Raw genomic sequence first — 57671 nt, forward strand, 5'->3', positions numbered from 1 at the left:
TTAAATAAATTTTTGTTAAAAATTGGAGTAAGTATTTCAGTTGCATCTTCGCCACTTATAGCTGCTTCATGTAAAAAAAATCAAAATAATGAAATTAATAATGACAGCAAAGAAAATGATAATATCATTAACAATCTTAATGATAATTCTAAAAATGAAAATGATCAAAATCAATTAATTAACAATAAAGAACCAAAAATAAAATTGAAAATTGATATTTCTAAATTGAAAAATGAAATTAATCCAAAAAATAATTGAAAATCAAATGATTTTTTAAATGATTTAAAAAAAATATCTGGATTAGAAGAACTAACAGAAAATGATTTTGAATTTGAAATTTTAAAAAGAGCTAATTTTGATAATGAAGGGAAAGCTACAATTAAAGCAAAATCTAGTTCAGAACTTATTAAAGGAAATCTAGACTTAATAATTAAAAAACTAGATTTATTAACTCCAGTTGATACCAAATATAATGCAAATAAAACAGAAGTCATAGTAATTGGTTATGACAATAAGGGTAAAATTAAAATGTTTGCACCTAGTGTCAAAAAAGTTCCAGAAAAACTACCAGAAGAAATTATTAGTTTAAATTTTGCTTTTGCTAAAAATAATAGTGAGTCAATTGAAAATTTAGATAAATGAGATACTTCTAATATTGAAAGTATGATGGGAATGTTTCAACATGCAAAAAATTTCAATCAAAATCTAACATCTTGAAATACAAGCAATGTCAAAAATATGAATTACATGTTTAATGGTGCAGAAAAATTTAATGGCAATATTTCAAACTGAGATACCAAAAATGTAGAAAAAATGTGGGGAATGTTTGACTCTGCCAAAGCATTTAATATAGACATTTCAAACTGAAATACAGACAATGTTACAACAATGAGAAAAATGTTTCAAAATGCTGAAAAGTTTAATCAAGATCTTTCAAAATGAAACGTCAATAATTTAGAATCCATTGATGGAATGTTTTTTGGTGCAAAAGAATTTGATAATGATTTATTCAAATTGGTTAATAATAATAAGGTTACAGATTTACAGTTATTATTTTATAATGCTGAAAAATTTAATAAATCTTTAAAACATTGAGATGTATCGGGAATTAAACTAATGAATAATATGTTTAGAAATGCAAAAAAATTTAATCAAGATCTTTCAAATTGAAATGTTTCTAATGTAAAATCAATGAGCAATATGTTTACTGATGCCACATTATTTAACCAAGATATTTCTAATTGAGATACAAAAAATGTAACAAATATGCAACAAATGTTTCTAAATGCATCTTCTTTTAATCAGGATCTTTCTAGATGAAATGTAAAAAAAGTAAAAGAATTTGATGGTTTTAGTATCCATATAAAAAATAAACCAAAGTTTGAAAAAAAGTAAATAAATAATAACTTATATATTAAAAATTCAAGACTGATTTTGTCTTGAATTTTTTGATTATTTTAATGCTATTTTTGGAATTTCTTTAGTAAATGTTTCAATTTATTCCAAAATTTTGTTAGATCAACTAATTCATCATATTCTAACTAATCTTTTTTATTAAAATTTTTGCATTTTTAAATATTATTAAACAAGATTATTATGTAGTTTTTTGTAAAAAAAATCATAAGTTAATCAATTAAATTATTTTTTTGATTTTTGTCCCTATTTTTATTTTTTTGTCCCATTATCATTTATAATATTTAATATACCCTAAATTATAATAAGGATTTTTAAAATATGAAAAAAGGTAATGTTATAAACTTGATTAGATATTATGTCGATAATAATGATATAGCTTTTCGGAATGAAGCATATTTAATTGCGAAAGAATTTTATAATATGGGAGACGAGGAATTATCTCTTTATATTTTGTCATTACTTTCTGATGTTAATAGTTTTGTTCCGCAAGAGAATAATGGTGAAAATATAACTTTTGCAAAAAAAATAAATTTAAAGGGTGATCCGCTTCCTTTACCTAGTGTTATTGAAAATGATATTAAAGGAATTATCAATTCTTGTTTTAACCAAAGCGGTATAAATAAATTTTTGTTTATTGGTTCACCAGGAACCGGAAAGACAGAAAGTGCAAAAAATATTGCAAGAATTTTAAAAAGAGAATTATTTTTAGTTGATTTTAATAATTTAATTGATAGCAAATTAGGACAAACACAAAAAAACATTGCCGAATTATTTAAACAAATCAATGAACTACGTTTTCCTGAAAAAGCAGTTATTTTATTTGATGAAATTGATGCGATAGCTCTGAATCGGATTGATTCAAGTGATGTTAGAGAAATGGGAAGAGTAACAACAAGTATTTTAAATGGACTTGATAACTTAAGCGATAAAATTTTATTAATTGCAACAACTAATTTGTATCAACACTTTGATAAAGCGCTCTCAAGAAGATTTGATTCAATCATTGATTTCAATCGTTATCAAAAAGATGAACTAATTCAAATTGCAGAATTAATTTTAAATTTCTTCTTATCTAAATATAAATATAAAAATATTGGAAAAAATATTCGCTTATTTAGAAAAATTATTTCATCAATGCAGAATATTCCTTTTCCTGGAGAATTAAAAAATATGATTAAAACTTGTTTAGCGTTTAGCGATCCAAATGATGAATTTGATTATTTGAAAAGATTATTTAGTTATGTTTCCAAAAATAATGATTTAAAAACAATGAAAGAATATGGGTTTAGCATAAGAGAAACAGAATTACTAACAGGGGTTTCCAAAAGTAAAATTTCGAGAGATTTAAAAGGATTATTAGATGAATCGAAATAAAATCATTGAATTATCAGGTAATTTTTCTTCTGCAAAAAATATTTTTGGAAACAATGAAATTAACATTCCAGCTAATAGTTCTATAAATTCAAATAAGATAGAAAAACTTAAAAATGAACTGGAAAATGTTTTGAAATATTGAAAAACCGTGAGTTTGGAAATCAATCCACTTATTACTTGCACTTTTGACCGGGTAATGGCTAAAAGCAAACGAATCAAAGGACTTTTTTATAGTGATTTTGCTAAAAATAATGCTGCAATAGTTGGCGCTAAGTTTATTAGTGAAAAATTAAATGATGAATCATATAATAAAAAACATGTAATTACATATTGCATTGAATTAAGTACATTACAAGAATCATTGTCAAATCTAAAAAAAGTAATTGATATTATCAAAGAAACATTTAAATCATCACTCTCACATGAAACAATCAATGCAATTAATGAGGATCGTTATAAAGAAGTTTTTAGTTCATCGGATGCTATATCTAAAAAGCGTTTTTTAAATATTGTTGTAGATTGTTTTTATCTTGAAAACATTAGTGTACAAAAAGAAGTAAGCACTGATTTAAAAGATAATATGATTGTAACAATCTATAAAACAAACATCGAAACAAAAAAAATTTTAGAAAAATTAGGAATTGATAGTTTTAATAAAATTACTGATGATGGAACAACATTGCTATTGCATCATAATGATTATGAAAATCTTAAAAGTAAGGCACCATTTTTAATTTCGATGGAGGCAAATGATCTTTTTGAGTTTGAAACTGAAGATTCTATGAGCAAAATCAGCAATCAAAGAACAATTGACGACCCAAAAAATGAACCAATTATTGGTGTTATTGATACAATGTTTGATAAAAATGTTTATTTTTCAAAATGAGTTGAGTTTAAAAATATGCTTAATGAAGAAATAAGTCTAAGTCAAGAAGATTATGCCCATGGAACTGCTGTTTCTTCAATCATTGTTGATGGACATAGATTAAACCCAGAACTAGATGATGGGTGTGGTCATTTCCGAGTTAGACATTTTGGAGTAGCATCGAGTAGGTATTTTAGTGCATTTGCAATAGCAAATTCGATTGAAGAAATAGTTAGAAAAAATTCTGATATAAAAGTTTGAAACTTATCATTAGGTTCAAATTCTGAAATAAATGAAAATTCCATTTCTTATGTTGCTTCAAGATTGGATAAAATTCAATTTGAAAATGATGTTATCTTTGTTGTTGCAGGTACAAATAATAAAAATGAAAACAAAAAAAATCTTAAAAAAATCGGTTCCCCTGCAGATTCAATAAATTCATTAGTTGTCAATTCAGTTGACTTTAAAAACAACCCAGCAAATTACACAAGAATTGGTGAAGTTTTATCATTTTTTATTAAACCTGATGTTAGTTATTATGGTGGAACTGAAGAAAAAGGAATAAAAGTTTTTAAACCGATGGGAGAAACATTTTCTTTTGGAACATCTTTTGCAGCACCTTGAATTGCAAGAAAATTAGCATTCATTATTCATAAAATGCAAATTAATCGTGAATTAGCAAAAGCATTAATCATTGATTCGGCAATTAAATGAAATAGTAAAAAAACTATTTTGAATCAGCAAAAAATTGGTCATGGTGTTGTACCAATTAAAATTAATGATATTCTTACATCTGCTTCGGATGAAATTCGAATTTTATTAACTAGTAAAACAGAAGAATATGAAACATATAATCATAATATTCCAGTTCCTGTCGTAAATGAAAACAAACATCCTTTTATTGCAAGGGCAACACTTTGTTATTTTCCTAATTGTAACCGCAATCAAGGAGTTGATTATACTAATAGTGAACTAGATATTCATTTTGGGCGAATTAAATTAAAAGATAATAAACTTAAAATTGATTCAATAAATAAAAATAAGCAATCTGAGGATCAAACATATTTACTATATGAAAAAGAAGCTCGTGAATTATTTCGTAAATGGGATAATGTTAAACATATTTATGAAAATTTCTTAACTAAAAAAGGTGGAAAACGTCGATTAAAAAAACAGGGTATAGATGGAAAATGAGGCATTAGTATAAAAGTTAAGGAACGTCTAAATAATTATCAAGGAAGAGGACTTAAATTTGGAATTGTAATCACATTAAAAGAAATTAATGGAAATAACATGCTACAGAAATTTATTAATTTATGTGAAGGAACAAGAGCTTGAAATATTAATAAAGTTGATATTGAAAAAAGACTTGATATATATGAAAAAATTCAGGAAGAAATTTTCAATAAATAATTTAATTAGATTTAAAAAAGCACAAGAAATTAAATTTTTCTTTGTGCTTTTTTATTTTTAAAATTATTGGTAATTATTGTTGTGCTTCAGCAGCAGCTTTTCTAGCTGCTCTTCTTAAATCACGAGCTCTTTCTTTTGCTAATTTATGTGCTCGTTTTTCAGCTTTAACTTTATTTGCTAATCTCACATCTTTTCTCATAATATTCCTTTCGCTAATTGCCAATTTTTAATGATGATTATTCTTAGATTAAAAAGATATTTATAAATTATAACTATTTTTTTGTGATTTCTTTTACTTTTCTTTCTAAGAAATCAAGATCAATTTTATCCATTTCAGCAATTTTTTCATCCAGATTTAATTGTGCTTCTTTAGGATCGTATGATTGAGTTTTTTCTTCAAAATTATTATCAAAATCAAATAATTGTAACTGTTCATTTTTATTCGTTTCTAAGAAAGAATTCTTCATATTTTTTTTAAGATAATATTTTTGAAAAAGAATTTCATTCACACTAAATTGCGAATATTCTTTGGCATTGATTTTTTGCAAATAATATTTTTCAATTTCTTTCTTTTTTTGCTCATTAGGTTCAATTAATTCAGTAATTTTAAGTGGTTGAATTAAATAACCAGAATTATTAAACTCTAAATTTTTATTAATTAATTTTTCATTTTTAGAATGATCTTTATCAAGTTCATTTAAATCAAATTGAATAACTTCATTGCTTTTATTTGTGAATAGAAATTCCAATTGCTTTGTTTTTATCTCAAGTGATTTTGGACTACAATTATAATTTTTTAACAAATTAAATAAAAAAGTCCCACGATTAGTACGATTGGTATAAGCAATTTCGCCAATATCTCATTGCTTTAGCAATCCATCTTCAGTAAGCATTGTTACTTGATTGAATTTTGAACATGTACAAAAAGCTGCAACATGGGTTTTATCTAATTTCGGAAGTAACTTGATTCCTTGGGCTTTAAGCGCTAAATCAGATGAAAAAACATCTTCCGAAATTAAAAAATAAAGACCGTTATTTAGCAAAATAAAAAGATCTTTTTCATCATTACTAATTTTTGCATCAACTAGTTCATCATCTTCATTTTTAAAATTCATGCAACTTCTTTTTTTTGCAAAAATTTTTGATTCAAAAGTCGAAATTTTAACTTTTTTTGCATAACCAAATTTTGTAATTAAAATTAAATTAAGATATGTATTAAAAGAAATTATTTCCATGACACGAATGATTTTTTCATTGAAATCAAGATTAACAAGCGAAGAAATATGAACTCCTAATTCTTTTCATGAATTATCTTTAAAAATATGTGCTTCTAAAACAAAAAAGTTTCCTTTATTTGTAATAAATAATAATTTTGATAATGAATTTATTTTGTCATAATATTTGATTGCATCATCTTCTTTTAGTTTATATGAACTTAGTTCATTTGCTAAAAAGATTTTATTACTAATTTTTTTAATGTAACCTTCTTGTGAAACAAAAAAATAAAAATCTTCATTTTTAGTTAGTAATTTATAATCAATTTCTGTGCTAATTACTTCTTGATTAATCTTGGTTTGACGTGGTTTTTTAAATTGATTTTTAATTTCAGTTAATTGTGAAATTAAAAAATTATTAAATGCTTCTTCATTATCTAAAAGATTTTGACATTGTGCAATTAATTTTTCAAGTTCATTTTTTTCTTGTTGAAATTCAATTTGATCCATTCTTGATAATTTGTATAATCTTAGTTCGGCAATTGCTGTGGCTTGAATTTCAGAAAAATTGAATTTTTGCATTAAAGCTAAAATAACACCTTTTTTGGAATTATCACTTTCTTTAATTAATTTAATTACTTGATCAGAAATTTCAGCAACCCTAATAAATCCAAGCACAATTTCATGACGCAATTTATATTTTTGCAAATCAAAATTAATCCCTTTTGTATTAATTAATTTCAGATGTTCTAAAAAAGCAAATAATGCTTTGTCAAGTGAAAGTAAGCATGGCGCATTTTTATAAATTGCTAACATATTGTAATCATAATTTATTTTTAGTTTTGTTTTATTCATTAAATATGTAATGATTGCTTCCGCATTGGAATCTTCTTCAAGTTCAATATAGATTGAAAGACCATTTCGATCAGATTGATCCTTAATTTCTTTAATTCCTGAAATTGCTTTTGAAGAAATAATTGAGTCAATTTCAAAAACAAGTTTTGATTTTATTACTCCAAAAGGAATTTCTAAAATTTCAATGCCAGTGATTTTATTTTTTTTATTTTCAATAAATTTATATTTTGAGCATAAAGCTATTTTCCCCTTACCAGTCTTAAAAGCTTCTTCAATGCCATTTGTTCCATAAATAACCCCACCAGTTGGAAAATCAGGGCCCTTGACATAATGCATTAACCCCTTAATAGTAATATTTGGATTTTTAATCATTGCAATTGTTGCATCAAGTAATTCAGCTAAATTATGCGGTGGAATTTGGGTAGCAAATCCGGATGCAATTCCAACGGCTCCATTAACTAATAAGTTTGGAAAAAGTGTTGGTAAAATTGTTGGTTCATACTCTGAATCATCAAAATTAGGGACCATAGTAACAACTTTTCTTTCCAAATCTTTTAACATGAATTCGGTAATTTTTTCTAATCTTGATTCAGTATAACGCATTGCAGCAGCTGGGTCATCATCAATTGAACCTTTGTTTCCATGCATTTGCACAAGTGGATAATTACTTTTTCACTCCTGTGCCATTCTTACCATTGCTTCATAAACAGAGCTATCGCCATGTGGATGATATTTACCTAAAACATCCCCGACAATCCGGGCTGATTTTTTAAATGGGTCTTTATTTCTTAATTTTAAATTTCACATTGAATAAAGAATTCTTCTTTGGACAGGTTTTAAACCATCCCTTGCATCAGGAATTGCTCTTTGTTGGATAACATATTTTGAAAAACGTGAAAAACTACTGCTCATGATTTCAATCATGTTTTTTTCAATAATATTTTCAATTATTTCATCAAATTCTTTCTTATTTTTTTTCTCCATAAAAAACCAACTTATTTTTCATTAATTATAAAATCATCAATACTTGAGAAATCAATATTTTCATTAATTCAAATTTTCCGAGCTTCTGAGTTATCACTCATAAAAGTAGTAACGTTTCGTTCCGTTAATCCTTGGTTATCAATATTTACTTTGATGATTGAACGCGTTTCTGGGTTCATTGTTGTATCTCATAATTGATCAGCATTCATTTCTCCAAGACCTTTATAACGCTGAATTTCATAATTTGTATATTGCGAAGTAATTTCTCTTAATTCATCCTCATCCCAAGCATAGAAGCTTTTATTATTACTACTTTTAATTGTTATTTTGTACAATGGTGGCAAAGCAATATAAATCATCCCTTCTTCAATAAGTTTTTTCATATATCTTCAAAAAAAAGTTAAAAGTAACATCTGAATATGTGCACCATCAACATCGGCATCAGTCATGATGATAATTTTTCCATATTGTGAATTTTTTAAATCAAAATCTTCACCAACACCAGCACCAATAGTATTAATTATTGTTGCTAATTCTTCATTAGCTAAAATATCAACTAATTTTGCTTTATCAGTGTTCATAACCACACCCCGAAGTGGCAAAATTGCTTGTGTACGACGATCACGACCCATTTTTGCTGAACCCCCAGCCGAATCTCCCTCAACTAAAAACAATTCTTTTTCAGCTGAATTTTTTGATTGTGCTGGAGTTAGTTTTCCTGAAAGGATTTTTTTCGTATCTAATTTATTTTTGATTTTTCTTGCTTCATTTCTTGCATTTCTTGCTGCAATTTTACTTTCATAAGCAATTTTAATTTTTTTAAGAATTTCATTTGCTTCTTGTTTATTTTCATTCAAATAAAAACTAAATTTTTCAGAAAAAAATTCTTCAACAGCTTCTCTTGCTTCAGGTGAGCCTAATTTATCTTTGGTTTGTCCAACGAATTCCAAAATATTTTCTGGAATTTTTAAAGAAACAACAGCAATGATTCCTTCTCTGACATCATAACCTTCAAAACTAATTTTATTTTTTGAAGGATTATTTTTAGCATATCATTCATTAATTGTTTTTGTCAATGCAGTTTTAAATGCTGTTTCATGTGTTCCACCATCTTTTGTTTTGACATTATTAACAAAAGAATAAATTGTTTCATTATAACTATCAGTATAAGCTAAAGAAATTTCAATTTCAATATTATTTTTTGCAACCCCTGAAGTATAAAAAATATTGCTAATAAATTTTTTCCCTTCACCAACAAAATTAATATATTCTTTAATTCCTTCATTAGTTTGAAAAACAAGGTTTTCGTTTGTGATTTCATTGATGTATGTTATTTTTAAATTGGAAATTAAAAAACTGGCTTCTCTAAGTTTTTCTTTGATTATTTCTGATGAAAATTTTGCTTTTTTAAAAATATTAAAATTAGGTCAAAATTGAACTTTTGTTCCTCTTTTTGAACTGCTAGCAATTGCTGTTGTTTTAGTTGTAATTTTTTCTTGCTCAAAAGCAGTAAAATATTCTTTTTTGTCCCGAAAAACACTAACTTCCAACTTTGTGCTTAAGGCATTTACAACCGAGGAACCAACTCCATGCAACCCTCCACTAGTTTTGTATGCCCCTTTGCCAAATTTTCCACCTGCATGTAATTCAGTAAAAACTAATTCAACCCCAGTTTTTCCTGATTCATGTTTTGTCACAGGGATTCCTCTGCCATTGTCTTCAACAATAATTGAATTATCTTTTTTTAAGATTACTTTAATATTGCTTGCAAATCCAGCTAAAGCTTCATCAATTGCATTATCAAAAATTTCTCAAATTAAATGATGCAAACCATTTGAATCTGTTGATCCAATATACATTCCTGGTCTTTTAATAACAGCATCTAATCCCTTTAAAACTTTTAGATCTTGTGCTTCATAATTTGTCATACTCATATTTTTTATATTATATATTCTTTAATATTAAATTACTAAATTAAATAAACTTAAATAAATAAGTAATTATAATAATAAAATTTTTTTGAAAATCAAGTTAATTTTAATCCTTAGAAAAATTAACAAGTTAATTAATATCATTAATAATAAAATATTTTCTATTTTTACACACTTAAAAAATTTTATATATAATAATTTCGGTTATTAAAAATGTTTCTAAAAACAATTCTCAACATATTCTAAGGCTATTTATGAAAAAAAGTAAAATATTAAAATTTTCATTGCTTGCAACTGGTTTTTTATTAGTTCCAATTCCTTTATTTTTTGCAACAAAAAAAAGTATTAATTTAAATGAAGAAAAAATTGTTCAAGATGATAAAACTAGATTAATTCCAACAGTAAGTAATAATGATACATATAAATTAAACAAAGAAGAAAAAGAAAACAAAAACCAACTAAATAATGAAATTAAACAAATAGATAATAAGATAAAAAAAATGCAGATCTTGAATCTGAATTAAATTTAGTAAAGTCTAGATTATTTAGTAATCAAACAAATATAAAAAACATCCAAGAAAAGCTAAATAAATTACTTCAAGAAAAAAGAAAAATTGAAAATCAACTTAATGGTTTAATTTCTTTAGAAGAAAATGCAGAAAATAAATTAGTTAATACTGAAAAAGAAGAATTAATTGTTAAAAAACAGTATGATATGTATAAAAAATTCTTAGATACCATAATAAGTTATCATGAATCATATAATAAATATTTAGAAGAATTAAAAAAACAAAAAAATAATACTTTATTTGAATCTCAAAAAGAAGATATAACAAAAGAATTAGAATTTAGTGAAACTAATTTTGATGTTGTATTCCCAAAACTACAAGAGAAATTTGTTGAAATTGAAAAACAATTAAAAGAAATTCAAACCAAAAAAGAATTTGAAACTAAAAATTTTAATAAAATACATAATGAAGTTGAACTAGCAATTTCCAAATTACTTGATATTGATTTAAAAATTGAATCCATTGAAGCAATTTTGTCAAAATTAGTCAATGAAAAACAAACTTTAGAAAATCTACGAAAAGAAATTTCTATAAATATTTTTAAAGAAAAAGAATAAATTAAAAAATATTGAAAAATAGAATTTTTTTTATCTTAAACATTTGATTTAAATAAGAAAATAAAATGAATTTTAATTTAAAAATGTAATGTGGCATACACTATCTTTTTTTTACTCGATAGTACTTAATACATTACATTTTTTATTTGCTAACAAAAATTTTTTTATTTCAATTTCATCAATAATTTCATTTTCAAGTTTATCAAGGTAAATTAATTCATTTTCTAATTTTTTTGCATCTTCACGATTTGGTTTTGTGACTGGAAAATCCGGAGCAAATAATTCACATGTTTCACATGCTTTTTGAATCGAAATTTCCATTGTTCCAATTTTTTCAGCAATTTTTATTGTTTCATTTTTGTCAAATGATAAAAGAGGGCGAAAGATAGGAAGATTGCAAACTTCTGAAATTGTATAAATTGATTCCAATGTTTGTGAGGCAACTTGCGCAAGATTTTCACCATTTGAAATTGCCTTGATTCCATATTTATTTGCAATCTTTTCAGCAATTCGATAAAAGCTTCTTCGCATTAAACAAATTTTATATTTTTGGTTTGAAACTAAACCAATGTAATTCATAATTTTTGTATAGTTAACTTGAAAAAGTGTTGCTGAACCTTGATATTTTGTCAATAAAGCAATAATTTCATCAATCTTTTTTGTTGTTTTTTCATCAGTATGGGGTGGAGTTATAAAGTTTAAAAAAGCAATCTTAAGTCCTCTTTTTTGCAATAAATTGGCAGCAACAGGCGAATCAATTCCACCGCTGATTAAATGAAGTACTCTTCCCGAAGAAAAAACAGGCATTCCTCCCAATCCTTCAATATAATTTGTAAAAACATAACTAAATTTATCTCTAATTTCAATATAAATCAATAAATCAGGGTTCATTAAATCAACTTTTTTATTGAAAAAATTTCTTGATATAAAATTACCAAAATGAATATTTAATTCTGATGATGTCATTGGATAATTTTTATTGTGTCTTCTTGCTTTGATTGCAAATGAATCAAAATTATTTTCCTTAGCAAGTTTTTCAACTATTTTTTCAATATCCAAAAGGTTAGTTGATGTTTTATAAACAATTGAATATGAAGAAATTCCAAAAATGTATTTTAGTGCTTCAAGATTTTTTTGTGAGTATTTACAAAAAGCTCGATCATATTCAATTTTTAATTCATTTTTTTCAATGTAGATTTCTAAATTATTTTTTAATTGCTTAATGAAATCTCTTTTATTATTTCCTTTTAAAGTTAATTCACCATAACGAATTAAAATTTCTTTTTCTTCAATAACATTATTCATTTTAAGGCTCCTTTTCTTGATTTCTCAAAGTTAAAATTACAGTTATATTTTCATTTTTTCAACTAAAATTGATTGAAATTTATTAATGTTTTCAATAGAAAAATATTGAATTTAGTTTGATACAATTATTATACATTTATAAAGATTCTAAAATTGCAATTTTTTTGGAGAATAATGAACAAACAAATAAATAATTTTAAAGATAAAATTGAGCTAGTTGAAGAACAAAAAAGACTTATAGATTTTGCTTTGGATGGGAAAAATGTTTTAGTTGATGCATGTATTGGAAGTGGAAAAACAACAACAATTCAAATTCTTTGTGAGAAACTTCCAATTGATAAAAAAATTTTATATCTTACATATAGTAAGCTACTAAAATTTGATGCAAAAGCAAAAATTAAAATTAAAAATGCATTTGTTACTTCATACCACGGATTTGCTTTTTATATGTTAAAAAGAAATGGAATTAATTCAAACCAAAGTGATGCGATTGAGATGTTTTTAAAAAATGATATTGATCCTGGGTTTTATGATGTTTTGTTAATTGATGAATATCAAGATATTGATTCTGAAATATCAAATTTGCTAGAAAAAATTAAAGCAAAAAATCCAAATATTCAAATTATTGGCGTTGGAGATATGGATCAAAAAATTTTTGATAAAACAACATTGGACGCAAAGAAATTTATTAATACTTTTCTTGGTAAATATGAATTTATTTGTTTTAATAAATCATTTCGAATTTCAAATGTTTTAGCAGATTTTTTAGGAAGAGCATGAAAAAAGAAAATACAAGGACTTAATCCAGAATGCAAAATTGAATATATGGAATTAGATGAGATTTCTAATTTTTTAGCAACGAAACAAACAAAAGATATTTTATGTTTAGGATCAAGATCAGGTCATATGAATTCAATTTTAAATTTTCTTGAAGAAAACTATTCGGAAAAATTTAATAAAAATACAGTTTATGCAAGCATCAAGGATAAAGATGGATGAGTATCACCAAAAGAAGATTCTGCTATTTTTACAACATATGATAGTGCAAAAGGATTAGAGCGTTCAATTTGTGTTGTATTTGATTTCTATGAAGGATATTGATTAGAAAGATTAAATAAACCAAATGTCAAACATCAAATTATTAAAAACATTTTTTTAGTTGCTGCAAGTCGCGGAAAAAAACATATTATTTTTGTCAAAGACCAAGATACAAGACTTCTTAGAGAAGAAGACTTTTTAGAAGAAACACAAAATTCATATCAATCCAAGTTATATTTAATTTCAGAAATGTTTGATCACAAATATAAAGAAGACATCATGGATGCATATGAATGTTTAGAAATAAAAAAAATTAATGTCGAAGATACTTCAATAATTGATATTAAAAATAATGATGGTTTAATTGATTTATCACCTTGTATTGGAATTTATCAAGAATCGTCATATTTCAATCAATATAGTATTGACAAAGCTCTTGAACAAATTATTTATTTCAATAAAAAATATAAAAAAATTTATGAAGAAATACTAAATAATGATGCGAATAATGAACTCCAAAAAATTCTTTTATATGTTGGTATTGAGACAAAACAAGATCGTTATTTTAAACAAGTTAGTTTACCATTTATTACAAATGAACAAACAATTCAAATTCACAATCGGTTAGGTGCAAGGTTAAATAAAGATGAAAAAGTTCAAGAGTTGTGTAGGATTGAATTTTATGATAAGATAAATAACTTTTCAATGCAAGCAATTGGTTTAACTGATGTGATAAAAAATAATATTGTTTATGAATTAAAGTTTGTAAATGAATTGCAATATGTGCATTATTTACAACTAGCTTCATATATGCTAGGCTTAAATTTAAAAAAAGGTATTTTATGAAATGTTAAAAGAAACCAATTATTTGAAATAAGAATTAAAAATAAAGAAGATTTTAAGAAAAAAATTGCTCTTGCAATCACAAAACATCGATTTGAAGAAAAGGAATAATATGAATAATACTTTTGATAAATCAAATATAGATAGAAATCAAATTGAATTTTTTGCAGTGATTGACATTGAGATAAATGAATATCGTAGCCCAATGTCAATTGGAGTTGTGATAGCAGAGAGTATAAATTTTGATGTTGTTGCCAAAAAATATTGAATTATTGCCGAAAATGTATCTCCAAGAGCAATGTTTTATTATGAATTAACTTGACCTTTAAGATCAGATCAAATGAGTTTACTTAACAAAGTTGAAGCATACAATATTGCAATAAACCAAATTATTGAATTTCTATTAGAGAACAATGTTAATTCTTGATTTTCATATACAGATTTTGATTATCGATATCTTCCTGAACTAAAGAATTTTTTTCATTGATTTGATATTAGTAGGATTGCAAGAAATATTCAATATAACAAATCAATTCCAAGTAGTTATCAATATTTCAAAAATAATTTAATTAAAAGTGGTTGAGGGGTGCAAAATATGTATCGTTTATTATCCAATGACTCAACATATTTTGAAACACATAATGCCTTAATTGATGCTGAGGATGAGTTAGAAATAATGCGAATGTTGCAACTGACTTTGAATTCATTTAAAGAATTAGAATTCATTGAAAGAAAAAATAGTTATCCAAGAAATGAATTTAGTTATGCACATGAAATTAATAAACAACCTAGTATTTTTTATAATTTTAAAAATGAGGACTTAAAAAAAGAACCTTATTTAGAATCAAAGAAATATAAACTTTTAAATAAAAAACAATTAAAGAAACAAAAAAAGTTTACTATTAATTTCTTAATTATTTTTGTTTTTATATTGTTTATAGCGATTATATTATCAACAATATTTTTAATAAAAATAAGAAACTAAAATTTAAAAAATCTAATGCTATTTTAATTTAATTTCTTGTTCTAAAATATGTTATATTTATTAAATATATAATAAAAAATATATAATTTTAAACTATGAAAAAACAAAAAAAAGTTTCACTATCTTGCCAAACTTGTTTTCATAAAAACTATTCAGTAAATAAAAGTAATGACAAACGTCTTGAAATTAAAAAGTTTTGTAAATTTTGTAACCTTCAAACATTGCATAAAGAGGAAAAATAATTATGGATGAAATTAAAAAGCAAAAAAAAGAAGAAATCAAATTAGAAAAAAAAAGAAATAAGCAAATTAAAGAAAATATCAAACAGCAAAAAAAAGAGGCCGCAAAAGAAACAAAACTTTATACATTTCGAAATTGAGTAAGAGAAATAAAACGTGTTGTTTGACCTAAAAATGCAAAAGTTTGAAAATGATTTGGAATTACAATTGCATTTTTAATTGTGATGGCAGTCTTTTGTTTTTTAGTTACTTTAGGATTTACAAGTTTATGAAATGTAATTGGAATTAAGGTCTAATTATAAAAAATTCTGGGAGAAAAAATATTATGAATACAGATTACAAATGGTATATGATTTCAACAGTTTCAGGTAAAGAGGATAATGTTATTGAAGCTTTAAAAAATAAAATTTCATCACAAGGAATGTCTGATTTTTTTAAAGATATTCGAATCTTTAAAATGCCACATCTTTCAAGTAAAGAACTTGAGAAAAAAACAAGAGGTGAAGAATTTACAGTCAAATATATCAATATTTACAAAGGATATATTTTTATCAATATGATTATGACAGATGAATCTTGATATTTAGTTCGGAACACCCAATATGTAACAGGATTAATCGGATCTTCTGGTAAAGGAGCAAAACCAACACCAATTAGTAAAAGAACTTTTGAAAAAATGATTGAAAAAGAAAAAGTTCTAATTGAAAAATTTGAAGCCGGTGATATTGAAACAGCTTTTAAAGAAGGAACAATTGTCAAAATAAAAAGCGGTATTTACAAAGATGAAGTTGGTGAAATTATAAAAAATAATGATAAAGAAGAAAAAGCTTTTGTGAATATTGAACAATTTGGAAGAAAAGTTCCAACTGAATTCTCATATAATGATTTAGAAATATGCGGTTAGGCATATTTTTTATTTGAGTTTTCAAGCAAACTAAAACCAATTTTAAAAAATGAAGTATTGTATAATTTTAAGTATTCAAAATTTTTATTTAAATTGAGAGATTAATGAGGTTAAAAAATGAAAAAATCAACAAAAATTCTAACCAGTTTTAGTATTTCCTTCGCAGCGATCTTACCAATTGCTGCAATATCTTGTGAAAATAAAAAAACAGCATTACAAAACCAAATTAATTTAGCTAAGCAAACACTTTTAAAAATTGAGTATGATGATTTCAAAAAAGAATTAAAAACTGAAATTGATAAAGCTGAAATAATTTTTAATAAACAAGATGCAACAAAAAAAGAATATACCGAAGCAACTGAAATGCTAAAGAAAAAAACTGAAGAAATAATTAATAAAAACTCAGAAAAAAATTCGCAACATATCAATAATAAGAAAAATGTTGATAAAAAAATTAATGAATTGAAACAATATGCCCATGAAAAATTATCAGATGCAAAAGATAATGCATTAAAAAGCGAATTAGTTTCAAAATACCAAGAAAAAGAAGAAGAGCATAGCAAAAAAGCAATCTCTGAATATACAAAAGAAAACACAGAAAAATTTATTGCTGAACTAGATCAAATTTTGAATGAAATTAAAGAAAAAAAAGAACAAAATAACGCAGCATAATTTATTTTTTTAACAATAATAATCTTAATTAAAATAAAAAGTTAGAATGAAGTTTTTAAAAAAATAAATTCTTTCTTTTTATTTTTTATTTAAAATAATTCAATTTAAAAAAAGAAGTTAAAACATATGAAAAAAATTTTTTATTTTAAGCAAAATCAAGCACTTGATGAACTAGTTGATTATTTAGTTTCATTCAAAAATCTCGAAGCAATCTTATTGGATGGGGAATTAGGTGCTGGCAAAACAACATTAACAGCAGCAATTGCAAAAAAACTTGGTGAGAAAAAAACGATTATTTCACCAACTTTTAATACAATGATTTGTTATGATAAATTTGTCCACATTGATGCTTATAAATTAAAGGGTAATTTGTTTGCATATGAAGAAGATTTTGAAAATAAATTAGTGATCATTGAATGGGCTAAAAATATTGAGCATAATTTCAAATATTATTTTTCAATCAATGTAACAATCCAAACAATCAATGAAGATATTTATCATGTTTTTGAAATCACAAAAAAAACATGTTCAAAAAGTTTATTTATTGAGACTTCTTTGGAAGACTTCTTTGTTTGCATCATTGAAAATAATTTGGTAACTAATAGCATCTTAATTAAAAACTTAATAAAAAAAACAGATTCATTTTTTAGCGTAATTGATGAAATATTATTAAAAGAAAAAACTAAGTTAGCAGATCTTGATTATATTTATACAACAAAAGGTCCCGGAAGTTTTACAGGTTCAAGATTAGGTTTTTTGTTTGCTAGCACAAACTATTTATTACAAAAAGAAATTTCAAATAATGATCTTGAGATTTTGCTTGCACCAACTTATGAATTATTTTTTAAGCAACAAAAAAAATCAATAATTTATATTAAAGCAAATAAATATAAGGCATATGAAATATCTAAAAAAAATGGATCAATTACAATAAACCTAAGTGATCGAGTACATTTAGCTAACAAATTTGATTATGATGATTTTATTAAAAATCCAGATGCCTATTTGTCTTTATTTAAAAAAGTAAATTCAGTTTTAGATGAAGAATTAGTTTATGCATCAGATCCACAAATTGGAGGATTATAATGAGAATTTTTGCAATTGAGTCTTCGCATGATGATACATCATTTGCGATTTTAGATGATAATAAACCAATTTGAATGAAAACAATAACACAAAGTGAAATTCATAAAATTTATGGTGGAACAATTCCTGAAATTGCTTCAAGAATGCATGTTAAAAATATCTTGATTTTGCTTGAAGAATTTAAAAAAGTTAAGCTTAATAATGAATTAATTTTTAAGAACATCGATTATATTGCATATACAAAAGAACCGGGTTTAATTGGTTCATTGCAAGTTGGATATATTGTTGCCCAAACAATGTCAAGAATTTATCAAAAACCAATTTTAGGTCTTAACCATTTAGAGGGTCATTTTTATTCAGCATTTATTAATAAAGAACTAGAATTTCCGGTCTTGTGTTTATTAGTTTCAGGAGGGCATTCACAAATTATGCTTTATAAAAGGTATGATGAATTTGAAATTGTCGGCGAAACACAAGATGATGCAGTCGGAGAGGTTTATGACAAAATTGCAAGAAAATTGAATTTAGGTTTCCCAGGCGGTCCAATTATTGATTCAATTTGAAAAGAAAATAAAAATTTATACAAAGACCATTTTTCAATTCCTAAAACAGCAAATGAATTCAATTTTTCTTTTAGTGGAATTAAAACTGCAGTCATTAATCATGTCAATAACTTGGTTAATAAAAATCTTGAAATTAACGTCAATAAAATTGCAAATGAATTTCAAAATACAATTGTTTTATATCTAAAAAATAATTTGCAAAAAGCAATTAAAAAATTTCAACCGAAATGTTTAAGTTTAGTTGGTGGCGTCAGTGCTAATTATGCAATTAGAAATATGGTCTTAGAATTGCATGATAATGTTTATTTACCAGAAATGGAATACACCACGGACAATGCAATGATGATTGCAAGATTAGCTTATGAAAAGGTAAAAAAATAAAATGTGAAAATTTATAAAAAGTTCAACATCCCAAGAAAATTGATTGCTTGACAATGAACAAGAAATCATTTTTTGAGGAAGATCAAATGTTGGAAAATCATCATTGATTAATGCTTTAGCAAAAACAAATTTAGCAAAAACTTCATCAACACCAGGAAGAACAAGATTAATTAATTATTTTGAAACAACAAATAAAAAAATTATTGTTGATCTGCCGGGTTATGGTTATGCCAAAATTTCAAAAAAAGATCAACAAAAAATTGCAGGAATAATTGATTTTTATTTTCGTAATTCAAAAACAAACAAAATTGTTTGTTTCTTGATTGATGCTAAGGTCGGATTTAGTGCAATTGATTTGGAAATGATTGAATATGTTGAGTCTTTATCAATTAAATTTGATATCATCATAACAAAACTTGATAAAGCAAACCAATCACAACGTCACCTTGTAAAAAAACAAGCTTTAACTTTTAAAAAAGAAATCAATATTTTCTTAGTCTCGTCACAAAAAAAACTCGGGTTAGACGATATTATTGAACACTACCAACTCTAATAAAAAAACTAGAATGAAGTTATTTTTAATTTTATTCTAGTTTTTTAAATAAAATTTCATACTAATTTAAACAAAATTTATTATTATTATTATTATTATTTGGGGTTATTTTCTTTAATTTTTCCACTCAAAGATTAAAGGAATAAATCCCATAATTCCTTAGAAAAATACTTTATTATAATGCTTGATTGCCAATAATTTTTTATTTACATTTTATAAAATAAAAAGTTAAATTTTAGTCTCTTAGTCATTTCATTTTTTCATTATTATTTTTTCAAAAAAAATTAAAAATCAAAAGAAAATAAAGTATTAATTTTAAAATATCATCATCGGGTGAGAATTTATTTTTTTAAGGAATATTAATTTTTTTAATTTAGAAGTTTAAACAATAAAAATAAAAAATATAGAGAGTTTTAATAAAAATATGAAAAAAATATTAAGTATTTTAAGTTCACTAGGGATCGTTGCATCATCTTCTGCTTTAGTTGTTTCATGCATCAACCCAAGTCAAGAAAAAGTTGCATCACAAGTGCAAGAAATTTGAAATAAAGATTTCAAAAACAAAGTAACTAGTGCAAAAAATTATTCAATGCTTGTTGAAGAAATTAAAAAACAAATCACAAGACCAGATTCAAAATCTTTAATTAAATTAGCTGATCAAAGTAAATTAAGAGAAAGACCTAAAAAAGGTGTACCAAATCAAAAACTTGAATTAAGTGTTGGAAAAGTTAAATTAACTTTAGAATTTGGTGATGTTAAAGAAGGAAAACAAGCTACAAAATATGTAGATGAACATGGTCAAATTAAAGAAACATTTGATAAAGACTTGGAAAATCACAAAATAAAAAAAATAGTTCAAATAGGTTATTATGAACACGAAGATAATCATGATGGTAATAAACTTCACATAAGAGCAGTTCCATTACCAAAAATAATTGAAGAAGTACCTGCTGAATTACCAAAGGAAATTACTTCTACTAGATCAATGTTTTATGGTACAGAAACATTCAATCAGGATATCTCTGGATGGGATACATCCAATTTAGAGACTATTGATCAAATGTTTATGGATTCTAAAAAATTCAACATAGATATATCTAAATGAAATGTTTCAAATGTTAGAATTCTAGATTATGCATTTTCTGAAACAGAAGCATTTAACCAAGATTTATCAAAATGAGATGTGAGCAATGTTACATCAATGGAAAGAGTTTTCCAAAAAGCCAAAGTATTTAATAACGGAAATAAACCTTTAACATGAAATGAAAAAACTAAAAATGTTAAAAACATGAATAGTTTATTCAATCATGCTTACAAATTCAATCAAGATATCTCTGGATGAGATGTATCAAGTGTAACAAATATGGAACAATTATTTACTGCTGCATTTGAATTTAACCAAGACCTATCAAAATGAAATGTTAAAAATGTTAAGAATATGAGAAATATGTTTTATTCAGCTCATAAATTCAATCAAGATATCTCTGGATGAGACACTTCTAATGTAGAAGATATGGGAAATATGTTTTTAGATGCTAAAGCATTTAATCAAAATATCTCAGATTGAAAAACTACAAAAGTTAAAAAATGAGATGCATTTGATCATGAATCAAATAATGAATGGAAAAAAGAACATAAACCAAAAGTATGACAAGAAAAATCGGATGCAAAGAATAAACAAATAAAGAAAAAATAATAAATATTTTGCTTAATTATAAATTCAAGTGCAACACAATAAAGATATAAAATATAGTTGTGGACACTTGAATTTTTATTTTTAAAAATAAGAAAAAAAGTCCCGCCTGAGATAAAGGAACTTTCAATATGAATTATAACAAAAATAATAAATATAAACATATAAATGAAGTTGAAAGATCTTATATAAAATTTGAGCTTAATCGTAATAAATCAATACGTTCAATTGCAAAAAAATTAGATAGAAGTCCTTCAACAATTATGCGAGAAATAAAAAGAAACACAAGCTTAGGAACTTATGACCCCATTGTAGCAAACATTAAGGCTAAAAAACGTCATAGACATAAATATTATTTTAGATTTTTGTTGCCGAATAAATTTGATAAATTTACAGAATTATTCAAAAATAAATATGACAAAAAATACTATGGTGTGAAAGCTACATTACATGAGATAAAAAAGGATCCAAATATAAATTGTCCTTCATTAAGAACGATATACAACTGAATAAATAAAAATCTTTGAGTTATCAAAAGAAAAGATAGATTAAGAAAATGATATAAAAAGGGCGGAAAAAGAACTACATCAGTTATAAAAAGATTGGTTAATTCAGCAGATTACGTTTTTCCAATATGAACAAGACCAAAAAAAATTGATTTAAGAAAAGAATTTGGACACTGAGAAGCTGATCTTGTATTGGGTAAAAAATCAAATGGATATTACAATGTTTTAACACTTACAGAAAGAAAAACAAGAATCGGATTCGCAATAAAAGTTCGTTCAAAATCTGGATTTGTAATAAATTCAAGTCTTAAAAATCTAATTCAAGATAACAATTTATTTGTCAAAAGCATAACCATAGATAATGGTATTGAATTTGAAAAAATTGGTTTATTAGCTAAGTGGTTAGACATAAAAATATATCGTGCAGAACCATATGCATCATTCCAACGAGGTAGTAATGAACATTGAAATGGGATTTTAAGAAGAGAATTTAAAAAGGGGTTTGATTTTAATGAAATAACCCAAGAAGAATTAGAAAAAATAGTTTTCAAAATCAACAATATGCCAAGAGAAATATTAAACTGATTAACACCTTTGGAGTTGTTTAAAAAAGAAAATAGTAATGACTTTATATTATAAAAATTTACTTATTTAAAATTGATAAAATCAAACTAAAAAAAATAATAACTGACTAATGTCAGTTTTTTGAGTATTCCAAATTTTAGTTTTAATAATAAAACTCTTTAAATTGAATTTAGATTCAAAAAAATAATAAATATTTTTTCACTTTAAACAAAAAAATAAGTTATAGAAACATTTAATTTATAATAAAAAAAGCAAATGCAACAGTGTTGCACTTGAACTTTTCATTTAGGAAAATAATAAATATTTTTTCATTTTAAACAAAAAAATAAGTTATAGAAACATTTAATTTATAATAAAAAAAGCAAATGCAACAGTGTTGCACTTGAACTTTTCATTTAGGATAACCTAGATAATAGGTTTTATTATTTTTTTTAATTAAATTAAATAAAAAAATCAACTGGTAGCCACTTATTTGTAGCATTCCAGTCGACAATTAATTAAATTTTAATTAACGTGCTGTTTCAAATGATTTTAGAACTAATTCATTTAATTCTTGTGCTTCTCTAATGTTTGCAATTTTTTCTTCATCCATGATGCTTGTTTCACTTAGAGTATTTTCTAATTTAACTTTTCTTGATAAAGCCACTTTCTTTTCAAGCGGAGTTAAAGCAAACATAATGATTAAGTACACTACAAATAAACCTGAAGTTGCAGCATAACCAATAATTTCTGTTTTTGCTTTTTGGTTAATTGACAATCCTAATGATATGAATGGATCAATCATTTTGAATAATAATGTCAACATTACAAGTATAACTGCAACACTTCCAGCTCATATTGTATGTTTGTTCTTTTCAACAGCAATAAAGTTTTTCTTTCTATTTTCTAAAACACCAACAATTGCCATTGCAATAAATGCAAATGCGAATACTGCCATTCAGTCTGCCATTAGATCTGAGAATGATAGCAATTTAGCAATATTTTGTCCATAGTCACCGTCTGTACCTGCTCATGTAGTTTCAGCATAAGCATATGCACCAATAATTGTTAAGATTAATGATAGTGGTACTGATAAAATTAAACAGAATAATGTTCCAACAATTGGAATATTACTATTCTTCATGTATCTATAAACCTTCGCAGGAATATAAATTTCACCTTCCTTAACTAGATCTTCAACAAAACGTGTTGCTCACATTGAAAATCCATTAAGAACACCAAGAATACCAATTGCAATAAATAGATTAATTACACCAAATGCTCATCCATGACCCTTATTCTTCAATAAGTCACCAAAGTCATTAAATCCACCTGATTTTGCACCCAATGACATTGCCAATGCAATAACGATGTAAATAATTGTCATTGATAACAATCCAACAAATAATGCTGCAGGAGTTTTTTCTGGGTTTTTCATTTCTGATTGAATTCCAGCTGATACATAGACACCATCAAAAGCAAAGAAAATTCCTGCTAGTGATCCAAAAATACCTAAAACTGGTGTTAAACCTAAAAATGATGTTGAATTCTTTTTAAATAATTCATCAATTGTAATAGGTTTTCAGAATTGTTGACCTTCTTGAATACGTTGTGCAAAGAAGATAAATCCAACTACAACAATCGCAACTAATGGGATAAACTTAACTGATGTAATAATTAAGTTTTGAATATTACCAGCACGGCTACTTAAACCAGCTGAAAATAACATTCATACTGTTAAAGCCAATCCAATAGCAAAATAGAATCAAGGAGCACCAGCAGACACACTACCAAAGTTTGATGGACCTCCAAAAACTATAACTGCATCTTGAAATTGAACAATTACATAGTAAGGCATAAAGAAGTATGTAAGTGGTAGATATAAATAAGTCATAAAGAACTTATTCGCTTTGTAGATTGCTAAGGTATTAAATGCCTTAGATCAACCAATCATACCTAAGTTATCATTACGCCCCGAAGCTACTTCAACTAGGGCTAAAGCCAAGGTAATAACAGCAAATCCTGCTATTAATCAAACCGCAATAGCTAAGGCAATATTTCCGGCTGAGTTTTCTAAAACACTCTTTGCCCGTAGGAATATACCAACACCAATTGTAGAACCAATAACAACTAAGATTGCCGCAAAGAAACCTATTTTTTTCTTAGGGTTCGAAGTAACAACCATTTGTTCTTCGGCCATAATATTTCCTTTCAGATAAATATAAAATAAAATTTGAAATTAGATACACCAGGATTTACTATGAATAAATTTATGAATAGATTAGATGTATCCAATAAAATTATATTATATTAGTAGTTCAAATGTTAAAATTGTTCTATTGATTGAAGTAATTCAATAAATCTATTCAAGGAGTGAATAAAAATGCAAAAAATAATCTTTGTAATTGATATGTTAAATGGCTTTTGTAATCAAGGAAAATTAGCAAGTAAACATATTAAAAAATTAGTTCCAAGTATTGAGAAATTTCTTTCTAAAAATCAAGATGAAGAAATTATATTTATTTGTGATCAGCACTCAATGAATGATATTGAAATGAAATCATATCCAATACATTGTCTAAAGAATACAAAAGAAGCAGAAATTGTTGATGAATTAAAATTTTTTGCAAAAAAAATCATTGGAAAAAATACAACAAATTCATTTTTTGCTTTTGAGAATAAAGACTTTCTTGAACAATATGAGAGATTTGAAATTGTTGGTTGTTGTACTGATATTTGTATCTTACAATTTGCAATTAATTTAAAAACATATTTTAATAAAAAAAATCTTGATAAAGAAATTATTGTTTATAAGAACTTAGTTGATACATTTAATACTAAAAAACACAACCGTAAACACTTCAATAAATTTGCTTTAAAACTGATGCAAAATAGTGGAATTATTATCAATTAAAAAACAAAAAATTAGTTGCTTTTTAAACATTTATTAAGCAACTAATTTTTTGTTTTTTAATTATTTTTTCGTATTAATATATTTTAAAATTGCATCCAAATTAGATAGATCTTTTTGAATAAATCCTGCTGAATTAAAATGTCCACCACCCAAAAAATATGCAGCAATTTTTGAAACATCATAATTAGTTTTTGATCGAATTTCACAGCGATAATCATTTTCTTTTCTTTTTAAAAAAACTAAAGAAATTTCAGTACTTGACATCTCAGTGAATTTTGCAACTAAAGGTCTAGCAAGATCATTTGAAACAACTTCATTGACAACTAAATAAGAAACAATTCCATTGCTTTTAATATTTTTAATGGCATTGAATATAAAATCATTTTCTTCTTGATTAAGTTGCATTTTTTTAAGTAATTGATTATAAGCAAGATTATTTTCCAATAAATACTGCATACATTCAAATGTTTCAGCATTAACATTTCTTTCTTTAAAAAATTCCGTGTCAGTAATAATCGCAACAGCTAATGCTTCAACGACTTTTTTATTTACTTGAAGATTTAAATCTTTTGCTAATTTTGCAACAATTTGTCCTGTTGCTGGTCAAAAATCACCACCGATTTCAAACAATCATTCATTTTCACAATGATGATGGTCGATTTTTAGTGCTTCTTTGGAAATGACACGTTGATCAAAAATTCTTTTAATTGTTGAAGTATCAACAACAATTTTCAAAGATTCATTAAAAAATGAATCATCAACTAAACCAATTTTTTCATCTTCTTCTAAAAAAACTAAATTTCTTGGATAATCTCCACCCGATATTTTTACTTCTTTATTTTTTGTATTTAAAAGGATTAAATTTTTAAGTGCAACGGCTGAACCTAAAGTATCACCATCAGGTTCAATATGTGTACATAAAGTAATTTTTTTAGCTTTTTCAATATATCTTCAAAATTCAATAAATTTATCTTTCAATTGCATATTTTCTTCCTTTTCTAGCATGGGTTTCAAAATATTTATCAATTGCAATTTCACCTGCTTTTTTGGCAATCTTATTCTTTATAAATCAGTTTTTATAATGATCTAGATTTTTTAATGTTTGTTTGTAAATTTTCTTGTATAAGACTGATATTTGTTGATGAATCTCTTTAATTTTATTTGAATATTTTTTTAAATAAACTTGATTTTTTTCTTTTAATTTAATTAAGTTTTCTTGATTTGGCAGCTTATTAGTTTGCTTATAATATTTATAAAGATATAATTTATCAAATTGATGTTTTGCAAGCATATATTTCGCATGACGAAGGTCATTTTGAAATTCTTCTTGATTCAAATTGCATAAAGCTAAAGATTTAATTAATGTTTGCTTTTTAGTTTTCTTTTTAAATCAAATGTCTGGATTAAAGAAATAACCCGTCATTAATTTTGAACGCACAAGATTTGAAATTTGTTCTAAAAGTAAGAGAATAGCAACTGTGAAAATTAAATATGATGATAACTTATCTCAATGCGCTGTATCTGTTGAATATGTAGTAATTTGAAACCCAAATTCACTTGCTCCGACAGCACCAATTACAACTGTACTTTTAAAATTAATTTCAATTCGATACAAGAAATTCGATAGTGCTTGTGGAAGAATTGATTTAATAACAACAAATTTAATTTTTTGCAGTCAATTAGCTCCCGATGCATCTAATGCTTGAAGTGTCTTGTTTGGGATTTTTTCAGTTGATTCCATAACTAATTTTCCAAGCATTCCAATTGAATGTATTCCTAATGCTAAAACTGCAACAAAAAGTTTTGAATCTTTTGAAAGTATCAAAAACAATGAAGCAAGTGTAAAGGCTGGAATTGCACGAATCACAATGATAATTAATTTAAAGGGATACGAAAAATGTTTTGTAATATTTTTTGCTGCTAAAATTCCTAAAATTAAAGCAAAAAACAATCCAACAATTGCGGAAGAAATTGCAACTAAAAGTGCTTGTAATCCAAGTGGTATAACACTTGTTTTTGCCGCATGCCAACTTCCCCCAAATAAACTTCAATCTGGACTAAATAATTTCTTAATTCCTTCATTAAATTGTGAAATCTTTGTTTCATTACCAATTGATCATTCAATCTGGGTCAATGATGCTAATAATAATGAAGCAACCAAAACAATAATAAATATTTTAAATAAATAAATTTTTGATTTTTGTGATTTTAATTGCTCAAGTTGTTTAGCATATGGTAATGTTTCATCAATTTTAGGATGTTTTTGTGAATAATCTAAAATATATTTTTTAATTAAAAAATTAAGTGATTCAATTGCTATCATTGCAGCTATTAAAACTCATAAAACAATTGACATATGTGAAAAATTATCCTCAGTTGCATATTGATCAGATAAAAGTTGACCAATTGTTCCAATTCCAACAATTGACAAAATTGCTGCAAATCTAATTACCATTTCAAATGAATAAAAACCATAAGAAATAATTCTTTTAATTAAGTAAGGAAAAATTGAACTTTTAAATGCTAAGGTTTTAGTATTTCCAATTGCAATTGCTGCCTGATAGGATTTCATATCATAAGTATCTAAATCTTCATATAATCATTTCGTCATTAAGGAAGAGACAAAAATCGTTATTGAAAATGTTGCTGCCAAGCTTTTTGAAAATAAAAAGAAGAAAATAAATGCAAATACCACAGGTGGAACTGCTCTTATGATTGACATTATGATTCTAAAAGGTAAATAAATAAATTTATTTTTAATAAAATTTTTTGAACTTAGTAAAGCTAAAGGAACAGAAATTAAAATTCCAAAAAATGTTCCCAATATTGAATATGAAATTGTAACTCACAAAAAATCTAAACTTCGTAAAAATGTTTCATATGGTGTAAATTCTGAAGCACCAATATGAACATTTTTATTTAGTTCAAAAAATTTACCAATTTGCACTCAAAATTCTTTTCAATTTTGAAAATCAGGTTTAATTGCTGTTAACATCACAACAACGAAAATAAAAATTATTAATCCACCAAAAATTTTTAGTCAAGGAAATTTTTTTGTAACTTTTTGGTTATCAATATCAATAAACTTAGGATTAAAGTAATTAACAAAAGATTGGGCAAAAAACTTTGATTTTGTTTCAAAATTAATTTCTTTGTTCATCATTAATTTTCAAATCACTTATTTTTTGAGCAATATTTTTTTGAATAAGTTCCCTTTTTCTTTTATTTTCCTTAAATTGCTCTTCATCAAATTGTTCAAGTTTTTTACCATAAATTTCTTTTAATTGTTCTAAATTAACCTTATCTCAGGAGTCATCAAAAACAATTTTTCCTTTTTTAACCCCAATAATTCGATCAGCGTATTGAAGTGCTAAATCAACGTGGTGCAAATTAGCTAAAATGGTAATTTTTTCTAATTTGTTCGCAATCAAGAATCCATCCATAACACTTTTTGCCATGATTGGATCAAGTGCACCAACTGGTTCATCAGCCAAAATAATTTTGGGTTTTTGTGCCAGTGTTCTTGCTAAAGCTACACGTTGCATTTGTCCACCACTTAAATCTTTTGCTAAGTCATATGCATTTTCTAAAATATTAACTTTTGCTAAACTTTCATATGCTAAATTTATATCTTTTTTGCTGTATAACCCAAAAAATGCCCGAAATTTGTTCATTTGTGGCAATCGTGCCGATAAAACATTTTGCATAACACTAATATTTTCAACTAAATTGTAATTTTGGAAAATGATTCCAATTTTGGTGCGAAATTGACGAAGTTTTTTTGCTTTTAATGCATTAACATCATATGGACCAACACTTAATTTTCCTGACGATATATCATGAATTTTATTGACGGTTTTAATCAATGTTGTTTTACCTGCTCCTGATAATCCAATAATTGCAACAAATTCACCTTGTTTAATTGAGAGGTTAATATCATCCAACCCTTTTGTACCATTTGGATATGTTTTTGAAACATTTTCTCATTTAATATCTCAATAATCATTTGTTTTTTTGAGATTTCTTTGCTTTTTTAATTCTTGATATTTTTTCATAATAAAACCTTAAAAATTATTTAAGAAATGATTTAAAACCAATGAAATGTTTTTTAAACCACTCTTCTGGATAAACAAATGTTGCTGCTGAAGTTGTTGAAGTATAACCATAAACAATATGCTTACTTACTTCATCTCAATTTAGTTTTCAATCTGAGCCTTGTTCATCAAGTGCTTTTTTAATGATTTTATAAATTTCTGTTTCCTTATTAACATAAATATATGAACGATAATATCCAACTTTTGGTAACTCATTTTCACTGATTAAAGTGTCAATATGGTTTTTTAATTCTTTAGAGTATCCTTCAGTATTTTCTTGTATATTTTTTGTTTTTTCTTTATCAATATGTAAACTACCTACCCTACTATCTTTATTAAAGTTCTTGTAGTTATTATGTGCATCAACTAAGAGTTTTTCATCATTAAATTTCGGTGTTGAAGGATTAGATACACTTTGATATGGATCAATAATTTGAACATTTCTTCCAGCTTGCAAAATAAAACTTGAATCCACTCCTAATCTTGCTCATGCATCGATTGGTAAAAATGCAATATCAATTGATCCTGCTTTTAATGCAGATGCTGCTGAATTATAATCACTTGAAACTGAAATTTGAATATTTGATATTCCCTTAGATTTAATATATTTTTCAAGTTTTTCAGTTGCTTTAGTTACTAGTGCTGCATCTGATGAAGGAATAAATTGAATTTTTAAAATCCTTTTAGCATCAATAACTGAAAAAGTTTTTTTTGTAATATCATATTTAAAATATTCATTTCCTTCTGCTGGGGTGTTTTTATAAGCTTTTTTTGTATCTCCTTTAGTATTAAATGAGATATTTGCATCAAAACTAACTTTTGAGTATCCATCATGATTATAAACTTGAAAAACTGATTTAAGTTTATTATCCTTTTTATCAATAAGTGTCAAATCTCCTTCAGAATTTTCCTTCTTTTTTAATTTTTCATCTTTTTGTTCATAAGATTTTTTAATTGCTTCAATTAAAAGTTCTTGAATTGCTTCGATATCACCTTTTTTTAAATCTTTTCTTGCTTGGATACCATCATTTGAAATCAATGTTGTGGCTCCAACCGCAACTAATTTATCTTGGTCTTGACCAGCATGATATCTTGCATCAGCTCAAGAACCAGCCACCGTAATTGTTTTATTTGCTAATTTTTGCATTAAATCAGCATAACTACTTGTTTTGATACTCATTGCTGCACTTTTTTGACATTTAGCCGATATTAAACCAAATGCAATTGATAGGGTAGAAATTCCTAATAATAATGAAATTACTTTTCGCTTTTTTTGAATTTTCATATTCTTTCCTTACTTTCTTAAAATTACAATTTAGTTATATAAAAATAACTTACGCTAATTATATTGAAAACCAAAAAATATAACCAAAAAGAAAGCAAAAAAAGTGCTTTTTTTAAGCACTTTTTGCTAATTTTTTGCAATTTTTTTTAAGCCACAAAATTATACTAAATTTAAGTTTTTTTAATTGATAATAATCTTTTTAAAGTTATTAAAAATAATTTCTTTAAATAAATTTTCTAAATCATTTTCATTGTTTTCTTTTGAATAATAATAACTTGACAAAAATTTTGTTTTTGTTGAAACAATGTCTCTTGATGAAGAAATTAGTGTCGGCATGTTTTTTGATTGTCTTGTTTCAAAAATATTAATTAAAAGATCCAAAAATCATTGTGGTTTAACACCTAGAGTTAAATTTGTTATAAATAAAATTTCAACACGATTTAAATATCACATAATTGATTTTTTTTCTTCAGGGTTTGCTGAAATATAATTATACAAATCATTTGCAGTTAAATAAGCAACACTCTTATTAAACTTAATTGCATTTAAAGAAGCAATGTATTTAAAAATGTTATTTGCAAACATATTTTTTTTATCTAAAAAACAAATATTGCATTGAAAAATATTTTTTGAAACAATATCCTCAAGAATTTTTTTGATTTCTAATGATTTTTTTGTCTCGATCAATGTTGCAAAGTAATCAATTAATGATTTTTTGAATAATGAAAATATTTTTAATGAAGCTTTTGTATTAAAATACTTTTGAATTATTGGATCTAATTCAGTAACAGAAGTTAATCAAAAATTTTCAATTTTTTTGTATTTGACATAATTTTCATCATCACTATAATCTTCCGCTAAAAAATCATAAGCATCAACACATAATTTATAATTTGGTTCTTTATTATTTTTTAGTACAAAATCATGGTAACGTTGCAATATTCCCATGCCTTTTTGGATTTGATATTCATTTAAATTAAGTCTTTTGATTTCATTTTGAATAAAATCTTTTGATAATACTTCTTCTTTTAGTTTCTTAGCATCTAATTTGTTATCAAAAGAAAATATTGAATTCAAAATTTTTTTATCCATCTTATTTTCTCTCCTTAATCATCCCAACTTAGTCCATCATCAAATTTAGATTTTTCAAATTCAAAATCACTTTCTTTTTTTAACATTAAAAGTCTTGAATTATTTGAATTCTTATAGTTAATTACTTGATTTAACTCATTATCAATCATATCTGCTTCAAATAAATTTCTTTTTGCAAAATCATTAGCGATTTTTTCAATGTAGTTGCAAACAATTGAATTATTAATCGAAATTGAATATTTTATAATGCAATTAATTGCAGGATCACTAAATTTTAATGTTTTAATTTTTTTTAACATCAAAATCTGGGTTGGACTTAATGCTTTTTTTGTGAAATTATAAATATATTCTTCTGAACTTAAATTATTCAATCAATCTTTTTCTTGTAATAGTTCAAAATTAAATGATTTTTTTTGATTTTTAAGCACCTTTTTTTGTCCAAATATTTCAAAAAAGTTTTTCGAAATATTTGTCATTTTATCTTCATCAAAATAATAATGGGCATTTTTTTTGATTAAAAAATCAAATTTTTCTTTCCCAATCTTAGATTCTAAAAGATTTGAGATTAGAATATTATTAACAATTTCATTTGCATTTAGAGGTTTAAATAATCTAAATAATAAATTCCCATTACTATCTTGAAATGTTTTAATTAAACCAAGTGCTTCAAGTTTATTTTTAATAATTTCAAGTTCTGAGAAATCAAGAGTTAAAAAATCTGAAACTAAATCTCAATCATGACTTGTTTTTTTGTCTAAATGGTATAAATCAAATAAATACTGATAAAAAGAAATTCCTTGAATACCAATAATCGGAGTATAAAATGTTCGTAAATTAATTAAATCCTTGGAATTGATATCTATTTTGCTATCAATCAAAAATTTATAATTTTGCATTTTATTAGACCTCCTTATTAATTATTTAATTTAACCTGCACAAAAATTATTATTTATGTCAGTTAAAAATAATTTTATGAGACTAATTAAACAATAAGTTTCATTTTTTAATTATTTTAAAAAACTAGTGGTATTAAGACAATATTATAAACAAAGTATATTTGCATTTAATATCTTAATTTAAGGATTATTTTATTTTAATTTTCATTTCTTGACATCAATTTGTTAATAAAAAATAGTTTTTTTGAAGTAAAAAAAATTCAAAATTCAGTTTTTTAAAATTTTCTTTAAGTTTTAAGAAGAAAAAAGAAAAAAACCTAAATTAAGTAATGAAAAAATTGGATTTTTTTTAATAAAACTAGTTTCGATATTAAGGATTAAATTTATGATTTTATTTATAATTAAACTATGAAATTATTAAATTTACACTTAAATACAACCTTTTCTTTTTTAGAAAGCACAATTAGTGTTGATGAGGCGATTAAAAAAGCAAAAGAAGAACAAGTTGAATACTTGGTTTTTTCAGAAAAAAACCACTTTTTTAGTTTAGCTGAAGCAAATTTAAAATGTATTAAAAATGGAATTAAACCGATTTTTGGTTTAGATGTATTTTTAACTGTTGATAATGAAGAATATCAATTTAACTTATTTGCAAAAAATAGTGCCGCTTTTGATAATCTAAAATTGCTTTCTTATTATTTATTAGATGATAAAAAGATTTCATTGAATGAAATTTTTGAAAATTATAAAGATATTATTGTCATTGAAAACCCAAATTTAAGTTATTACAAAAAACAAAAAAAAGAAATATTAAATCCTAATTACTATATTGGAATTGATATTAATGAAATTAAGGAATATGAGAATTTATTACAAAAAAATAAACAAGTTTTAATTTTTAATAATTTCAATACTTTAGATTTCCAAGATTTTTCAATTTTAGAATTATTAAACAAAATTAGTAACAAAAATAATTTCTTAAAATTACAAACACCACTTTTTTTTAATTACGAAAAAGAAGATGATTTAACCATGCAATTAATTTTGCAAACAAATGAATTTATTAAGAATTTATATTTTCCTTTTTTAAAAAAAGAGTATCAGCTTCTATCATATGAAAACAATGAAAATTTAAATTCCAAAGATTATTTGAAATTTTTATTAGTAAAAAAAATTAAAAGTTCAAATGAACTTGAAAATTTATTTAATCAAATTGAATATAAAAATCGATTAAAAAAAGAACTTGAAATTATTAATTTATTAAACTTTGAAGATTATTTTTTAATTATCCAAGATTGAGTCAATTGAGCAAAAAATCACGATATCTCAATTGGTCCTGGAAGGGGGTCATCAGCTGGATCATTAATTTCATTTGTTTTAGGAATTACTGAAATTGATCCAATTAAATATGGTTTGATTTTTGAAAGATTTTTGAATCCAAAAAGAATATCAATGCCAGATATTGACATTGATGTACAAGATGACAAAAGAATGGAAATTATTAACTATTTAATTAATAAATATGGTTATGAAAGAGTGAATAATATTGTCACTTTTTCAACACTAGGAAAAAAATCAGCAATTAGAGATATTTTAAGAGCATATAACATTAATCCGATAAAAATTAATCAGATTTCTAAACTTATTCCTTCGAATGAAGATACATTAATTGAAGAAGTAAATAAAAATTTAACTTTAAATAAAGAATTAGAACAATTAAATCCGCATGATTCAACTTTTAAAAATAAAATCATTAACCAAACAACAAGAATTTCTGGATTTTATCGTCAAATTGGTACACATGCAGCTGGAATTGTAATAGCAAAAAATCCAACTATTGAATTAATTCCAATTTCTAAAAACCCTGATAATTTCTTGCAAACACAAATAAGCATGGAATATTTAGAATATTTTGGTTTAATCAAAATGGATATTTTAGGACTTAAAACATTAACAACGATTAAAGAAATTGAGGCACATATTAAAAAAAATACACAACAAATAATCGATTGAAATGTAATTGGATATTTTGACAAAAAAACTTTTGCATTACTTTCATCAGGAAACACAGCTGGTGTTTTCCAAGTTGAAAGTCCAATTATGATTAAAGCATTAAAAGAAATTAAGGTGGATACTTTTAATGATATTGCTGCTGTTATTTCCCTAAATCGCCCAGGACCAATGGCGTATGTTTCAAATTATGCAAAAAGAAAAGCTAAAAAAGAAGAAATTCCAAAAATTTCAAAAGAATACGATGATATTTTGAACGAAACATATGGGATTATTATTTATCAAGAACAAATCATGCAAATTGCCCAAAAAATTGCAAATATGTCATTTGAAGAAGCAGATCTATTAAGAAAAATCATTTCAAAAAAACAAGCAAATGAAATGCTTGCGATTAAAAAAGATTTTATTGAAAGAGCTTCAAAAAACAATTATGACAAAAAAGTTGTTGAAGAAATTTTTAATAATATTGAAAGATTTGCTGATTATGGTTTTAATAAATCACATGCAATCGCTTATTCCATGTTAACTTTTAAAATGGCATATTTGAAAGCAAATTATCCATTAGAATTTTTTGCTTCTTGCATTTCTTCGGCAAATGGTGCGCAAACTACGATTGCTAAATATGTCAATGAAGCAAGAAAAATGGGTATTGAAATTATTACGCCAAATATTAATAAATCATATGAACATGCAACAATTGAAAAAAATCAAATTATTTTACCCCTTGGTTTAATTAAAGGCATTGGTCCAGAAATTGTAAAATTAATTGTTGAAAATCGGAATAATGTTGGGGAATATAAAAACTTTTTACATTGCTTTTTTAACTTATCAAAAATTAAATCATTTGGTAAAGCCGCACTTGAAACATTAATTAAAGCAAATGCCTTAAGAGATTTTAATTTAAGTCAAGCAACAATGCTTAAAGAAATTGATCCAAAATCAGATTCAAGTATTTTTATTAAACAAAATTTACCAAAAAATCCTCAGGAAATTTTAGATAAACTCCTAGATTTTGAACCTGAAAATGATGAAATTGACAATGAGGATGAACTTCGGAAAAATGAAATTGAATTATTAGGTCAAAACTATAGTTTTATTCCAACCCTTAAATATGAAAAGCAAAATCAAAGATTAATTGATACAAGAATCGGAAATGAATATATATTAATTGCTGAATGTACTGATGTGCTTGAAAAAATTAGTAAATACAAAAAACCATATCAACAACTATATTTTCAAGATTCAAGTTTACGTGTTGTTTCATATATGTATAAAATTGATCCTGAATTAAAAAATTTAAAAAATAAACTTGTTCAAATTAAATTTATTAAAAAAACTGAAAATGAAATTATTTTAAAAGAATGAAAGGTTATTAAATAATGGAGGATAAAATTTTAATTATTGATGGTACTTATTTAGCATACCGTTCATATTATGCTCTAAATAAAAGTCAAATTGTTTTAGTTAATGACCAAGGGATTGAAACTAACACAATTGTTTTATTTTTTTCAACTTTATTTAATTTAATTAAAGAAAATAAACCAACGCATTTATTAATTGCTTTTGATGCCAAAGAAGAAACTTTTCGACATAAAATTTATCAAGCCTATAAAGAAGGGCGAATTAAAATGCCAAAAGAATTTTATGACCAAATGGATTTGATTAAAAAGTTACTTTCTTATCTAAAGATTCGTAATGTTGAAAAAAATGGTTATGAAGCAGATGACATTATTGCTAAAATATGTGCAAAATATCCCCAAACAAATAAAATAATTTTTTCAGCTGACCAAGATTTAAATCAATTAATTGATGCCAAAACAAGTATTATTAAGAAAATAAAAAATGCCTATACTTTTTTGACAAAAGATAATTTCAAAGAAATTTATTTCATCGAACCAAACCAAGTAATTGATTATAAAGCAATCATTGGGGACAGTAGTGATAATTTTCTAGGTATTAAAGGCATTGGACCTAAAACAGCAGCAAAATTATTGTCCGAATACCAAACACTGGAAAATATTTATGCCAACTTGAATTCCTTAAAAAATACAATTGCAAACAAATTTGAAGAGTATAAAAATATTGTTTTTAGAAATCAAGAAATAGCTAAACTTGTAACTGATTTTGAAATTGCAAATATTGAAAAAAATGATTTGGATATAACGAAAATTAATTTAAGCATCGAAGCCTTAAAAATTATTGAGCAATATCAATTAAATTCAATCAAAAATCAGATTTTGAAACTAAAAAAATAAAGAAAAATTTGGTTATTTTTTAAACCAAATTTGCTTAATTATAAATTCAAGTGCAACACACTAAAGATATAAAATATAGTTGTGGACACTTGAATTTATAATTAAGCAATATTCGAACAAACGTAATTATTTGTTCAAATATTTTGTCCTTGTTTATTTAGATATTTAAGGAGTGTTTTTAATTCATTTTTTAAGAATTTTTTATCCTAATATAACTTCATAAGTTATTGGCATTATTTTAATTTCTTAAAATTAAGTATTCATTTAATACTTTTTAGTTAGACACTAAAATCAGAGATTTCACTAAATACATCAAGTAGCTCAGTAACTAACTCATTAATATATTCATGATTATTATCTGTTTCTTTAATATCATTTTTTTCTTTTAATAACTCATTTAATTCTTCATTTAGATGACTTATAAATTCCTTTATCTCTTCTTCTGCTCATAGCACTAGATATTTAAAGTTTTCTGCATTTATTTCTAATAAATCTTCTTTGTATTGTAAGTAAACTGATTGCTCCATTTGCTTGAGACTATCTGGTTTTTTGTTCATAAATTTTTTAAACTTAGCCTCATTAAATTTTGTGCCTTTTACTTTTATAATTGCTTCTTCTAAATTTTTTATTTCCTTAGCAATTTTTTGCTTATATTTTTCTAGAGCAATTTTGTTTTGTTGTATTTCTTTATTTTTTTCTTCTTTTTTATTTTCTTGTTTATTATCTTCATTTTTAGCTTTTTGTTGCTTACATGATGCAGCTACTACTGGAATTGACATTGCAGATACTACTAAACCTAGTGACAATAAGATCTTTTTTGTTTTCTTCATTTATTTATAAGTCTCCTAAAAACTTCTTTATATTTTTATTTAAATAACAATTTTTGTTTAAAAAATAATGCCCCAAGTTATGCAACTAATTTGAGTCATTCTTATATTGTTATATGAGTAGTTTACATAATTTTTTATTTTTTTATATAAATTAGATAAAAAACTAATATTTTTATCCTAATTTACCTATTATGAGTTCATTTTTTTTGAAGCATGAATTAACATATAAGATAGTTGTATAATAGTTGTATATAAAAGATTTAAGTTTAATTAAGGTATAAAAAAGGATTTTATTCTATATGAAAAAAATAAATAAGATATTTATAACTTTAGCTTCAATAGTATCAATTTCATCTCTACCAATAGTCGCTGCTGCATGTGATGAAAAGAAAACAGAAGAAGGTGCGGGAGCAAACTCAGGCACAAAAGACCAAGAAGACCAAACTCTTCCAAAAGACCAAAAGGAACAAACTCCTCAAAAGGACCAAAGCAACCAAACTCCTCCAAAAAACCAAAAGGAACAAACTCCTCAAAAGGACCAAAGCAACCAAACTCCTCCAAAAAACCAAAAGGAACAAAATACAAAAAAATATAGATTGCCTGGACTAAAGGATTTTTTAGATAAAAATAATAATAAACTTTTTGAATTAGTTGATAAAACTAGTGCAGATGAAGAACTAAATAAGTTAGCAAATGAAGGTGCTCTAAGAATAGATAATGGTAAGATTAAACACCATAAAGACAAAGGTAGAGGTAAAAATAAAAAAAGTAGAAGTAGAAGTTCTTATAAAGATGTAGAACATCTAAAACTTAACTCTAAATTTGGCGAAAGCAATAAAGTTAATACACATGGCAAAAATAATGAAAACATTGGCTATAATTTAGGTGGCAATAAAAAAGGTATCAAAATTAGTAAAGAAGATAACAAAATTGTGCTTGAATGGCAACTATATTTTGAAGATGGTACTAAGGACAATAAAATTTACAAACAAGAAATAGATTTAAACTAGAACAAAAAAAATTAGGCCCGCAATACCACGGGCTTTTTCTTTTAATAGTAAGGATTATTTTGTCAAAGCAATTAAAAGAAAAAAGGTTTTTAAGAATTCTTAATTTAAAAAATTTGATTAATAGATGATGCATTTTGCTCAATGACTTTTAGTTTAAATTTCTTTTGTGAATCTAATTCTGCTCTTTTTGCAATATATAAGTTATTTTTAAGAATGTCTATTTCTTCTTAAGCAGATTGATTCACTGATTGTAATTTTTGTTCAATAAGTTGAGTATTTATTTTCTTTTGTTGGGGTTTTTAGTTTATTACCAAATAATTTCTTAAAAAAGTTAGCTATATATTTAAAAATCATAATAATAAATTCCTTTATTTAGTATTAAATACAGATTAAAAATAAAAAGAACTTAGCTATTTTAGCAAGTTCATATATATTAGTGAATTACTACTATTTCTGAATCTGATGATATACCATCATTAGTTGACTTAACTCTTATTTCATAAGTTCCAGGAGTAGAAACTGTAAGTTTATTTTTATCAATACTAATTCAATTATTAGAGTCTTTTAATTTATATTCCATAGTTTGATCAACACCAATAATTGTTCTACCAATTACTTTCAATTGATTTGCATATATATTATGTTTTTTAATATTGATTGTTTTTATTTCAGAAGTTATTAAACCACTATTATTTTTAAATCTTATATATAGATTTCCAGCAGTTATTCTATCAATTATTTTATTTTCTGGAAGATCTTGTCAATCATTGTTATTAAAGTTATACTCTAAATCTTTATCATCTGTTTTGACTTCAATTTTTCCATCACCAAGAACTTTGACTTCTGCTTTTGGTTCTTTAATTTCAGTTTTAAATTTAAAAGTATTATTGCCAGATAAAATGAATTTATAATCTTTTCTCTTGATAGATTCTAGTTTTACTTCAACATCTCCAATTGATTTAAAATGATCTAAATATAAAGTATATGTTTTATCATCATGTTTAACTTCTCTAATAAGTGCATTAGTTATATTAAAGTTTCCAGGTTTTAGGTCTTTTACTTCTTCATTGAATTCTATTTTAATAGCATTGGAAGCTTCATTATCCTTAGTTGTTGTTACTTGAATTTGTTTTATATAGCTAGAATTGTAATTAAAGAAGTATTCAATACCAATGTTATAACCTTTAGATTGACGAATATAATTTGTACGTGACACAAAATTATCTAAATTTCTTTCTTTTAGAGCATCATGAATATGTGAATAATTTGGTGATGAAATATCACGTTTGGTTCATAAAACTAGTTTATTCATCTTACCATTATTTTCATCAAAGTTTTTATCAATTAATGCTATAACATCATCTTTATTCCCGACATAGTTTTTAAATAATAAGTTTCTTAGACGCTTTTGTTTTGTCTCTGGATCTTTTTTATCTGCTTTTAAAAAATCATCAGCAGTGTTTAAGAAGAACAATCTATCCTTATCATTTTTCTTAATTGTAGTATCAGAAGTTGAATCTAAATAGTATCAATCTCCATCAATTTGAACTTGGTTTCAAGCATGTTTATCACTTAAGCTAACTCTAGCACTATAACCTTCTGAAAATTTAACCGGAATGTTTAATTCTTCTAATAATAGTTTTAACCCTTTAGAATAACCAGCACATACTGTATGCAATTCAATTAATGCAGAATGAGCATTTTGATTTTTTGAAAGATTAGCAAAGTTCATATCATGATCATATTTAACGTTAGCGATTATTCATTCATAAGCAGCTTTAAGTCTTTCTAATGTTGGAAGTGATTTTCATTTATGGTAATCTACTATTCTTTTTGCTTCTTTTTTTGCAAGATCTTCATTATTTAAAAGAGTACTCATTTCCCGTGAAATAACTTTTACAACACTTGAATATAAATATCCTTCATATTCAGCAAAAATTCTGGCTTGTGTTATTTCTGGTTTTGAACCATCTGAATTAATTTTTTCAATTCAATTTACAACTCCATTATCTTTTAATTCAAAAGTAAGCTCTTTTAGATTATTTGAGTGATTAGCCTCAAATACTTGATCTTGTGGGTAGAATGTTCTTTGGTATCATTTAACTTTACTATTATCAACTTCTTTATTTGTATTTTTATCAATAAGTTTAAATTGGAAAGTTTTATTTTGAATAGAATCTAATGTAATTTCATCTTGTTGCAATCCAAATTGACTATGAGAGTAAAAATTTGAAGAAACACTATTATTTAGAATCATAGATTTAATCTTATTTCGATCAGTGATTATAGGCTTAAAATCTTGAACAGTTTCTTTTAAATATTTATTATCTATTTCTTGAAGTTCTATACTTGAATTATATGTAGGAATAGTATAACTTTCATTTGGTATGGTGTATGATGTTTGAGTGCTTTGATCAGATGCAGTAGAAGAACTAGGTTTATTTATGGTTGTAGTTGTATTAGAGCTATCATGTTTGTTAATATCTTTATTATCAACATGATTATTTGAATTACTAAAAATTTCATCTACTTTTTTCTCTGAATCTTTATTACTTATTTGTTGTCTACTAATTGTATTTGAAAACTTACAACTTGTAGCAATAATTGAAAGAGTTGATACAGATGTTATAGATAATATTTTTAATAAACGTTTTAAAAGATTTTTCATAAGTTTTACTTTCCATTCTCTTATGTGAGTATTATATCACTTTAATTTAACTTATAACTTAGTTTATAGTTGTTTAATATACACAACATTAAACTGTAAAGTGAATTATTTATATTTAAGAATAATCAATACAACAAAAATAATTAACCAAATATGAATTAACAAATTTGTACAAAATTATTGGACTCGATATTCAAGTTTGTTTTCTATATAAGCACCTCACAATAGTTGAGATGTTTTTCATTTAAATTCTTTTAGAAATCCTTCTTTATTATATCGCTCAATAAATTTTGAGATTTCATTTTTTAATTGCTCAAATGTTAACTTTCTAACAAATTTTTCAAAGTCAGAAATCATCTCTTAACTTTAATATAGAAAAGAAATATTCAATTTCTCTATTATAATTAGTATCATAAAATGAATAGCTCATATCTGTTTTTCATAGAGTAAATAATTTTATATCGCTATTAACTGTTTGAAAAGTACATTTTTAAACTAGTTATTGCAAGAGATAATTAATCTGATATTTTTTTTATATGCCACAGAGCACTTACTTTACCCTTAGTTTTCTAATATGGCTATTTCAATTAGTAACTTACTTCTTTTAGTTTACTATGTCTCTGATATTTAATAGAGCATAGAAATTGAATAAACAAAGTCAACTTTAACACAAAAAAATGTTTAAAATGATGAACTCAATGTTTTGCGAAATAAACTAATTTAGTTAATCTCTTAATTTAATAAAAAAATCTAGAAAAAATGGGCTGAATGTTTTATAACACAAAAAAATTAACTTAGAAATTAAATTTAGCAATACAAACAAAATAAAATATATGAAAAAAGTATGTTCCAAGAGGAAACTAATTTTAATTAAGATATTAACAATCAAAAGAACATCAAAGCAGTAGCTAATTTCTTAAATGTTTAAATATGCTAATGCATTTGTACAAGGCCTTTCTAGTCGAACTATTAGTAAACAATAAAAAATAATCTAGATCTTAATCCTTAAAATGAATGAATGCCAAAATTTTCCAAGTAAAAATTTTAAACAATTAAAAAAACCATCACAACTTGATAAGGAGTTAAGAAAATGAAAAAAAGTTTATTACTAATAGGCGGACTAACAGCTGTGACTGTAGTTCCTATTTCCATAACAACAACATTGCTTATTAAAAAAAATAAGCAGCAAAATATTAATCAAAATAAGATTGAAAAATTACAAGATGAGCTTAAATTGCTACAAAGTCAGATAGTCAATTTAGAAAAAGATAAAACACAAATGGCTCAGTATGCAGATTCACTAATTTATGGCTTTGATATAGAAAATTATCAGTTAGAAAGTCTGGAAGCAATGCTAAAATTGAAAGCTAAATTTCATGAATTGAATTCTTATGTTGATGAACTTAAAAATCAAATTAGTATTAAAAAACAAAATGTAGCAGAATTAGAAAAAGAAATTAAAAGATTACGTAATGAATTAAATCATGAACGTAATGCTATCAGGTTTGAAATTCAAAGGCTAGTAACTGATGAATGAGCTAATATGAAGGATGAGATTTTACAAAGTCATAAAGTTAGTGATATTGTGAAACATCTAAATAAAAGAATTAAATTTACTAAATTACCATATCTAATAAAAACTGATTCAGATAAAACAATTAAGTCTTTAAAAGATGCCACTAAAAACCTTATTTTAAGTTTTGATGGTTTAGATTTTGAACTAACACTAGAATTAAAAGATGTAAGCTTTCATCTAGACTCAATTGAGCATGAATATGAAGATAGTCAAGAAACTATTTGTAAAATAATTGGTTATTATAAAGATGAGTCTGGCAAAATAGCTATTAAACCTTTTGCAAAATCAACTAAGAAGGTTCCTACTAGATTGCCTTGATTTATAGAGTCATTAAAAGCAGCATTTAAAGAAAATAAATCATCAAACATAGAAAATCTTAATGAATGAAATACATCAAATGTTACAGATATGAGTATGATGTTTGAAGCAAGCAAAATTAATCAACCAATAAGATTTGATACAAGAAACGTTATTACTATGTATTCAATGTTTTATGAAGCAAAACATTTTAATTCCCCACTTAACTTTGATACAAGAAATGTGCAAAACATGAAGGCTATGTTTTATGATGCACTCGAATTTGACCAAGAACTAAAATTTAATACTAAAAATGTTACAGATATGTCTTTAATGTTTAGCGGGGCAAGTAAATTCAATAAACCGCTCAACTTTGATACAAAGAATGTTAAAAAAATGAACTCAATGTTTTGAGGAACAAATGAATTTAATCAACCGATTAACTTTAATACACAAAATGTTGAAGACATGGAACAAATGTTCTCTCATGCAAAAGCATTTAATCAAATATTAAATTTTGATACACAAAATGTAACAAATATGAGAGGATTACTTGAATTAGCAGAGAACTTTAACTCTAATTTAAACTTTTCTGATACGCAAAATGTTACCACTATGGAAATGATGTTTAATGGAGCTATAAACTTTAACAAACCAATAAATCTCAATACAAAAAAAGTAACAAATATGAAATTTATGTTTAATAATGCATATAAATTTAACTCGCCTATTAAATTTGATACAAATAATGTTACTAATATGTATGGTATGTTCTATGGAGCGCTTGAGTTTAATCAACCACTTAACTTTGATACAAGTAATGTTGAAAATATGGGCAATATGTTTTATAATGCAAAGAAATTCAACTCAGAGCTTAAATTTAGTAATACAAAAAATGTAAAAGATATGAGTGGTATGTTTTGTTATGCAGAAGCCTTTAATCAACCACTTGACTTTGATACAAGAAATTTAGAAAATATAAAATGAATGTTTTATGACGCAAAAAGTTTTAATTCAAAACTTAATTTTATAGATACAAGCAAAATTAAAAATATGCAAGGTGCATTTCAAAAAGCAAGTAAATTTAACCAAGATATTAGTAACTGAAATATTCAAGCAGTAACTGACTTTTCAAATATGTTTGAAGGCGCTAATGCCTTTAAACAAGACCTTTCTAAATGAAAAAGTAATCCGAATTGAGAATAAACTAGAACAAAAAAACTAGATACTCGCAAATATAGCAAGTCTTTCTTTTTAAAAACAAAGTATTTTTATGCCAATATAATTAAGAGTAAAAGAAGTGTTTTAACTTATTTAAGTATTATTAAATTCCTTAAGATATAGCAATCATTGAATAAAGAGAATTAAATATATCATACACTTAGCAATAAATTAAATTAGTATATAGATACAATTTTAATGTATTGCTTTACAGATTAAAGCTAAAATGTCATTTTACAAAAATATTTTTTTGGTAAACTTTGAAAAAGATATTTTACTTACATTACGAGGTCATGATGAGTAAGCAAAAATTATTATTAATTCCTATGATATCAAGCATTAGCAGCTTAGTTTTATTAACTTCATGTTCTAAAATAGAAAATACTAAAATTACTGAATCAATAAGTGAAAATAAACCTGATAGTGAAAATAATGCAACTAGAGAAGGCAATACAAACCTAAATGATAATAAAGATAATAAATTAATAAATCCTACAGTTCAACAAAACCAAACTAGTTTGTTTAAAATCATAGAGCCTAAGACTATTTATAAAGAAATTTATGTTCGTACCTTTGCTTTGAAATTTCTTACAAAACTTCCTGGAGACGAAGGAATATTAGATAACAATCAAGGGACTGGGTGGTTACTTGACTATCATAAATTTAAAAATGCTAATAATAAATATAAATTATTCATAGCAACAAACCTTCATGTTTTAAGTCATTTTAGTAATTCACTAAGTAAAGAGTTGAGCAGTAAACTTAACTATTATGATTCTCAAAGCGATAAAAAAGTTCTGGGTGTTGCTTTAGGTAAAACCCAAAAACCAGTAAATGATTTTAATCATGTTCCAAATAATAAGCCATCAGTAGAAAAAGCAAAAAATAATAATTGAAATGCAAATTATTATGGTAATACTGTCCCAACGGGAGAACATAGTCGCTGAGAAAGTACTTCACATAAAACCACTCCAACAGAAGCAATTAGTAGCCCTAAAATAGTTTTTGCTGCCCTTGATTTTATGAAAAAAGAAGCAATTTCCAAATACCAAGACAAATTAAATGAAGTAGTTAAGGAATTTGGGACTAGAAAATTACAAGAAAAAAGTGATTATCAATATAAACATGCCTGGGATGATTTAAATAGAGTGTCTAATGTACCAATGATGGTAGATTTTGGAATTTTTGAAATTGATGTTGATCTTGATAAAGCAGATGAAACATTAAAACAATGAGTAAAAGAAGCTATAGATGGTGTAGATAACTATCTAGCAAGGTTATCAAAAACAGCTGCACTTCCAAATCAAAATAAAGATGTTTCTAAATATTTGCAAACAGTAGACTATGTATCTGCATTTAAAACGCAAAAACATCCTAATAATCTAACCAAGGCAAAGGATGTTTATATTGCTGGTTACCCTGTTGATGGCAAGATTGCTTGATGAATGCAAAATAATCCATCTGAAAGATATGAAATGCAGGATGACAAGCAAAATCAAAGTATGAAATTTGATTTTCCTAAATTTGATCCAACTAAACCTTTTCCAATACTACCGCATAATTTTCCATTTCGTCGTAAACCAACAGAAGGTTTCTCTGAAAATAATGTAGAAGAAAAAATTAGTACAGTTACCCCAACAATTTTTGATTCTTATTGAGGAAGAGTTTTAGCAGCCTGATATGGTTTTCAATATAATGTTAACTTTTCTTCTTTGTACTATGGTGCATCAGGGTCATTAGCTTATAATGAATACGGACAAATGATTGGAATTTATAATGGTGTTAGTTCAAATGTTCAATTTGGAGACTTACTAAAAAATGGTTCAATTGCACCATTTTTACAGTCAAGTAATATAGAGGCTGGTGAGAATACTATTTATGCATACAATCTAATTGATGGTACTAACAAAACTCAATTTGGTATGCAAAAGAACTCATTTAGAGAGAATTTAAGAGTAATTTATCCAAATGGATTTGAAGACGGTTCTAAGGAAACTAAGCTATTTGATAAAGGTTATTAAGAAGTAATTTCACATAAGAAGTTTCTTTTAAATTATATGTTCAATGTAGCACTCAGTAACAATAATACTGGGTGTTTTTTTTATCAAAAAATCCCCTTCTATTGATTTGAGAAAAGGGGATAGGTGAATTAAAAAATACACTTTGTATTTACTAAAAAACTTAGTTGTAATACTATAACCTAAACAAGTATCATGTGATCTCAATCAGATAATGAATTAGATGCCACTAAGGCAAAAAAATACACAAAAAAATAAAGTTCATAATAAAAAATGAAAAAAAGAAACTAAGCTAAATGAAAAATTATCTGTAGGACATAATCTTTGATATACTTTTGAAAGTTTCTATTTTTTAGTACAAAAGAAGCATTAAAAATTTGAATTATAAATAAACCTAGATAAAAAAATGAATAAAGAAAGCGTTTCTTACTTTGTAAGTTTATAAATCAATAAAAATAAAGGAAGAAAAATATGAAAAGCATCAATAAATTGCTAATATCTGCTGTTTCAGCTATTTCGCTAGCTATGCCACTAGTAGCTGCTTCATGTGGTGCAAAGAAAAAAGAAGTTCAAACATCTACCTCAGAAAAACAAGGTTCAAAAACCAACCCAGAATCTAAATCAGAAGAAGGTTCAGGAACTAAATCAGAAGAAGGTTCAGGAACTACTTCAGGAAACCAAGGTTCAGAATCAACAACACAAAACCAAGGTTCAGAATCAACAACACAAAACCAAGGTTCAGAATCAACAACACAAAACCAAGATTCAGAATCTACAACACAAAACCAAGGTTCAGAATCAACAACACAAAACCAAGGTTCAGAATCTAAATCAGAAGAAGGTTCAGGAACTACCTCAGGAAACCAAGGTCCAGAAACTAAATCAGAAGAAGGTTCAGGAACTACTTCAGAAAACCCAGGTTCAGGAACTACTTCAGAAAACCCAGGTTCAGGAACTAGCACAGAAAAACAAGGTCCTGAGACTAAAGCATCAGAGAAAGATCCTATTCAAAATGATAAAACTAATAGTCAAACCCCCCAAACAGCAAATACTTTAGAAGATTTATTTAAGCAAATTAGTAAAATAAAAGATTAATACTGCAGTTTTAAGGAAAAAGTTAGATTCATTAAATGATGATGAAAAATTAATGATAAAGCCACACTTTAATTACTGATTTGAAAAACCAGATCCAAATCCAGACCTAGATCTAAATAAAAATCAAGAGCCAGATAAATTAATTAAAGAATCTGGATATGATCAAATCGAAAAGATATTAAAAAATAGTAATAAAGACAGCGAAGAATATAAATAAGCTGTAAATGAACTAAAAAAATTCATTAAACTTTATAATGCTGATCTTAGACCAATATTAGAGAAAACTATAAAATAAAACATCAGTTTTTGATTCTTGAATAATCGGTAAAATTCCAAAAAAGGATGAATGAATGATTTTATCTTGTCTTATATAGTGTATATTTGGAATTATTTAATTAAAAATAAGGCAATAAAAACAAAAATGCTTAGTTAACAATAAGTTGCTAAGCATTTTTTGTTGTAGTTATTGCATTGTTAGATAACAGAATCTGTGTATGAACCATCTAATAAGAAGTCTATTAAACCAATATATAAGACGCCTTTTTTATCATATCAAGGGATTATGTTGTTATAAGTTATTACTATTTTTTTGAATGAGTCGTCAATATTGTACAAAGATCTTGTTTCTTGTTCTATTTTTTCTTTTGTTGGTAATTCATATGCAGATTGAATGTAATATTTAACATTTGGTTTTTGGCAAACAAAATCAACTTCAAATGATTTTCTAGTTCTTTTATCACCATTAGATATAATTTTTTCAACTATTCCAACGTTGATGTTAAATCCCCTTCTATTTAATTCATTATAAATTAAGTTTTCCATTATATGATTTGGTTCATATTGATTAAAATCTAATCTTGCGTTTCTTAAACCAATATCAGTAAAGTAATATTTTAAAGGTGATTCAAAAATTTTTCCACCCTTAACATTAAATCTCTTACAATCAGAAATCAAAAAAGACTCTTTAAAATAATTTAAGTAATTACTTACTGTATTTGAGGAAATTTTTATCTTCATTTCAGAAGAGAATCTATTAGCTAATTTACTAGGATTTGTTAATGAACCTATGGTTGATGAAATAAAGTTTAATAAAATTTCTAAAATGTACTTATCTTTTAATATTGATTTTCTTTCTAATATATCTTTTATATAAAGTTCATCGAATAAATTAGTTAAATATTCTCTTTTTTCTTCTTGATCTTTTAAATTATAAACACCAGGAAGTCCGCCATAAAATAAGTAATGTTCTAGTGCCTCTTTTTTATTTTCAAATAAATGATATATTTCAGAAAAAGATAACGTATGAATATGAATTTGACTTGATCTATCTCTAAATTGTGTCAATATTTCACTTGATAACATCACAGAGTTACTTCCAGTTACATAAACATCAACATTTTCTCTTTTCATAAGTTCTATCAAAACATCAACAAATGAAATAGTATACTTACTATTTTCAATATAAGGATTTTTGATAATTTCACAATATTGAATTTCATCAATTAAAACATAACATTGCTGTGAATTACTTGGTAATAGTTGTTCAATATGTTTAATAAGATTTAATGGATTTCTAAGTGCAATATCTTTAATGCTGTCTAATGAAATCTTAATAATATTGTTTTCATTAATACCTTTTGAAAGCAAATATTTATTAAAAATATTAAATAAGAAATATGATTTCCCACTCCTTCTAATACCTGTTATAACTTTAACTTTACCATTATTCATTTTGTCAATAATTTTGTTTAAATACGAGTCTCTTTTAATTTCCATATTTCTCCTACTTTTAAAATTTGTGTGTATTTGCACAACTATTTTAAATATATTATATAAAAAGGCAGCATATTTCTATTTATTTTGGACTAACTTTTAAAATTTGTGTGTATTTGCACACTTTTTTTAAATCTTAATTAATAATTTAATTAATCAATGAATGCAGTGACTTAAGTGAATAATTATTTGGAAATTCTTTTTTCTTTAGATGAGTTTTTGCATGATTAATTAAAGAATTCCAAAAATATAGATTTTATTCTTTCGTTAAAATAGTATAAAAACAGTTAAAAAGGTAAAGTTTTTAATAAAGGGGTATGTTTTAGTAATGAAATGTGCTCTTTTTGTTTAGAAAATTAATAAAATTTTAAAAAATTAAACTTAGTAAAAATATTCTAACAAACATAATTGTTTTTCCAAATATTTTGTCCTAGTTTCATAAATTGTTATTTAAAAATCCAAGATAATATAAGCATCTATGCAGATAAATTTATTAATATGTTTACATTAATGATTAGATATTGAATTAAAAGTAAATTTGAGTTTATATGTGCTTTTAAAGACTAAAATTTATATAGAAATAATTAAAGTGTTTAAAAAATATAAAAAAAATTTAAATAGCAGATAAATCTGATATTTAATACATAACACAAGTAGTTAAAAAGAACAAAAAAGATATAATATAGAAAGTTATGAATAGTTAAAATGTTAATTTAATAATGAATTTTTATATAATTTTTTACTACATGTTTTTTAAATTTAATTTAGCTTAATAGTTAGGTTTGTTAGTATGAAGAAAATAATATTTTCAGGAGCAATTTCAATACCTTTATGTTTACTTAGTGCAGGTTGTAATCTTTCTTATAATAAGCCTAAGGAAGAAAATAATAAAATCAATCCAAACAAACAAGAACAAAAATTTAATATTTCTTACTACCTTAATGGCAAATTACAAAAGGTTATTAAAGCAAAAAAAGGAGATAAGATAATTCCTATTAATTTTACAAAACCAGGATTTAAGTTTGTTGGTTATTTTATAGATAAAGAATACACAAAGAAGCTAAATATTGACCATGTAATAGATTCAAATGTTGATATTTTTCTAAAGTTTGAGCTAAATATTCAAAAGGTTAACTTTATTGAAAAATCATATAATTTGCATTCATTGCCAGTAATAAATTTGACAAATAACACTGTAAAATTAAGTGAACATAACAATATCCAATATATTGATTTAGAACAGTTTTTATCAATAGCTAAGGATGTCTTAATAATCAATGATAAACCAATTGATGATGTTTTATATAATGGCAAAATGTATAAATTAAATAGGCAACTTAATAGTAATTATGATGGCAAGATATTTACAATTGAGTCTATAAATAAGTATGATTCAAAGGATCAAAATGAGAAATCTATTATTAATAAATCATACATAAAATTTGATTATCTTAATCAAATAATAAAAATCTCAGGATTTGATTTTTTTGAAAATGTTAAGCCTTATGAAAAAGAAGGCAAAATTGAGTTTTATAACCCAGAAAAAAGCAATTTTAGTGAGATAGAAATTGATTTGTCAAATTATAACATTAACATGATAGAACAAAAAGGCAAGTTATATTTACCTTTTGTTCTACTTAACCAACTACTTTTAGGTGAAAACGAAAACCAGTTGTATTTTAATAATGACAAAGTTTATATTTTTGAATTTACTCAAGTTCATGATAATAACAGCAATGAAACTAAGAAAGCGTTATTATCAAATACTAAAAGCCGGCCAATATCTAAAAAATTAAAAGAATTTGAATATAACTATTTAAATTTATTATTAGATGTTTTTTATCCAATAAAACCAAAATCAAAAACATTTGCAAAATTCCTAGAAACTTATAAACTAGGTCTATTAGATGACAATGACCGTATGCATTTTAACACTCTGAACACCTTAATTAAAGATTTAGATGATATTCACACCAAACCCTTACTTTGAGGAAATCAATATATTTCTAATTTAGATAAAGAAATTGAAAATCTTTCTAATTCTAGTTCTTATAAACATAAGGAAAGAGTTAAAAAATTTAGAGAAATTGAAAAAAAATTAGTTAAACTAGAAATTTCTAAAGATTTAAAAGAAAGTGAAATCAGATATACTAAAGACAAAAAAACTGCAATTATAAAGATTGATCAAATTAGTCGCTATACAACAGAGGGACTAAATAAACAACTAGCTGAAGCAAAAGCAAAAGAAGCTGTTAATATTGTTTTTGATTTATCTCTTAATCGGGGAGGATCAGTTCAGGCGACATATGAAATTTTAGGTTATTTAAGCGACAAAAATTTCAAATATAATAAGTATTATCCATTAACTCAAGATACTAAAATTATAGAAATTAAATCTAATGTAGGTAAAAAAGATTTTAATTACTTTATATTAACTTCACCAATTACTTACTCTGCCGGAAGCTTGCTTGCTGCAGTTTCTAAAAATAATAATTTAGCAAAGATTATAGGCTATCAATCTGCTGGAGGGGTTTCAGAAGTAAAAATTAGTGTCTTGCCTACTGGATTAATTCTTAGAAGAAGTGGGAATTATACATTATCAGATTTTAATAAAAATAGCTATGAATGAGGTGTAAAACCTGACTTTGAATTTGACAAGAAAAATGGTTATGAATTTGAAAAGTTATTTAATTTAGATTACATACAAGAAGTTGTTAATCAACTAACAAAAAATAGTTAGAGTAAAGGGGGCATTATGAAAATTTCAAAACTAAGAAATTTAGTCATTTCTTCAACATTTATCTTGCCTTTTACTGTTATTTCTGCAGCATGTGCAACTAAAGCTGATTTTGATGAATCTGCATTAAAAGCTGCAGCATGTGCAACTAAAGCTGATTTTGATGAATCTGCATTAAAAGAGTTTTTAATTATTCCTTTGGCCAAGGAATTAAATAGTCAGAATAATAGAAACAACAAAATAAAAATGTATATGCATAATGATGTTGCTTATGTAGGCATAAAAGAATTTTTAAGAAGCATTTCAACTATTATTAAGCATGATAAATTGACTTTTTCATTTAATAATGACAAAGTCAAGTTAGTTCTAAAAACTGACCAAGACGAAAAAAATAACCCTTCGTTAACAGTTGATTATAAATCAAAAAAAATAATCGTCTCGAATTATAAGTTTTTTAGAGAAATACTAAAAAAATATGAAAGAGGCGAGGAAAAACTTAAAATTTCCTTCTTAAAAAGAGAAAACCAAAACCTAAATCAAGAATTTGAATTTGATTTAAAAAAATATAATATTGATATTTTAAAAGGTAAAGATGATTTATATTTACCACAAATTCTTTTAAATCAAGTTATATTAAATGAGTCTAATATTCAAACCTATTTTAATGAAGATGTTTTTAATATATTTAGATTTGCTGAATCTCTGACTGGATTTGGTTCAATAACTTTAAAAATGTCACCAAAAAATAATGTTAAAAACATTCCTGATGGACTTAGAAAATTCCAATTAAAATACTATCCATTTTTATTTGATTACTATTACGGGATTAAGTTAGATAAAAATAAATCATACAAAGAGTTTTTTAACAATTATAAAACAGATATTTTGTCAAATGATTCTGACATTCACTATTTATCAACTAAAAAAATTATTAGTGATTTAGATGATCCACATACTGCTTATAAGTTAGATGGTTACTATGATAAGAGTAGAGGTTTATATAGTCAACAAATTGCTAATAAAAAAAGAACTAATGACCAAATAGAATTAGGTAACTATTTGCAAAAATACTACTTCAAAAACAACACTGAATATCAAAATGTTTATACTTCTGATAATAAAACATCAGTTATTTCATTTAAAGCATTTGAAGAAGACAGTGCTTCGCATATCGAAAAATCATTGAAAGAAGCAAAAGAAAAAGGTGTTAAAAACATTGTGTTTAATTTAACTTTAAATGGTGGTGGATTCATTGGTGCAGCTTTTGAAATAATGGGTTTCATGACTGATAAGCCATTTAAGTCATACACTTATAACCCTTTATCAGGCGAGAAAAAAATAGAATTAATTCAATCAAAATATCCTAAATATGATTTTAATTACTACGTTCTTACTTCGCCTTATGCTTTTAGTGCAGGAAATATATTTCCACAAATGGTAAAAGATAATAATGTCGGAAAAGTTATTGGATATAAAACTTTTGGTGGTGCATCGGCAATATCCTATGCAATATTGCCAACAGGTGACATTATTCAATTAAGCAGCAACACTGTTTTTACAGATAAACACTTCAGAACAACTGAATTCGGTATTGAACCAAACTTCAAATTTAAGTATGATTTAAGTAAGAATCCAGAAAAATTATATGATTTAACTAACATTCAAAATATAGTCAATAATCTATCACAGGGCAACTTTGATGATGTCATAGAAGTTAAAGAAAGTGAACCTGAGACTAAGCCAGAACATAAAACTTCTAAAAATAATCCGCATATGAATTCTAATTTAATACCTAGAGATAATTCTAAGGAGCATTTTTCTTCAAATTCTAACTCCTCAACCATAGAAAATAAATCAGGTAATATTTCGAAATTATCAGCTAAGCCTGTAAATATGTCTAATAATGTCAAAATAGCAATTATTTTATCAACAGTAGTTATTGCAATTATAGCTATCGCAATATCAGTTTATTTTGTTATTAGAAAACAAAAACGTAAGCTTAATCTTAAGAATGAAATCTAATAAAAGCAAAAAAGCTCTTAAAACTCTGCTACTTATTGCAGAGTTTTAAAATTATAAACAATACTTGTTTTTTAAATATCTACTAAAAAAGTTATACTAAAGATCCCTAATTCATAAATAAAAGTAAGCAAAGAAAAATGCTGATTATTATAAGAAAAACTATTTAAGAAGTAGTGTGAGTTAAAAAGTAGTTTAGCTGGTGGAATGGCTTGAAAAAATTCAACATCAACTTCTAGTGGGGATTTTATTGTTTACTATTTATCAAGAGTTAATCAAAAAAGAATTTATCATATTTCATTAATTTTTGCAATCATCTTTGGGACTTTTGCACTAGTTTTAATAACAATCATTGAGGCTTTAGGAATAAGTGCTGATAAACCATTTAACTTTGGCTTTGTTTTCAGTTAGATCATCTATAGTTTTTACATATAGCATATGAAGTTGTTTAAAACAATGTTTTAGCAAAAAATATCAACTTCTTATATAGTATCGTTTAATACATGCCTAATTTATCTTTGATTCCATTATATTGAACTTAAATTTTTTTGAGTTTTTTTAATACGATTTTAGAAATAATTTCCTTTTCTTCTTATTTTATATCTTGAAGTTTTAAACTATGATAATTTAAACTATGATAATAAATTAGGACTAAAATTGATAATTTTAATTAGATATTTAATGAATTTAAGCAACAAAACTTATTTTTCTATTAAGAGATTTTCTTCCAAATACTTCTTTATTTCTGTTTCGTATTTTTTTATAAATTCCTTAACGATTTTGAAATAACTTTCAGGATTTTGTTTTTTTCTTACTTTGGTCTCAAAATCTAAGTAATAGTTCCAGCTTCCCCTGCTACCAAAGCGACTATGATGAATATCTCCAAATCAACTATTTAAATCATCATAGTATCTTGATTTTTTTATTAAACCTTCTTTTCCTTCTTTTGCTTTTTCATAATCTTTTTTAACTTCTTCAAGTTTTTTTAATAATTTTTCAGGGTCATCTTTTTCTTCTTTTTTATTCTTATATTCTTGCTTTTGTTTATCTTGGTTTGTAGTGGTATCTGGAGAAGAACTATCTGAACCACTAGGGTTTTTATGATTTTGGTTACCTTGAGTTTGTGGGGCAGTATTTGAAGAAGAACTACCAGAACCACTAGGGTTTTCTTCTTGTTCTTTTTCTTTACTCTTATCTTCTTGCTTTTGATTATCTATAGTTTGGGGGGTAATATTATTAATTATGCTTTCATCTGTTGGATTCTTGTTTGAACATGATGCAGCTATTAATGGCATTGAAGAAATTGAAATTATTGAAGATAAAGAAATAATTATTTTATTTATCTTTTTCATGATTTTTTTCCTTAAATTTTTATAGTTTTATATTATCTAATATTTTAAATTTATAAAAAATAATTATTTTAAATTAATTAAATAAATTTAAACTTAACACAAGTTTGAACAATAATAAAAATCCTAAACTAAAAAAATAATTTATTAGTCAGAAAAAAATCTTAACTTATTATTTTGTTTTCTTAGTTTTTTCTCATCTATATAAAGGTTAAGTTTAAGAATAATATAATGAAGATTAGGTTATTTAACCTTTATAAATTTGAAAACATAATCATTACTACTAAGGCAGCTTATATAAAAAATTCGAATGAAATAATTTTGAATTCTCTAAGCTTTTTAAGCTACTAATAACTCAAATTATCTTATTCTATAAATTAAAATTGTTTAATTTCAATTTAAATTAAGATAGTTTTTATTATCGATATATTACTTTTAAATTTAAATTGAAATTATAAATTTTTAGCAAACTCAAAATTAGTTTTTAAAGCACCAAAATTTATCTAAAAATCTAAACGTATAAAAATCTAATTTTTATACTTAAAAATAAAAAATTCAAAATATATATTGATAATGTTGATGGTTTTATTATTTGATTTGAATATCCCCATAATTATGCTAATGATAGCAAATATGTTATGCAAAAAATTAAAATTGAATTAGGATACATATCAGAAACTAATCCTGAAGTATCTAAACAAATTCAAACATATGTAAATGAAAATAATCAATTTCTTCCAATTGATAAAATAGAAGTGAAAATGGTTGCTCCAATAAGAACATTTTTTGAAAAATTATTAATCTTAAATAGAGAATGTAACCGTCCAGAAAAAAACAAGCATCCTAAAAGGTATTCAAGACATTTTTATGATGTATATCAAATGTTGCAAACAGAAATAAAAAATGAAAGTCTAACAAATTTTGATTTATTAAAAAAGATTATTGATTTCAAAAAAAATTTTTATCCGTCTAATTTTGCAAATTATGATGACATATTAAAGGGCAATATTACAATTGTTCCAAACAAAGAATCGATTGAATATTTTTCAAAAGATTATGAACAAATGAAATTTATGATTTTTGAGCAACCAGTAGTTACTTTTAAAAAAATTATTGATACATTAAGAGAATATGAAAAACTTTTAGACAATACAATTAAAGAATTTATTTCAAAATAAATCTTAATTTTTACTAAGGACTAAATAAAATAAAATTAAAATATATTTTTAATAAATAAAAAAATAAATAAAAAAAATAAATTTGTGTGTATTTTAAATCTATATGGTACAATGATTATGTAAGACGCAGGGGAACCGCAGCAAGCTTAAGCGTATATACCCTTTGATTGGTATGGAGTACGTTCGGCCCTGTGCTGGGAGAGATTTAATCTCTCTTTTTTCATGAAAAGAGTATGTTAAATGAAAAAATATATTAATTTCTATTTTGATGAAAATAATTTAAATTTAGAAATAAATTATTAATTTAATTCAAAATAGAAAAAACATACTACCAAATTAGAAATAATTCCAAAACTTACAATATTTAGGTGGAAATCCACCTTTTTATTGTGAGTTTTTTTAATTAAGTAAAAAAGTTACTAAAATTTACTTAGTAACTTTGAAAAAAATATTATTAATTGCAATTATTTAGTTGAAATATGGCATTATTCTTGAATTTGCTGTTTTTGTGGTTGATATTCTTTTTCAGCAGGTTTTGCATCAACATCAATTAATAAAAATATTCCTGCAATTGAACTGCATAAAAATAAACTTAAAATCCCGGATACAACCTTATTATCTCTTGTCATGTATTGTTTATTGATTTCTTTAAGAACTATGATTCCAACAATAATTGGGACAATTAATCAAAAACGTGTGACCATGCCAATGATTGTGAAAATTTTAACTACTTTTTTGTATTTTTCATTAATCATATTCCCTCCTATTTTTAATTTTAATATATTATTTTTAAAAACTCTTGAACTACACAAATTTATAAAAGGTGACTTTTTTCTTATTTTAT

General features: G+C 24.9%; 47 protein-coding genes (1 of these 47 cut by a window edge). 28 read left to right on the top strand and 19 right to left on the bottom strand.

The annotated features are described in order from the left end of the window. The 3 genes from D2845_RS02280 to D2845_RS06570 form a co-directional block, all read left to right on the top strand. Positions 1 to 1395, top strand: partial view of a BspA family leucine-rich repeat surface protein gene (locus D2845_RS02280; protein WP_110858361.1) — the 3' portion only. The gene continues 6 nt to the left of window position 1, outside the view; only the last 1395 of its 1401 coding nucleotides appear in the window; its start codon lies beyond the left edge, outside the window; its stop codon occupies positions 1393 to 1395. Between the two features lie 339 nt (positions 1396 to 1734). Beyond that, positions 1735 to 2790 (top strand): ATP-binding protein, encoded by a 1056-nt coding sequence (locus tag D2845_RS02285; protein WP_110858362.1) that lies wholly within the window; start codon positions 1735 to 1737, stop codon positions 2788 to 2790. After that, on the top strand, positions 2777 to 5068 hold the full coding sequence (locus D2845_RS06570) for a S8 family peptidase (protein ID WP_110858363.1): 2292 nt from the start codon (positions 2777 to 2779) through the stop codon (positions 5066 to 5068). Before D2845_RS02285 ends, D2845_RS06570 begins: the two co-directional genes overlap by 14 nt. Positions 5069 to 5141: 73 nt before the next feature. Here the strand turns inward: D2845_RS06570 and D2845_RS06960 are convergent, their stop codons facing one another. The 3 genes from D2845_RS06960 to D2845_RS02300 all read right to left on the bottom strand — a co-directional run bounded on the left by D2845_RS06960 (position 5142) and on the right by D2845_RS02300 (position 10055). Beyond that, on the bottom strand, positions 5142 to 5267 hold the full coding sequence (locus D2845_RS06960) for a hypothetical protein (protein ID WP_274517379.1): 126 nt from the start codon (positions 5265 to 5267) through the stop codon (positions 5142 to 5144). Positions 5268 to 5340: 73 nt separating this feature from the next. Further along, entirely contained in the window at positions 5341 to 8121 is a 2781-nt protein-coding gene (locus D2845_RS06575) for a DNA topoisomerase (ATP-hydrolyzing) (RefSeq protein WP_110858364.1), read from the bottom strand. 11 nt (positions 8122 to 8132) lie between these two features. After that, positions 8133 to 10055 carry a DNA gyrase/topoisomerase IV subunit B gene (locus D2845_RS02300; RefSeq protein ID WP_110858365.1) on the bottom strand — a complete coding sequence of 641 codons (1923 nt, stop codon included), beginning with the start codon at positions 10053 to 10055 and terminating at the stop codon, positions 8133 to 8135. A 251-nt stretch (positions 10056 to 10306) separates the two neighbouring features. Between D2845_RS02300 and D2845_RS02305 the strand changes: the two genes are divergently transcribed. Both D2845_RS02305 and D2845_RS02310 read left to right on the top strand, forming a co-directional pair. After that, positions 10307 to 10576, top strand: coding sequence for a hypothetical protein (locus D2845_RS02305; RefSeq protein ID WP_110858366.1), 270 nt, complete (start codon positions 10307 to 10309; stop codon positions 10574 to 10576). A 191-nt stretch (positions 10577 to 10767) separates the two neighbouring features. Beyond that, positions 10768 to 11178: a hypothetical protein gene (locus D2845_RS02310; protein WP_110858367.1), complete on the top strand. Its 411-nt coding sequence runs from the start codon at positions 10768 to 10770 to the stop codon at positions 11176 to 11178. 111 nt (positions 11179 to 11289) lie between these two features. On the opposite strand, the gene thiI is transcribed toward D2845_RS02310, so the two are convergent. Then, entirely contained in the window at positions 11290 to 12483 is a 1194-nt protein-coding gene (thiI, locus tag D2845_RS02315; RefSeq protein WP_197712576.1) for a tRNA uracil 4-sulfurtransferase ThiI, read from the bottom strand. Positions 12484 to 12657: 174 nt separating this feature from the next. On the opposite strand from thiI, the gene D2845_RS02320 reads away from it, so the two are divergent. The 11 genes from D2845_RS02320 to D2845_RS02370 all read left to right on the top strand — a co-directional run bounded on the left by D2845_RS02320 (position 12658) and on the right by D2845_RS02370 (position 22585). Then, the gene (locus D2845_RS02320; protein WP_110858368.1) at positions 12658 to 14475 is read left to right on the top strand and encodes an AAA family ATPase; all 1818 of its coding nucleotides are present in this window, start codon (positions 12658 to 12660) and stop codon (positions 14473 to 14475) included. A gap of 1 nt (position 14476) precedes the next feature. Next, on the top strand, positions 14477 to 15349 hold the full coding sequence (locus tag D2845_RS06580; RefSeq protein ID WP_110858369.1) for a hypothetical protein: 873 nt from the start codon (positions 14477 to 14479) through the stop codon (positions 15347 to 15349). Positions 15350 to 15444: 95 nt separating this feature from the next. Further along, the gene (gene rpmG, locus D2845_RS02330) at positions 15445 to 15591 is read left to right on the top strand and encodes a 50S ribosomal protein L33 (RefSeq protein ID WP_002881969.1); all 147 of its coding nucleotides are present in this window, start codon (positions 15445 to 15447) and stop codon (positions 15589 to 15591) included. A 2-nt stretch (positions 15592 to 15593) separates the two neighbouring features. Continuing rightward, on the top strand, positions 15594 to 15884 hold the full coding sequence (gene secE, locus D2845_RS06585) for a preprotein translocase subunit SecE (protein ID WP_197712577.1): 291 nt from the start codon (positions 15594 to 15596) through the stop codon (positions 15882 to 15884). A 29-nt stretch (positions 15885 to 15913) separates the two neighbouring features. After that, positions 15914 to 16492, top strand: a complete 579-nt coding sequence (gene nusG / locus D2845_RS06590) for a transcription termination/antitermination protein NusG (RefSeq protein ID WP_002881967.1) — start codon at positions 15914 to 15916, stop codon at positions 16490 to 16492. Positions 16493 to 16609: 117 nt separating this feature from the next. Next, a complete protein-coding gene (locus D2845_RS02345; RefSeq protein ID WP_110858370.1) occupies positions 16610 to 17164 on the top strand; it encodes a hypothetical protein in 555 nt (184 codons plus the stop codon). A gap of 126 nt (positions 17165 to 17290) precedes the next feature. After that, positions 17291 to 18250: a tRNA (adenosine(37)-N6)-threonylcarbamoyltransferase complex ATPase subunit type 1 TsaE gene (locus tag D2845_RS02350; RefSeq protein ID WP_110858371.1), complete on the top strand. Its 960-nt coding sequence runs from the start codon at positions 17291 to 17293 to the stop codon at positions 18248 to 18250. Continuing rightward, positions 18250 to 19194 carry a tRNA (adenosine(37)-N6)-threonylcarbamoyltransferase complex transferase subunit TsaD gene (gene tsaD / locus D2845_RS02355; RefSeq protein WP_110858372.1) on the top strand — a complete coding sequence of 315 codons (945 nt, stop codon included), beginning with the start codon at positions 18250 to 18252 and terminating at the stop codon, positions 19192 to 19194. Before D2845_RS02350 ends, tsaD begins: the two co-directional genes overlap by 1 nt. A 1-nt stretch (position 19195) precedes the next feature. After that, positions 19196 to 19747 carry a ribosome biogenesis GTP-binding protein YihA/YsxC gene (yihA, locus tag D2845_RS02360; RefSeq protein WP_110858373.1) on the top strand — a complete coding sequence of 184 codons (552 nt, stop codon included), beginning with the start codon at positions 19196 to 19198 and terminating at the stop codon, positions 19745 to 19747. Between the two features lie 424 nt (positions 19748 to 20171). Next, positions 20172 to 21443 carry a BspA family leucine-rich repeat surface protein gene (locus tag D2845_RS02365; RefSeq protein ID WP_117275973.1) on the top strand — a complete coding sequence of 424 codons (1272 nt, stop codon included), beginning with the start codon at positions 20172 to 20174 and terminating at the stop codon, positions 21441 to 21443. A gap of 128 nt (positions 21444 to 21571) precedes the next feature. Further along, the gene (locus D2845_RS02370; RefSeq protein WP_117275960.1) at positions 21572 to 22585 is read left to right on the top strand and encodes an IS30 family transposase; all 1014 of its coding nucleotides are present in this window, start codon (positions 21572 to 21574) and stop codon (positions 22583 to 22585) included. Between the two features lie 454 nt (positions 22586 to 23039). Here the strand turns inward: D2845_RS02370 and D2845_RS02375 are convergent, their stop codons facing one another. Further along, complete coding sequence (locus tag D2845_RS02375) at positions 23040 to 24710, bottom strand: APC family permease (protein ID WP_110858467.1); 1671 nt, start codon at positions 24708 to 24710, stop codon at positions 23040 to 23042. Between the two features lie 183 nt (positions 24711 to 24893). Here D2845_RS02375 and D2845_RS02380 point away from each other — a divergent pair, with 183 nt between their 5' ends. Then, entirely contained in the window at positions 24894 to 25424 is a 531-nt protein-coding gene (locus D2845_RS02380; protein WP_110858468.1) for a cysteine hydrolase family protein, read from the top strand. Positions 25425 to 25484: 60 nt separating this feature from the next. On the opposite strand, the gene D2845_RS02385 is transcribed toward D2845_RS02380, so the two are convergent. From D2845_RS02385 to D2845_RS02410, 6 genes are all read right to left on the bottom strand, one after another. Beyond that, a complete protein-coding gene (locus D2845_RS02385) occupies positions 25485 to 26408 on the bottom strand; it encodes a DHH family phosphoesterase (RefSeq protein WP_231992761.1) in 924 nt (307 codons plus the stop codon). Further along, positions 26392 to 28587, bottom strand: a complete 2196-nt coding sequence (locus tag D2845_RS06595; RefSeq protein WP_110858478.1) for a PhnE/PtxC family ABC transporter permease — start codon at positions 28585 to 28587, stop codon at positions 26392 to 26394. Before D2845_RS06595 ends, D2845_RS02385 begins: the two co-directional genes overlap by 17 nt. Then, complete coding sequence (gene phnC / locus D2845_RS02395; RefSeq protein ID WP_110858470.1) at positions 28568 to 29479, bottom strand: phosphonate ABC transporter ATP-binding protein; 912 nt, start codon at positions 29477 to 29479, stop codon at positions 28568 to 28570. The genes D2845_RS06595 and phnC overlap by 20 nt, the downstream gene beginning before the upstream one ends. A 16-nt stretch (positions 29480 to 29495) precedes the next feature. Next, on the bottom strand, positions 29496 to 30803 hold the full coding sequence (locus D2845_RS02400) for a type 2 periplasmic-binding domain-containing protein (RefSeq protein WP_110858471.1): 1308 nt from the start codon (positions 30801 to 30803) through the stop codon (positions 29496 to 29498). 180 nt (positions 30804 to 30983) lie between these two features. After that, entirely contained in the window at positions 30984 to 31895 is a 912-nt protein-coding gene (locus D2845_RS06600) for a primosome protein (RefSeq protein ID WP_110858472.1), read from the bottom strand. Between the two features lie 14 nt (positions 31896 to 31909). Next, positions 31910 to 32791 (bottom strand): DnaD domain protein, encoded by an 882-nt coding sequence (locus D2845_RS02410; protein WP_110858473.1) that lies wholly within the window; start codon positions 32789 to 32791, stop codon positions 31910 to 31912. A gap of 408 nt (positions 32792 to 33199) precedes the next feature. Here D2845_RS02410 and dnaE point away from each other — a divergent pair, with 408 nt between their 5' ends. Together dnaE and D2845_RS02420 are read left to right on the top strand one after the other, a co-directional pair. Then, a complete protein-coding gene (gene dnaE / locus D2845_RS02415; protein WP_110858474.1) occupies positions 33200 to 36181 on the top strand; it encodes a DNA polymerase III subunit alpha in 2982 nt (993 codons plus the stop codon). Next, entirely contained in the window at positions 36181 to 37056 is an 876-nt protein-coding gene (locus D2845_RS02420; protein ID WP_110858475.1) for a 5'-3' exonuclease, read from the top strand. The genes dnaE and D2845_RS02420 overlap by 1 nt, the downstream gene beginning before the upstream one ends. A 278-nt stretch (positions 37057 to 37334) precedes the next feature. Here D2845_RS02420 and D2845_RS02425 read toward each other — a convergent pair whose 3' ends face one another. Together D2845_RS02425 and D2845_RS07015 are read right to left on the bottom strand one after the other, a co-directional pair. Further along, the gene (locus tag D2845_RS02425; protein WP_110858476.1) at positions 37335 to 37886 is read right to left on the bottom strand and encodes a variable surface lipoprotein; all 552 of its coding nucleotides are present in this window, start codon (positions 37884 to 37886) and stop codon (positions 37335 to 37337) included. Between the two features lie 57 nt (positions 37887 to 37943). Continuing rightward, the gene (locus D2845_RS07015) at positions 37944 to 38054 is read right to left on the bottom strand and encodes an IS3 family transposase (RefSeq protein WP_170107399.1); all 111 of its coding nucleotides are present in this window, start codon (positions 38052 to 38054) and stop codon (positions 37944 to 37946) included. Positions 38055 to 38185: 131 nt separating this feature from the next. On the opposite strand from D2845_RS07015, the gene D2845_RS02430 reads away from it, so the two are divergent. Then, the gene (locus D2845_RS02430; protein ID WP_110858477.1) at positions 38186 to 38896 is read left to right on the top strand and encodes a variable surface lipoprotein; all 711 of its coding nucleotides are present in this window, start codon (positions 38186 to 38188) and stop codon (positions 38894 to 38896) included. A 207-nt stretch (positions 38897 to 39103) separates the two neighbouring features. On the opposite strand, the gene D2845_RS06605 is transcribed toward D2845_RS02430, so the two are convergent. The 3 genes from D2845_RS06605 to D2845_RS06615 form a co-directional block, all read right to left on the bottom strand. After that, complete coding sequence (locus D2845_RS06605; RefSeq protein WP_170107398.1) at positions 39104 to 39250, bottom strand: hypothetical protein; 147 nt, start codon at positions 39248 to 39250, stop codon at positions 39104 to 39106. Positions 39251 to 39329: 79 nt separating this feature from the next. Next, positions 39330 to 41564 carry an MAG6410 family transglutaminase-related lipoprotein gene (locus D2845_RS06610; RefSeq protein ID WP_117275974.1) on the bottom strand — a complete coding sequence of 745 codons (2235 nt, stop codon included), beginning with the start codon at positions 41562 to 41564 and terminating at the stop codon, positions 39330 to 39332. Between the two features lie 177 nt (positions 41565 to 41741). Then, the gene (locus tag D2845_RS06615) at positions 41742 to 41921 is read right to left on the bottom strand and encodes a hypothetical protein (RefSeq protein WP_117275975.1); all 180 of its coding nucleotides are present in this window, start codon (positions 41919 to 41921) and stop codon (positions 41742 to 41744) included. Between the two features lie 733 nt (positions 41922 to 42654). Here D2845_RS06615 and D2845_RS06620 point away from each other — a divergent pair. From D2845_RS06620 to D2845_RS06630, 4 genes are all read left to right on the top strand, one after another. Continuing rightward, entirely contained in the window at positions 42655 to 44643 is a 1989-nt protein-coding gene (locus D2845_RS06620) for a BspA family leucine-rich repeat surface protein (RefSeq protein ID WP_117275976.1), read from the top strand. A 311-nt stretch (positions 44644 to 44954) separates the two neighbouring features. Beyond that, positions 44955 to 46679 carry an MIP family Ig-specific serine endopeptidase gene (locus D2845_RS06625; protein ID WP_117275977.1) on the top strand — a complete coding sequence of 575 codons (1725 nt, stop codon included), beginning with the start codon at positions 44955 to 44957 and terminating at the stop codon, positions 46677 to 46679. Between the two features lie 468 nt (positions 46680 to 47147). Next, positions 47148 to 47771 carry a variable surface lipoprotein gene (locus tag D2845_RS03570; RefSeq protein ID WP_231992763.1) on the top strand — a complete coding sequence of 208 codons (624 nt, stop codon included), beginning with the start codon at positions 47148 to 47150 and terminating at the stop codon, positions 47769 to 47771. 52 nt (positions 47772 to 47823) lie between these two features. Continuing rightward, positions 47824 to 47988: a hypothetical protein gene (locus tag D2845_RS06630; protein ID WP_197712578.1), complete on the top strand. Its 165-nt coding sequence runs from the start codon at positions 47824 to 47826 to the stop codon at positions 47986 to 47988. Positions 47989 to 48245: 257 nt separating this feature from the next. Here the strand turns inward: D2845_RS06630 and D2845_RS02460 are convergent, their stop codons facing one another. Next, positions 48246 to 49547: an ATP-binding protein gene (locus D2845_RS02460; protein ID WP_117275978.1), complete on the bottom strand. Its 1302-nt coding sequence runs from the start codon at positions 49545 to 49547 to the stop codon at positions 48246 to 48248. Between the two features lie 787 nt (positions 49548 to 50334). On the opposite strand from D2845_RS02460, the gene D2845_RS06635 reads away from it, so the two are divergent. The 3 genes from D2845_RS06635 to D2845_RS06640 all read left to right on the top strand — a co-directional run bounded on the left by D2845_RS06635 (position 50335) and on the right by D2845_RS06640 (position 54711). Beyond that, positions 50335 to 52284, top strand: a complete 1950-nt coding sequence (locus tag D2845_RS06635; RefSeq protein WP_110858398.1) for a S41 family peptidase — start codon at positions 50335 to 50337, stop codon at positions 52282 to 52284. Between the two features lie 15 nt (positions 52285 to 52299). Beyond that, positions 52300 to 54303, top strand: coding sequence for a S41 family peptidase (locus D2845_RS02470; RefSeq protein ID WP_110858399.1), 2004 nt, complete (start codon positions 52300 to 52302; stop codon positions 54301 to 54303). Positions 54304 to 54507: 204 nt separating this feature from the next. Continuing rightward, on the top strand, positions 54508 to 54711 hold the full coding sequence (locus tag D2845_RS06640) for a hypothetical protein (RefSeq protein ID WP_110858400.1): 204 nt from the start codon (positions 54508 to 54510) through the stop codon (positions 54709 to 54711). A gap of 290 nt (positions 54712 to 55001) precedes the next feature. Here D2845_RS06640 and D2845_RS02480 read toward each other — a convergent pair whose 3' ends face one another. Next, positions 55002 to 55652, bottom strand: coding sequence for a variable surface lipoprotein (locus D2845_RS02480; protein ID WP_110858401.1), 651 nt, complete (start codon positions 55650 to 55652; stop codon positions 55002 to 55004). 587 nt (positions 55653 to 56239) lie between these two features. On the opposite strand from D2845_RS02480, the gene D2845_RS02485 reads away from it, so the two are divergent. After that, positions 56240 to 56827 (top strand): nucleotidyl transferase AbiEii/AbiGii toxin family protein, encoded by a 588-nt coding sequence (locus D2845_RS02485; protein WP_276329741.1) that lies wholly within the window; start codon positions 56240 to 56242, stop codon positions 56825 to 56827. A 485-nt stretch (positions 56828 to 57312) separates the two neighbouring features. On the opposite strand, the gene D2845_RS06645 is transcribed toward D2845_RS02485, so the two are convergent. Beyond that, positions 57313 to 57582 carry a hypothetical protein gene (locus D2845_RS06645; protein WP_110858403.1) on the bottom strand — a complete coding sequence of 90 codons (270 nt, stop codon included), beginning with the start codon at positions 57580 to 57582 and terminating at the stop codon, positions 57313 to 57315. Between the last annotated feature and the right edge of the window lie 89 nt (positions 57583 to 57671).

Source organism: Metamycoplasma alkalescens, assembly GCF_900476125.1.
GTDB classification, from domain to species: Bacteria; Bacillota_I; Bacilli_A; order Mycoplasmatales; family Metamycoplasmataceae; genus Metamycoplasma; species Metamycoplasma alkalescens.